Origin of the sequence: uncultured Algibacter sp. (genome assembly GCF_947490405.1) — a bacterium.
In the GTDB taxonomy this organism is placed as follows: Bacteria; Bacteroidota; Bacteroidia; order Flavobacteriales; family Flavobacteriaceae; genus Algibacter_B.
In genome coordinates, this window is record NZ_CANLGU010000001.1 from 865,072 (window position 1) to 922,742 (window position 57,671).

The window sequence follows — 57,671 nt, forward strand, 5'->3', positions numbered from 1 at the left end:
TTGTTGCTCGCTTACACAAGCGATGTAATTGGTATAGCCTTTGTCTTGGTTAGCGTTTAAATCTTCGATTAAAAGATTAAATTGCTTGTTAAAAGCAGGTTGTGGGGTGGTGTTAAAAACGATTTCGTTATTACGAGGAGCTTGCGACGTTTCACTCACAATGACGTTCGTATTAAAAATAGAAGTACTCCCAAATTCAATAATTGAAAAATCGAGCAATTGTTTTTTCAATAATGCTGAATTACAAAATAATTCGTGTGGTTTAGCATGTTTTATATCTTCTGAAAGTGCCTTAAAAGCGTCTTCTGCTTTGGTATAAAAATCGTCTATTCTAGAGAATAATATATCTGCATTTTTTATACCAATTACCGTTTTTTGAGCGATATATTTTAGGAAACTTTGTCGTTTTTCTTCCGTCAACTTATTCGCTACATTGGGAATAATATTGATTTTTTTGATTTGCTCAACAGACAATTGTGTTTCTACATCAAAGGTTCTAATAGAATCTACCTCATCACCAAAAAATTCAATACGATAGGGTTCATCGTGCGAAAACGAAAACACGTCTACAATACCACCACGTACTGAAAACTCTCCAGGCTCTGTAACAAAATCTACGCGTTTAAACTTGTATTCAAACAATACTTCGTTTACAAAATCTATAGATATTTTATCGTTAACACCTATTTTAAGTGTATTGCGTTCTAGCTCTTTACGGGTTACTACCTGTTCAAAAAGGGCATCAGGATACGTAACAATTATTGCTGGTTTTTTTTGAGAATTAATGCGGTTTAGCACTTCTGCCCTAAGCAATACATTGGCATTATCGGTTTCCTCGATATCGTAAGGCCTTCGGTAACTGCCTGGATAGAACAACACATCTTTTTCAGATAAGAGCTGTTCTAAATCGTTAAGGTAGTGTGCCGCTTCTTCCTTATCGTTAAAAATTAAAAGAAATGGTTTTTCTGCCGTTTTAAAAGTGCTCACCACTACAAAAGATAATGCTGACCCTATAAGTCCTTTTACGTGTGTTTTACTTTGAGTTTGGGCAATAGCATTTTGCAGATTTTGCATTTGCAAAGTCTGTAAATAGGTTTGAGAGATTGTAGATTTACTCACCTAATTTTTGTTTGAAGTGCAAATATAAGGGTTAGATACATTTTATTAAGTACCTATTTGGCAAATATTTTCTGAGTTTATTAGAAGTTTTACATTGCGTTAGGGATTGTAATGGAAATCCTTTTTGTGAGGCACGAGCAAAAAGATTGTAATGGAAAGCCCGACCCTTGCGGTAACGCCCAAAAAATTAAAATTTCAATTTAAAATCTTAAAAAAAATATGTAGGTTTGCAGCACTAAAAAAAGATGTATATATGTCGTTTTCAAATTTATTTGACGGAGGTTTTAAAAAGCGTAATAAAAGCCATTTTGCTGCAATTGTGCGTGTAGCTATGGCTGATGGTGTAATCACTGATGATGAAAAGGCTTTTTTGGATCGATTAGCACAGCGTTTAGAGATTGGTGAAAACGACTACAAAGCTATTTTAAAAGATTACAATTCACATCCAATTAATCCACCTGTATCATATGATTTACGTTTAGAGCGTTTATACGATTTAGTTCGAATGATACATGTAGATACCATTACTGGTGATGATGAAATGTCGCTTTTGAAAAAGATTGCAGTGGGACTTGGGTTTCATGCAGTGAACGTAAAATACATTATCGATAAAGCATTAACGCTAGTAAGTAACGGTGCTGATTTGGATGATTTTGTGGACCAAATAAAGAATATGAATAGATAAGTAATTATAAATTCTATACTATTTAAAAGCGTCCAATATGTTGGGCGCTTTTTTTTGGATACGATTTATTTTGGATTGAAAAGCACTTCCTTTTCTTTGTATTCTAGCCTATTTGGTAATGCAATAGATGAAAATTCTAAATGTAATACACGACGCCTTTTTTGAACTTTCGATGCTGATGACGCATGCAACAACAAAGGCTTTATAAGCTGTACACCTCCTGAAGCTACTTCGCTTGCAAAAGGTATAGAATTGGTAGTTATTAATTTAATTTCATCATCATTTAAACGTTTGTTGTGCGATCCTGGAATAACTTTTAGCGCTCCATTTTTTTCGGTGGTATCATCTAAATGAATACGCATGGAAAATGTATTTTTTGAAATTTCTTCTGGCGGACAAACACTTATCACACCTTTTTTGTTAGTCCATGAACTAAAACCTACAGTTTCTATTTTTTCTAAAACATTTATTGGCACATCTTGATGCCATGTTACGTACCAATTATCTTGCGGGGACTTATCAAAATAAATAGCCTTGGTTAAAAAAGCGTTTTTATCTATTGATTTTACGAGTTTTTTGAAGTTTTTGTTGAATAGAATATCTTTTATTTCAGGTAATTTCTGGAGGACTTCCCGCATGCCGAATGCTTGCTCATTATTTTGTTTGATATAAGTATCAAATTTGGCTTTAAGTTTTCTGATGTCGCGTTTGGTATAGACATGGTTTAGAATTCCGAACCCTTTATACTCAAGTCTTTTTGCAATGGTACGGAGGTTTTTATCATTAATTTCGGTTTCATAAACATCTACAGCATCATACAAACGTTCTTTTATGTTGCGTTTTAAACGTTCTGGAGCAATAACTTTTATACCTTCACCCAAACTCAGTATTTCTTTTTCTAATTCGAAATTATGCTGAACTTCTAAAGAAATGGTTACGCCATAATGGTCTCTACTCACTTCTTTTTGCGTGTGATGAAAAGGCTTAGTTAATACATAAGGTGCTTGTTTATGGTTGATGTACAGCAACATATTTTCGGGTTTTAAATTTGGACTAACAGAGACACCAATGGCATTTTTATAAAAGTTTTCAGAATTAAAATTTGAATCTAACAGAAATGATTTTAAACTTTTTTCAATTGAAATCATTCTATCTAAAGCCAAATTCATAATACCTTCATGTTTTTGTCGCTTACCAATAACAAACCATCTATTTCTAAATTCTTTTAATAAATAAGGATGAAACGTAAATGTGCTTTCTTGTCGGGCTTTAAACGATTGATACGTAATTTCAATAGCTTGCTTTTTTAAAATGAACTGGTAAAGTGGATCTAGAAATTTTAGTCCTTTTAAGTTTTCATTTTTTTCAAAATCAATTAATGATTTTTCTTGTGTTTTTTGGGTGTACACATGGTCTTCTAATTTCTGCACCATACTGCCTAGTTCCTCAAAATGAGAAAATCCTTGAAATTGTTTTAAAAATGAAACCGCCTCCGATAATTTTGTTAAATCTTGGTTGGAAATTGGGCTATTTGTAATGCTATAACTAGCGTCTTCATATTTATAAAATTTTCGCTCATAAACCACTATTGGTGCGTTATACCCTAACTTATCGCTTCGCATCATTTGAATGTCTAGTTGCACCGTTCTTTTACTAACATCTATAGCTTTTCCTTCGTATTCGTAAAGTGCATCCGAAACTGCTTCAATTAAATCATTAAGCGTCCATTGTCTGAAATTATTTTGCAAACATTTATCAATGGTTTTATACCGGATTAATGCGTTTTTGTTTACTGCCATTTTCTGAAATATTTCTTCTAAATTAGAAGAAAATATTTATTACGCAAAAAGGTTGCGTAACTTCATATGACTTTTGAAAAATATAATAAAAAGTAAAATAATAATAATTAGAAAATGCTTTTGTAATAACTTTATGTCATGGCAAACAAAGAAGATAAAGAATATCAAAAAATTAATACTGAAGCATGGGGGTTTTATGATAAAGATAATCTTGATAAGGCTTTTGACACAAGCAAGAAGATAATTGAATTATATCCAAAAAAAATTGGAGGTTATTATCTTTCAGGAATCATAGAATATGACAAAAGAAATTTTGTAAAGTCAGTTGAGTATTTCAAAAATGCCTTAGAAGTTGATTCTGAGAATAAAGCAGGTGGTTTTATTCATTATTGGTTAGGAAAAAATTACAATGAAAAAAGTAAAGAGTGGTTTAATGATTTTGTAGATAACCCTGTTTACAGTTTTGATATGGCTAGATTTTCATTTGAAAAATCAACTGAATATGAAGAATATCCTAGAGGCACAGTCGTTGAGTTAATTCGAATATTTAGAAAAGACAACTACAAGTTAATCACAGTTTTAAAAAATGCTTTAAAAAACTTCTCTAGTGATATTGATTTTTTAATAAGGTATTCTCGTGCTTTAACACAAATTAATAAAAATGAAGATGCTTATAATATTGTTTCTACTAAAGCAAATGAATTAAACTCTCCTAGCCTTTATTATGAGGGAGGTATGATACTTTATAAAAGTAAGGATTACAAGTCGGCAATATTAAATTTTGAAAAAGCTGTAACAGTTTCTAGTGGAAAACCTGAAAATGTTGCAGGTATATATTGTCAAATTGCAGATGCATATTATAAAGAAAAGAATTTTGAAAATGCATCTAAAAACTTTAATTATGCTTTTGAATTAATTATAAGCTATAACTTAAAAAATACAGATTATCCTAATAATGCGTTTTGGCTTGCATTATTTGGAATAATAATTACCGTGGTAGAAGTAAAACAAATTGATGAACTTAATAGTTCTATTTTAAAAATTCCATTTACAGAAGAAACTATAGACTATATTGAATCATTTCATGAATTTACCATTGAAACTGGTTCAGGAGTAGTATTTAGTTATGAAAATGATTTTAGCATCAGAAAGTGTATTACAGAATTAAATAAATTTAAAAAAAAGTCAAATGATCCAATCACATTAAGTAAATTAAATTGGCTAAAAGCTATTCTATACTATCAAGACAATAAACATGAATATAGTCTCAACGCCTTAAGAGAAGTTTTAAAAAATGATAATAATAGTGACAGTTATATATACAAAAGAATATCAAGAGCTTATTACTATTGTTTGAATGATAGAATCAGTAGCAAAAAAAGTTATGATGACTTAATGACAAAACTCGGTTTAGACTTAAATAAATACAGACCATTAAGAAATAACTTTGATGAATATTACATTGAACAAGTTATTGATTGGCTGTTTTCTGATGAAAATTATCAAGCAATTATTGAGTTGAAAAAACATTTCACTTCAATACAGTTAGATAAATCTAAATCATGGTTTGAAATAGCTTATTCATATCATTCAATAGAAGATGAAAAAAATGCTCAAAAAGCCTACGAATATTACCTTTCTAAAAATAAAGATTCTTCTGCAGCACTAAACAACTTAGCTAATATCTATCATAAGAAGGGAGATATAAAATATGTTGAAAAAGCAATCAAGTTATACGAAAAAGCTATAAAAATAGATGGAGGAGATGAGAAGTTATATGCAAGGAATTTAAAAAACACTAAAGAAACTAGAGAATTTATTCTAAAAGAAAAAAGCAAAAACGATTTTTTAGAAAAAACTTTTAAAAGAGCTATTAAATTATTAAATAAAGAAGATTATTTCTCACTAGAATCGCTTCACAATTTCTTATTGAATATAAGAAAAGATGATGATTATAATAATGGAGAAATTCCAATTCAAGACGATTATTTTCCATCATTAATGAACACCAATATATCTAAAGCAGAAAAGCTAAAAGATATATGGCTATCCAAAAACTATGTCTATCTCACAGATGATTTTGATGATTATGATGTCCCTATTTACAAAGTGAATCCTTACATTGAAGATGCTGTAAATAAGCAAAGAAAAGTTATCGCAGAAAATGATTTACCCATAAAATGGCTAGAAGGAATCGAAGGTCTCAATGTCTCCAAATTAGAAGAAATACAATATTTTAATATAATTGAGAAAATAGGCAAAATCAATAAAAAATATAAACCTCTAGTAAAGAGAGATTTTAACGAATTAGTGTTTAATTACCTCGTTGGAAATATTAAAGCAACAATAGTTCTATCTGGTTCATTTGTTGAATTAGTCCTTACATATTTTCTCGAACGAAAAAAACACACTCAAATTCAATATTCAAATACAAGACCTAAGAACTTATATGATTGTAATCTTTTCGATTTAATATCTTTTTCAGAAGAAAAAGGTTTTTTTGGAAAAGATTTTTTTCACTTAACTAATCTATCAAGAGTATATAGAAATTTTATACATCCAGGCCTAGAATTAAAAAATGAATTAAATAAAGGTAAATCAGATTTATGCTTCATTAGTACATTAGAAATATTTAAGCTTATTTAGAAAAAAAGAACCCTGAAACAAAAATTATTTGCTTTTTTCAAAAAAATATAATACTTCGTATTATGAGGGCATTTTTCATGCATTTGAAAAAATAAATTTTGAAAATTGAAATATTTATTCAAATCTTTGCAACGCATTTCAACCAAAACTAAGTTGAATTAAAAATTAGAAACTATGAGTTTATTTATAACATATCAAAATTTCCCGAAAGGCATATCGCCTTTTGTGATGCTTCGTGATTATCGTTAGATAAACTTTTCAAAATTTATAAATGAGAAATCCGAAGCCGTTAAACAAACTGTTTCGGATTTTTTGTTTTCAGTCGTTAGCGTTCTGCTAAACCATTTCCAAAAACAGTTTAGAAAAAATAAACAAATTGTATTGTTATTCTGAGCACAGTTGAAGCATTTCATATCAATTTACAAACATCAAATTATTAATTAAAAAAGATCCTGAAACAATCCCGAAAGCTTTCGGGGCAAGAGGAGGAAACAATGGACACAAATTTGTTAAACAATTATGTGCTTAAAGCTATAGATGCTTATCCATACGATTTAGAAGAAACTGTAGAAAATTTAAACTACGCCTTGTCTTACGAAGCCAATAATGCTTACGCTTTGTATTTAATAGGACGTTTACAAGCCGAACAATTTGGCGATTACGAAAAAGCAAAACAGTATTACGCTGAGGCTTTGGCTAATAAAATGGATTTTCAAAAAGTATATCCAAAATATATTTTGGTATTGATATGGAATGAAGATTACGAGGAAGCTCAAAAATTAATAGACTTTGCCTTTACCATAAAAGGATTAAATAAGGCTGAAGTTTGGTTAAGACAAGGACAATTACTTGAGAATCTTCAAGCGTACAAAAAAGCGATTAAAGCACTAAAAAAAGCTACATTATTTAGCTGTAATGATGAGTTTACAGGTTTTATTAATTCTGAAATATCAAGAATTAAAGACAAAATAAAACCTAAAAAGCAGAAATCATCCAAAAATAAAAAAGCTAAAAGAAAGAAAAACAAATAAATTATTTACTACGCAAAAACATTGCGCAATATCATGGAATATTTGCAGAGTAATTAATTAAAAGCCTTTTGGAATCAGGCTTTAAAAGTAGTGCTCCACCAGACGAGGAAGCTGGTGGGGCTTAATGAAACTGGGAAGATAACGATTGGTTGTTTACTCGCTTTGGATGCGAGAGGTTGCAGGTTCGAGTCCTGCTTCTCAGACAAATAGGAAGCATTGAGCAATTGGTTGGCTCGCGAGACTGTAAATCTCGTTTCATTATGAACGTGTAGGTTCGAGTCCTACTGCTTCCACAAAATTAGAAATCATGAAAACAAAAATCACAGGAAAAGACTTAATCGCATTAGGTTACAGACAAGGAAAATGGATGAAAGAGGCCATCACACAAATCAATGAAAACAATTTAGAAGGCGATGATTTAACGGCTTATTTACAGCAGTTTAAATCTCCAGACCCGATAGCATTACATGCAAATCCAGTTGATTTTTCAATTAATATTAAAGCTGAAAATGAGTTAGAAAAAGATAATGTTGCTAAAGTGATCAATTCCATGCAAACTTTAATGAAAACACCAACTTTAGTTGCTGCCGCTATTATGCCAGATGCATGTCCTGCGGGTCCAGATGGCAACATTCCAGTTGGCGGTGTGGCAGTTGCAAAAAATGCTATTCATCCAGGCATGCATAGTGCAGATATTTGTTGTTCAGTTATGTTAACTGATTTTGGTAAAGCAAATCCAAAAGACATTTTAGATGCTGCACATGCCAATACGCATTTTGGCCCTGGTGGACGTGATAGAAATACACAATTTCGCTTTCCAAAAGAATTATTAGACGCTTTTGAAGCCAACTATTTCTTAGGCGATAAAGACATGATTAAAATGGCAAGAGCACATTTAGGTACGCAAGGCGATGGCAATCATTTCTTGTTCGTTGGTACTTCCAAAAAAACAGGAAATACCATGTTAGTTACCCATCACGGGTCTAGAGGTCCTGGGGCAAGATTGTACACAAGAGGCATGAAAATAGCCGAACGTTACAGAAAAGAATTGTCTCCAGACACTAAAAAAGAAAATGCATGGATTCCTTTTGAAACTGAGGAAGGTCAAGCCTATTGGGATGCATTGCAAACCATAAGAAGCTGGACAAAAACTAATCATGAAGTGATTCACAATTCGGTTGCCGAAACTTTAGAGATTGGTATTGAAAACAGATACTGGAACGAGCATAACTTTGTATTTAAAGATGGCGATTTGTTTTACCATGCTAAAGGCGCAACACCTTTAGATGCGAAGTTTATGCCCGATATTACAGGGCCTCGTTTAATTCCTTTAAACATGGCGGAACCCGTGTTGATTGTAGAAGGTAAAACCACCAAAACCAATTTAGGTTTTGCGCCTCACGGTGCTGGTAGAAATGTAAGCCGTACGCAACACAGAAAAAGCAAAACGGGAACTATCATGCAAATTTTCAAGGAAGAAACACAAGGTTTAGATGTTCGCTTTTTCTCTAAGGAAATTGATATTACCGAGTTACCAAGTGCATACAAAGATGCTAAAACCGTAAGAGCCCAAATGGAGGAATACGGCTTAGGAAAAGTCATTGACAAAGTGATGCCTTATGGTTGTATTATGGCTGGCGATTGGCAGAAAAATGCGCCTTGGAGGGTTAGACGGGAGAAACGTAATAAAAACAGAAAATGAAAAATCAAGAATTAAATAGTCTTATTAAAAAAATAGAAAATCAAAATTCTTTTGATAAGGCTTATATCGGGTTCTTTTATGATGACAACGAATACTTAAGCTATATTAAAGCTAATAAAGAAGGGCTTATGCTTCATGTAAATCAATTTCTTAAAGCATGTTTAGAGTTTGAAGAAAATAAAATGAACACCAATATTGTTTATGAGATCTCTCATGATATTGATTTGAAATATTCTGATTTTAAGTTCTCTCGTATTGAGTATGTGAAAAAATCTGAGATAAATCTTGAAAAAACAGAAGAGCATAAACAAACATTCAAAAATCAAGTGGGATGTTTCATTGCAATTGCAATAGGTTTATTTGCCCTAGTCTCACTATTGGTTGGTTTTTACACTATATTATCAAGTTTCTTCTAAGTTCAATAAGTATTTCAAAAAGGATAAAGCGGCAAATCAAGTTTGTCGCTTTTTTCATAATTCTTCAAACATAAAATCCTTATTTCCCTACCTTTACCTCCCTATGAACACCCATTTTAAATCCATCATTCTACAAAAAACAGGAGCCACCTCTTTAGTTGAAAAAGAAACCATCCAAGAATTATGGAGTGGTTATGGTAAAATTATCCGTATTGCTTTAGAAAACGCTCCTGTAGAAAGCATTGTGATAAAGCACGTGCAATTACCAAATAGCCAAAATCACCCAAGAGGCTGGCATACCGATATTGGGCACCAACGAAAATTAAAATCTTACAAAGTAGAAACCACCTGGTATAAAACCTACAGTAAACATTGTAAGGCGCGTTTGCCAAAATGTTTTGGTATTGAAAACTACCAAGACGAAACCCTTATTATTCTCGAGGATTTAGACGCCGCAGGTTTTCCTTTACGCAAACATAGTGTAGAATGGCACACTATTGAAAAGTGTTTAGAATGGTTGGCGCAATTTCATGCGAGTTATTTAGGCAAAACACCAAACGAACTTTGGGATGTTGGCACCTATTGGCATTTAGAAACCAGACCTCAAGAACTTGAGGTTTTAGATGATACAGCTCTAAAGAACGCAGCTAATGCTATTGACAAAAAATTGAACAACTGTAACTTTAAAACCTTTGTACATGGCGATGCTAAATTGGCAAACTTTTGTTTTTCTAAAAACGGTGCCGTTGCTGGTGTAGATTTTCAATATATTGGTGGTGGATGCGGTATGAAAGATGTTGCTTATTTTATAGGCAGTTGCCTTAATGAAAGCGAATGCGAACGTTTAGAATCAAAAGTGTTAGACACTTATTTTACGCATTTACACAATGCACTTGGTAAACCAAATAAACCGCTTGAGAACGAATGGCGACCTTTATATCATGTAGCTTGGGCAGATTTTCATCGGTTTTTAAAAGGTTGGAGTCCTGGACATTGGAAAATTAATAGTTATAGCGAACGTATTACTGCCAAAGTTATCAAAAACCTATAGCAATGGATTTTCAACATTTAACAACTCTAGCTATTGAAGCAGCACTTTCAGCTGGAAAAATCATCAACAAATATATAAATAATGCTATTGTTGTGGAGCAAAAAGAAGGCGGTTCTACCTACGCCTCTCAAGTCGTCACAAAAGTAGACCGTGAATGTGAACGTATTATTTTGTCGTATTTGCAACCCACTTGTGAAGCGTTTGATATTGGTTTACTATCTGAAGAAACCAAAGATGATGGTAGTAGATTTGAAAAAGATTTCTTTTGGTGTATAGACCCTTTAGATGGAACACTAGCATTTATTAATAAACAACCTGGGTTTTCGGTTTCTATTGCTTTAATTAGAAAAGATGGCATACCTGTAATAGGCGTTGTTTTTAATCCTAGTACCGAAACGTTATACCACGCCATAAAAGGACACGGCGCTTATAAAAACAAAAAGCCTTGGCATATTAAAAACACTAACGATTATTTAACTTACGTCACCGATAAAAAGTTGAGTGACACACCTAAGCAGGAAAAAATCCAAAATATTCTTAATAAACACAAAATAAGTTTGGGATTAAAAAACATTAAAGAGATATCGGGTGCGGGCGCAGTAATGTGTGCCATTGTAGTATTAGAAAACGGACCCGCTTGTTTTTTAAAACTGCCTAAAACAGCAACTGGTGGCGGTAGCATTTGGGATTATGCGGCAACTGCTTGCATATATCAGGAACTAGACTTACCTGCGAAAAGTTTTAATGGTTCACCATTAAATTTGAATAAAAAGGGGAACACATTTATGAATAAAACAGGCGTTTATTACTCCAATTTTAAAAATTGCAGTTGACTATCAGCATTAAACAACACCAAATGTAATTTGTCATTTATCCGAATCTGCTCTATAGCCTTAGTTTCGGTATTAGAAATAGTTTGATTTAAAGTAGTAAATTTTGAGTTGCCGCTAGCTTTCAACATATAACCTTGTGATGCATCATAACGCACCGTTTCCACCTCAGCGTCATACATGGTTCCTACACCTATTACTTCTGGTGTTTCATCTTTATCACAATCCAAAAATTCGAAATCTAAGGTTGGTCCAAATTGCGCTTTATTGGGCAATCTGCGAAATTCAAAATTAGAGTTCCCTTTGTTTTCAATATAATAAGAACTAAAGGTTGTTGCACTTAAATGCAATGCATTCTCAATAGTTTCTTTACCGTAAACATCAAAAATAGTAGCATTTGCAAATGCTTTATAAGATGCAATTTTATCCTTTAAAAAAGGCGTTTGTTGGGTAGAACATTCTTTCCCACGAAGCGGAAATACATCACCATTATACGTTTTACTTAATGCAAAATCGTAGCTGTCATTATTATCAAAATAATTGGCATAAATATGCAGTGGTTTTGTCTCTGTAGGATGAAATTTATTGTTTTCTCCAAAATTCCCAACAAAGTAATCTTCGTCGCCATCGTTATCAAAATCAATCGCTTTAATTGTTTGAAACCAGCCAGTTTTAGAATCGCTAGGTAATTCTACTTTTTTAAAAATACCTTTATGGTTATTTAAAAACGTTACTGGCATCCATTCGCCCACCACAATTAAATCAGAATCGCCATCACCGTCATAATCTGAAAACACCGCATTATTTACCAAACCTATGTGCTGTAATGCTTTTGCTCGTTTGTTTGTGGCGTTTATAAACGTACCGTTTCTATTTTCAAGCAAGTATGATTCTGGTGCTTTAGGGTATTTTCCAGGAACCACACGTCCGCCAACAAACAAATCTATATCGCCATCGCCATCAAAATCATCTGCGGTAATCGCTTTAGTAACGTTTAATATGTTTGGCAATCTTCCTTTAGAAAATTCACCCTTTCCATTATTTATGTATAAGCGGTCTTGTTGCAGCTTGTCGTTTTTGGGCAAACTATAATTTCCAGAGGCCACATAGAGGTCTTCATCACCATCATTATCCGCATCAAAAAACAAAGCATTATTAGCATTGTATGCTTTATCTTTTTCGAAAATTGGTTGGTTAGATAATGTGAATTCTCCTCTTGTATTTTGAAAATATACTTCAGAAGAAAAACCTGCTGTATTGCCTAGAAACAAATCCTCTAAACCATCATTATTTACATCAGCAACTGTTAAAGCTGCATCAATTGTAGATTGTTTTTGTGGTAATAAGACTTGAAGATTGTAATCGTTAAATTTTACCGATTGGTGTTTGTAATTGATGCCTAATGCTGAAGCCGAAATACTTTTAAAACGTAAATCTGTAGTTTCAATAATGGTATCGTTTTCTTTTGCATTTTTATGCGCTAAGGTTATATGTTGGTTGGTTTTAATCTGGGTTAGCGTTTCTTGTTTGCCATCATTCCAAATTACTTTTAAACTGTCAATACGTTTTAATTTATCCAAGCCAAAAATTAAATTATTAGTTACCGTAGATTGATAACCTCTAGATGTATAAACCGGTTTTACTTGCTGTAAATTACCAGCATAAACCAAAACTTTAGCGCCAATACCGTTTTTGTTTGTATTTGAACCTTCTAAGTTTATTTTAATATAATTAGCAATACTATTATTTCTATAAATAGACGCTTTATCAGATTGGTTGTTAAGTACCAAATCTAAATCGCCATCGTTATCAAAATCTGCATAAGCGGCACCATTTGAATTAATTTTTGTATCAAATCCAAAGGCAAGAGACATATTTTTAAAAGTAAGATCTTTATTATTTAGAAACATGTAGTTTTCTAATTTTGCCGAAGGTATCAGTTGTAGTGCCGTTTCTAAGTTTTGCCTTTCGTCAAATTTTGACAATTTTTTCCCCATCTCTTTCCTAAAATCCTGATTGGCAATATCCTTATCAATACCATTAGTTACAAACACATCGTTGTAGCCATCATTATTAAAATCGGCTACCAAAGGTGCCCAACTCCAGTCGGTATTGGCAATGCCCGAAAACTGCCCAATTTCACTATACGTGCCATTGCCCATATTTAACTGTAACATGTTGGACATGTATTGATGATGCCAACCTCTATATACCATGCGGTTAAATTTGGCAATATCCATAGAGGCCATGTTTTCTTTTCCGCGTTTTCTATCGGCAGCAGACATATCTAAAACTACCAAATCGGGTTTTAAATCATTGTTAATATCGGCAAAATCAGAACCCATACTGTTGTTAGAAATGTGTTTAAATCTGGTTAACACCTCATCTGTAAATGTGCCATCTTTATTGTTTATCCATAGAAAATCGGGTTCTAAAAAATCGTTGGCTACGTAAATATCTGGCCAATTATCATTATTAAAGTCACCAATAGATGCACTTAAGCCCCAAGCTTTCTTTTGTATGCCAGCTGCTTTAGATACATCAACGAATTTTCCATTATCATTTCTAAATAATTTATCTAAATCATCTTTAGTAATTCGGGTTTGTAAACTTGGGTTTAGTAATGTTTGCAATTTGGCTTCTAAACTATGATTTACCAAATACATATCTAGATCGCCATCTTTATCGTAGTCAAAAAAATAGGCTTGCGTAGAAAACCCATATTCTTTTAAACCATACTCTAGAGCTTGCTCTTTAAATTTGTTGTTTTTTTGATTGATATAAAGCTTGTTTTGTCTTAAACTTCTACTTTTTACAGAAGCCGATTTACATACGTAAATATCTAACCAACCATCGTTATTTATATCTATCATGCTAACTCCTGTAGACCATCCTTTAGCATCTGCAACACCTGCCGATTTTGTAATGTCTTCAAAAACAAAATTACCTTTATTGAGGTATAACGTGTTTGAATTTTGATTTGATGTAAAGTAAATATCCTCTAACCCATCATTATTAATATCACCAACTGCAACACCGCCACCATTATAAATATAGGAGTAATTTAAAAAGTTGAAATCGGGTGTTTCTTTAATAGAATTTTGAAAATTGATGTTAGAATGGCTCGAAGGAATATTGGTAAACATGATGTTTTTGCCATCATTATAAGGTGGTGGTAAATCATCCTTACAGGATAAGCATGCAATAGCAATTATAAGATAGAAATGTTTTTTTAAAATCATCAATTTTCTACTTTTAACCCAAGATAATAAATTATGTTACCTGTCAAAAGTTTTTAATAAGGCTGGTAAGTAAAAAATATCAGTGATTAAAGCAATAGATACCGTTACTGCACAAAGTAACCCAAAATGACTCACTGAAGGCACCGCACTAGAACTGATAATTAAAAATCCGCCAACTAATGCAATTGTAGTAGAAAAAAGTGCTGTACCAGTATACATCATAGCACTATTCATTCGTGCTTCAGGAGAATCTTTTACTTGTTTAGTTCTCTTGTATTTATAAACCAAATGAATAGTATCGTCCATGGCTATACCCAGCATTATTGGCGTAATCATAGCTGTTGTGACATCCAAAGTAATATCAAACCAACTCATTATAATAGCGAGTACTACAAGTGGCAAAACATTTGGAATTAGTACTAAAAGAGTCGTTCTTATGTTTCGAATAAATACCCATAAACATAAAAACCCAACGATAAATGCCACAAAAAATGATTTGAATTGCGTTTCCAATATAAAATTATTTAGCTGCGCAAAAACCACTGCAAAACCATTAATTTTTAGTTTGTATTTTTCTATAGGAAAGGTGTTTTTAAAATCATGTTCTATTTCAAACAACAGCTGCTCTAGTTGAGACGTATTCATTTCCTTGAAGCTAATAGTAATACCTGCTGAAGTAAAATCATTTGAAAATAATTTAAAAAAACTGTTTTCTTTAGCATCTATGGAAGCTAACGTATTTTCAATTTTTTCTTTTGAAATATTTGTTTGAAACAACACGGGTGTACGACTCTCCAAAAAAGACTTAACATCTACTACAGATACAGGAGCTGCAATCAGTGAATTTTGTTCTAATTTAACTTGAAATTCTTCCAAATAACCTATCGCTTCTTTGTGTAATATTTTATTGCCATTTAACATTGAAATATCAAGTTGGATTCTAGAGCTTCCATTTAACTTACTTTCAACTATTCTTAAATCTTGTTTTGCTTGCCCTTCTGCTAAAAGATCTAAAGAATTGGTATCAATCTTCACTTGAAAAATAGAGTAAATACCATATATCAAAATAATAGAAAACCCTAATATAATTCTAGTTTTATATCGTGTTGTGAATCTGTTTAACCAATGGATTACTTTGGTTTGACTTATAAAACTTAGTCTTAAAACAGGTTTTGTTTCTTTAAAATTAAGCGTCATAAAACTAAACCCGATAATAGTAATTATGTATACTAATAAAAAAGTTAAAACAAGACCAATACACGTAAATATTCCCATGTTTTTAAATGCTGGTAATGGTGATAAGTATAATGCAAAATACCCAACAAAGGTTGTAAGGGTGGTATAAAAACAAGGGGTAAAGCTTTTTCTAATCGCTAGTGTAATTAGCTCAATTTTATCAAAATTTTTGTTTTTAAGTCCTTCTTTGTGATAAATATTAATAATATGAACTGCATCACTTACACTGTAAACCATTAGAATGGTAGGAATAAGCATTGATATCATATTTAAAGCAAAACCAAATGATGTGATAATCCCAAACAGTAATGTTAATGGAATGGCAACAGATAATAACGAGACTAATAAATACCTTTTACTTGGTAATAAAAACATTAATAAAAGTGTAATTACCAAAACGGTTAAAACCCCAAATAACATGCTCTCTTTATATATACCTAAGCTATATGCTTCATTTAATACTGGCGGCCCCGTTAGGTAGTAGTTAGGATATTTTTCGGCTATAATTTGCCTGATTTCTCCAGCTATAATTTTACGTTGGGCTTCAATGGTTGGCGTTGGATTTAGTTGAATGTAAAAAAATTGATTTTTAAAATCTTTAGTAACCAACTGCGATGCTATGTTAGGTAGTTTAGATAATACATTTTTTAAGCCTTTTTCGCTTCGTTTTGTATTATATAAATCGTCAAAATTTATTTTGTTATTGGCATAAATAGGGTATTGTGCTTTTGCTAAACTGAATGTAGTTTTTACAAAGGGAAGTGTCTCAATAGATTGATGCAATTCTAGTAAATGTTCCTTTTCTTTTAAGCCAATAGCGTTTTCAACAGGAAACATGGCAACAAAGATTTCATCAGAACCTATTTCTTCTTGAAAATCTATATATGCTTTGTAACTGGGGTCATCTTCTAAAAACCAAATAGATAAAGAGTTGTCAACTGTTAAGTTTTTAATCGTTTGTTGTGCCGAAAAACACATTAAAACAAAAAGTAAGATAATAATTGGTAAACGATATACTATGATACCGTTTATAAGTTGCTTTAGCTTTTTCATTTAGGGAATGTGCAAACTATATTTTCTGCAAAGATACTTCTTAGTTAATTAATAGATATGCTAAAAGAAAATCTCCTGTGCCAGCCTAAACGTATTGGCATGCGCTTCAATAATAATTTTAATATCTGGAGAATAACCTCCACCCATGGAGCACATTACTGGTGTTTTATTGTTTTTACAAGTTTGTAAAACAAATCGATCACGCTCCTTGCACCCCTCCAAAGTCAACCCTAATTTCCCTAATTTATCTGAAGCCACAACATCTACACCAGATAAATAATAGATGAAATCTGGTTTTTCATCATTTATTAATTTTGGTAAAATGTCCTTTAAAATAGATAAATAGGTTTCATCATCTGTGTCATTTTCTAAAGCAATATCTAAATCACTTTGCTCCTTTTTAAAAGGGTAGTTCCCTTTTCCATGCATCGAAAAAGTAAATACCGATGTATCATTTTGAAATATTTCGGCAGTTCCGTTACCTTGATGGACATCTAAATCTACAATTAATACTTTTTTTACTAAACCCTTGTCTAGTAAATAACGTGCGCCAATGGCTTGGTCGTTAAGTAAACAAAAAGCTTCTCCTCTATTAGAATATGCATGGTGTGTGCCTCCAGCAATATTCATTGCAATACCATATTTCAAAGCAAATTCTGTTGCTTTAATTGTACCATCTGCGATTATTACTTCGCGCTTTACTAATACTTCACTTAACGGAAACCCAATCTTTCTAGCCGCTCTTGCATTTAAAGTTAAGTTTTGTAAATCTTTATAATACGCCTCTGTATGAACTCTTAAAATATGGGTATCCTCAGGAATAGTTGGCTCAAAAAAGTTGTTTGAAGTGCAAGTGCCTTCATAAATTAATTGTTGAGGCAACAATTCATATTTAATCATCGGGAACCGATGGCCTTCTGGCAGCGGGTGTTTATATATTTCGTGGTAGGCTATTTTTAGCATTATTTTTCCTGAGAAATTAGGAACCTTTCTTATAAAAATTATTAATTTATAATGGATTCCTGCCTTCGCAGGAATGACAAAATCACTTTATTTATGCAATTTTAACTGAATACGCTTTCGCGGAATATCAACCTCCAACACTTTTACTATAATTTGCTGATGTAAATGCACATGTTCATTCACATCTTTTACAAAACTGTCTGATAGGTTAGAGACATGAATTAGTCCGCTTTCTTTAATACCTACATCTACAAAGCAGCCAAAATTGGTAATATTATTTACAATTCCTGGAAGTAATTGTCCTTCTCGCAAATCATTAATCGTTTTTATGTTTTGATTGAATGTAAAGACTTTCGCTTGCTCTCGAATATCTAAACCTGGTTTTTCTAATTCTTTAATGATGTCTTCTAGGGTTAATAAACCAACCGAATCCGTACAATACGTTTTCAAGTTTAATTTTTGAAGTAGGTCTTTATTTCCAATTAAATCTTCAACAGATTTCCCTAAGTCTTTAGCCATTTTAGTTACAATCGAGTAACTTTCTGGGTGAACCGCAGAATCATCCAACGGGTTTTTAGCATCTTTAATTCTTAAAAAAGCAGCTCCTTGTTCAAAAGCTTTTCCGCCTAAACGGGGTACTTTTTTTATGTCGCTTCTAGATTTAAATACGCCATTTTCTTTTCTATAACTAAAGATGTTTTCAGCTAGTTTAGGACCAATTCCAGACACGTAACTTAGCAACGATTTACTGGCCGTATTAATATTTACTCCAACGGCATTTACGCAATTTTCAACCACAACATCCAATTGTTTTTGAAGTTTAGTTTGGTCGACATCATGCTGATATTGTCCAACACCTATAGACTTAGCATCAATTTTTACGAGTTCAGCCAACGGGTCTTGTAATCGGCGACCAATAGATACCGAGCCACGAACTGTAACATCATAATCTGGAAATTCTTCTCTAGCTATTTTTGACGCTGAATAGATACTAGCGCCAGCCTCACTTACTACAAAAATCTGCACATCATTTTTAAAATGTACTTTTCTAATTAAAGCTTCGGTTTCTCTGGATGCTGTGCCGTTTCCAATAGCGATAGCTTCAATTTTATAGGCCTCACAAAGCGAACTTATCTTTTTCATGGCACCAACACTATCGCTTTTTGGCGGATGCGGATATATGGTTTCATTATATTTTAATTGCCCTTGTGCATCAAGGCACACCACTTTACAACCTGTTCTAAATCCGGGGTCTATGGCTAAAACGCGTTTTTCACCCAAAGGCGAACCCAATAATAATTGTTTTAGATTTTTTGCAAAAACATTAATAGCAGATTCATCAGCTTTATCTTTTGCTAGTTGCAATGCTTCATTGCTTAATGATGGCAGTAATAAGCGTTTGTAAGCATCTTTAATCGCAATTTCAATTTGTTCCGCGCAAGCGTTATTACTTTTTATGATGCGTCTTTCAATATTATCTAGCGCTCTATCGTTATCAATTTCAATTTTTAAACGAATAAATCCTTCTTTTTCCGCTCTTAAAATAGCTAGCAAACGGTGTGATGGAATTCTACTTAAAGATTCTTCCCAATCAAAATAATCTCTAAATTTTTGTGCGTTCTCCTCTTTACCTTTTGTTTTTATCACTTTTGTAGAAATCATTGCAAAACGTTCCAACTGCCTTCGGATATTATTCCGAATATCTGTTCGTTCATTTATCCATTCTGCAATAATATGCCTTGCGCCTTCTAAAGCATCTTCAACTGATTTTACATCGCCTTTTACATATTTATAAGCAATCGACTCCACATCATTTGCATTCTGGCTCATAATTATTTTTGCCAGAGGTTCTAAACCATTTTGTCTTGCTTTTTCAGCTTTTGTTTTTCGGCTTTTTTTATAGGGTAAGTAAATATCTTCAAGGGTTGTTACATCTTGAGTCGACTCAATTTTTTGTTTTAATTCTGAAGTTAAAACATCCTGTTCTTCTAAAGCTTTTAAAATGGCTTTTTTACGCTTTTCTAAAGCTTCAAACTGATCTTTAAACTTTACAATGTCACCTATTTGAACCTCATCTAAATTTCCTGTACGCTCTTTTCTATACCGCGAAATAAAAGGAATGGTACAATCTTCATTAAGTAATGCTATGGTATTTTTTACAGATTGCTCTGGAAGTTGCGTTTGGGAGGTAATAAATTTTATCATCTAATTTAAAAAACCTTGTTTTATTAATCTTCTAAAATTTCAATTTGTTTAACAACCTGTGCTTCAGTTACAGGATAAGGCACATTATTCCGAATGGTTTGATAAACGGCTTCAAAAACATTTAAATACGATGCCTTGATAAGTCCTATTTTCTCCTGAGTTTTAACATCATCTTTAACAATAGTTAAAACCCCTTCTTTACCGGGCGGTTCAACACCAAATAATGGATTATTAGGTTTTATCCCTGCATTTAATTGCGTTTCCTGAACATCGGTGCGTTCCTTCATGTACGATCCTTTTGCACCATGTAAAACAAAGGCAGGAAGCGCATTGGCAACTAATAGATTTGCTGTAAGAAACACTTGTAAACCGTTTGGATATTTTAGATGTATATGTGCATAATCATCAATTTGTGTTTCGGCACGATTTCCATGAAGTGTCTTGTTCCACGATTCTGGAATTCCAAATAAAGCTATCGCTGCATCTAAGGTATGTGGTATTAAATTATATAAAACGCCATTGCCAGGAATAGGCAATTCTTTACTTGCGGTTTGGTTCATGGCAGGCTTATATCTGTCGTAGCGAAAATGAACTTCTACTAAATCGCCTAACTTACCAGATTCTACAACACTTTTAACGGATAGAAAATCACTATCATAACGTCTATTTTGAAAAGGCATTATGAAACAATTGTTTTTTTTAGCTTCTTGATAAAGTATTTTGGCTTCTGCTGATGTAATAGTAAATGGCTTTTCTACAAGGATGTGTTTATTTAATTGGATTGCTTTGAAAGCAAAATCGAAATGTGTTGCACTTGGTGTATTTATAATCACTAATTCAATAGTTGAATCGTTAAGCAGCTCATCAACGCTATCATAACTCGTAATGTTTGCATATTCCTGCTGCGCTTTCTTTTTACTCCTTTCAACAATAGCGGTTAATTCAAAACCCTTATGTAATTCTAAAAAAGGACAGTGAAACAAACTTCCAGACATTCCGAAGGATAACACTCCTGTTTTTATTGTATTATTCATTTTAAAAGTCAATTAAGTAAAATAATCTGTAGTTGTACAAATTTAAAGCTATTTACCAAAAAACGCGCAATACTAAAATGGTATTACGCGTTATATATAAACACTCTTTTAAATATTGTTTTTAGGCCACCTTCTTAATCAAATCGAAGCATGGGCATTTTTTACAGCGTTTGTTTTCGCCCTTTTTAAACTTTTTACAGCAACTACTTTTTACTTTTTCAGGAAAGTCTAGACCCAACTTTCGTAATTTCTTAATTGCCTTTTTTTGTTTCTTTTTTTTGCCCACAGAAAATGAGAATTTCAATCTTCAGGCAAAAATAAGTTATTTTTATTAAATCTAAATAAGCTTAATTGTTAAAATTATTCTGGAGTATTAATTGCTGCCGTAGTTACTGTTAAATTTTCAATATCTCTATCGAATAAGTACAAGCCACCTTTGTCATCACCTATCATATTTATTTTATCTAAAATGGTACGTGCTACAGCCTCTTCTTCTATTTGTTCAGCAACATACCATTGTAAAAAATTGTGTGTTGCATAATCTTTTTCCTGAAGAGATATATGAACTAACTCATTAATACTCTGAGATACAAATACCTCATGATCAAAAAGCTTTTCAAACATTTCTTTAAAAGAGTTAAATGTTACATTTGGTGCTTTCAATTGCGAGATTTTTGCATGTCCACCTCGCTCGTTAACAAACTTTACAAGTTTGAGCATGTGCTCGCGCTCTTCATCGCTTTGTGCGTACATAAAGTTTGAAACCCCTTCTAAACCTTTAACCTCTGCCCAACATGCCATGGCTAAATATATTTGAGAAGATTCTGCCTCTACTCGTATTTGATTATTTAATGCGTCTTCTATAGATTTTGATAACATAATATTGGTTTTTTGTAAAGTTAAAGATTTAGTTGATTCTTTTAAATTCAAACCATAAAAAAAGGTTATTCGTTTATAGAATAACCTTTTTCTACTATTAATCAATTTTGAAACTACTGAACTGTCAACGTATATTGTGGTGTTGGGTTCAATGGACAGAAATATACATATTCTCCTTTTGCTAAAGTTGTTGCATTTGTTTTTTGTGTTTCTCCATCTTTAACAACTTGCGTTACGTAAGCTGTTTTAATATGATTTTCTGGATTGCTAGCATCAGCTCCTTTTTTTACTAAAACTAAACCAACTTTTTCTGCTGCATGGTTATTTGCTACTTCAAATACATAAGTACCTTCACTAACAGTTAATGCTTTTTGAACAAATTCTCCTTTAGTTTGCTCTAAAGAAATTGTTTTTACTGATGCCATGGCATCTTGTGCATTTGAGTTGAATGCAAATGCTAATACTACTACTAAAATTACTATTACTTTTTTCATTGTTTTAAATTATTTTGAGCTTTTGCTCTGATTATTGATTATTTATTTGTGTTTATTAATATTATACTGCAACTTCAGCTAATGGCTGTGCTACTGGAAAATCTACTGGGACTTGTGTTGTACTGTGTACGTAATTTGAAATTGTTTTATCACCTACTAAAGAAATGGTATCTATTAAATTTCCTTTTGAATAGCCTGCATTAAAGAAATTTTCTAATACAGCTTCGTCTGTTCTTCCTCTGTTCTCTGTAATGTTTCTAGCTAACCTTGCTAAAGCATCTAATTTATTATCAAAAGAAGCTTCTCCTGCTCTTAATTCTAAAATTTGTTCATCTGAAAAACCATTCATTTTTCCAATTACTGTATGCGCAGACAAACAATAAATACAATTGTTTACTTCACTTACTGCTAAATTTACAACCTCTTTTTCTTTAGCTGATAAAGATGTTTTTGCATTAGCAAAATTTAAATAGTTTTCTAAAGCTGTATTACTATGCGCATAAGTTGCATATAAGTTAGGTACAAAACCTAAAGCTTTATTTAAATTATCGAAAATAGCTTGGTTATTTTCGCTTACTTGATCTTTTGTTGGTACATTGAATGTGCTCATTATTTTTGTTTTTAAATTTTTAATTATTGTTTACTTTATTTTGATAGTACAAAGGTGCAACCGTTTTAAAGGTTATACCATGTTTGTATTTCCCTTATAATTGTCAATTTTTCCTTTATATATTTGAAGAGATATTATTCTTCTGAACATAAGGCATTTCTGCATCACAATAATAATCGTGAATATGTTTTTGCTCACAATGTGTTTTAGGTGAAATTGTGTTTAACACTTTTCTTCCTTTTCCTCTGAATATTTCAATTAGATTGAAAACTGATATATGTTTTAAATTCATAATATTGTTGTTTTAATTATACACTACAAAGGTGCGGAGAAAGAAGACTTGATAAAATGATAAGATTGCCCTAGTTATTGTCGATTTTTCCCTAAGATATCTTTTTAAGTTGTTTTTTGAAGTCTGAAGGTGATAAAGCAGTATGTTTTTTGAATAATCGACTTAAATGCGACGCATCTTCAAACCCAACCTCATAGGCAATTTCCTTTGCTGTTTTATCTGTGTAGATTAATAAACGTTTTGCCTCGAGTACAATGCGTTCGTGAATAATTTGCAACGGACTTGTATTTAATTTGGCAAACGTATTGGATAGTGTTTTAGGAGACTTAAAGAGTTTATCGGCGTAAAAAGTCACGCTATGTTCTGTTTTAAAATGAGATTCAACCAGCATATTGAAATCGCGCAACAAATCTATTTTGGTGTTTTTTATAGTTTCCACAAATCCTTCTTTGGATTTTAATAAACGTGTACTAATAATGATGAATCGTGCCATAAGCATACGCAGCATTTCGGCTTGAATGGTATCTTCAGTTTCTAATTCGTCTAAAAACACTTCGTGCAAAACATTCAGTTTTCTCTTTTCTTTATCATCTAACTCTATAATAGGAATATGCACATTTCCAAAAAATAGCAACCCTGCACAACTTACTTCTTGATCGTGATCTTTAATACAATAGAACTCTCTGTTAAATTGATATACCACCAAATCTTTACCCGAAATAAATTGAAAATATTGAACAACCGTTAACGCTAAAATACTGTTAGGAGCAATAGTATATGGCATACTATCTACAACTATTTTTGCTTCAGAATTAGTCGTTCTTATAAACGTATATAGTTCTGGTTGTTTAGAGTTTTTATATGATTCTAGAAGGTCTTCATTTCCTAATTTTAAAATGGCATTGGTTGAAAACTCTGTGAATGTTTTTTGCATATCGTGTTAGTCTATAACTTTCAAAAATCATTACATGATATAATTATCTTTTAGACTACAAATACCCCAAAGTAAATAAGACATAAAAAAACTCACTTCCTTCTAGAAGTGAGTTTTTTTATGTTGTTAAACATCTTGAATTTTACTCTCCTGCTTGTTTCTTAGCATCTTCAATCATTTTTTCATTGGGCAGAATAACAACGTTTACACGCCTATTATGTGCTCTACCTTCAGTAGTGCTATTATCATGCATTGGTTGTGTTTCTCCAAACCAATTTGTAGTTAATCTACTGCCGCTAATACCGCTACTTTTTAAATAATTAGTTACTGAATAAGCTCTATCTTTAGATAAAGACATATTATAATCAGCATCTCCAGTACTATCTGTATGTCCAACTACTAAAATATTGGTATCTGAGTACTCTTTAAATACATCAATAAGTTTATTTAAGGATTCTTGAGATTTTACATTGATATTTGATTTATTAGTTGCAAAATATACACCACTGCCCTCATCGAATGTTACTACTATACCATCATCAACACGTTCAACCTGAGCACCTGGTATTTCTTCTTCAATCTCTTGAGCTTGTTTGTCCATTTTGTTTCCAATAAGAACACCTGCAGTTCCTCCGATAACACCTCCAATAACAGCCCCTAGTTCACCGTTGCCACCTTTACCAACATTGTTTCCTATAATAGCACCTAAAATAGCTCCTCCTGTTGTACCAATTACTACTCCTTTTTGTTTGTTATTTGCGTTTTGTATTGCTTTACAGTTAAAAAGGCTAACTATCAGTAATAAGCTCAAAAAAAATGTTGATGTTTTTTTTATATATGTTTTCATGTTTTGTCTTTTAAATTAATTGATTATTAAGTCTTAAATAAAGAGTTATTGCTCTTTATTGAAATTCATACTTATAGCAAATGGTGCTCCATCAACAGAAACTGTTTGTTGCCATTGCATTGTGGTATCTGACAAAGATGTAAGCTTTAATCTAAAGCCTTGATTTGTTTCTGATTTTCCTTTAGCATCAGTTGGCTTCAATAGAAAATCATAAAGTCCTGTTGCTTCATCTATTTCCTGAATAGTAAAAATAAAATTACGCACCCCTGATTCACAAGCAGAACCATCAATAGTATACGTCCCAGAGTTGTTATTAGGAATAAACTTCCATGAGCTATTTTCAAAACATGCTTTAGATGCGTCGTTTAACAACTTTACATTGTACGTCCCTGATTTATCATAAGTAATACTGTTAAGCAGCCAATCTCCCTTTATAACTTTTTTTGATGTTCTGACTGTTTTCGAACTTCCGCAAGCTACTAGACTTAGCGTAAGCATTATTAAAAGAATTTTTTTCATAGATAGAAATTTTTGTTGGTTTGAAAATTAGACACATGTATTAAAAAATGTCACTTATTCATAATTACGAGACTTTACAACTGTTTGGATTGAATTAACAGAAATTAATAATTATACTTTTTTAAAGCTGTAATTATTAAAAACCTCTCATAAGAACAAAAAAAACACTTTTAAGATGAAAAATTTGCCGTATTATATTCATCTGCACTTTAGCTTATCTGTAATCCATTCCCAACCTCAGCATCGTCAGGATTTACAAATACCAACTTACCCTCAGGAGTTTCCGTCATCAAAATCATACCCTGGCTTTCAACACCTCTTAGTGCTCTTGGAGCTAGGTTTACTAAAACGGTTACACGTTTACCAACAACTTCTTCTGCAGAAAAACTTTCAGCAATACCAGATACAATGGTTCTTGTGTCAATTCCTGTATCTACTTTTAGTTTCAACAACTTTTTAGTTTTTGGCATTTTTTCAGCTTCCAAAATAGTCCCTACTCGGATATCTAATTTGGTAAAATCTTCAAAAGTAATCGTGTCTTTTTGGGGCTCTACAGTTGCATTGGCTATTTCGTTGGCTTTTTTGCTGGCTTCTAATTTGTCGAGTTGTTTTTGAATGGTTTCGTCTTCAATTTTCGAGAATAATAATTCTGCTTTTCCTATTTGGTGTCCAGCTGGCAATAAGGTTTGTTTTGTGCTTACTTCATTCCAAGACGTTTCGACTGCGCTCAACGTGACATTAAGGATGCCTTTTAATTTATTTGATGTAAATGGTAAAAACGGCTCGCTTAAAGTTGCTAAAGCTGAAGCTATTTGAAGCGCTACATACATGATTGTTTTTGTACGATCTGCATCTACTTTAATCACTTTCCAAGGTTCTGCATCAGCTAGATACTTATTCCCTAAACGTGCTAAATTCATAAGTTCTTGACCCGCTTCTCTAAAACGGTAACGCTCAATAGAACTTGCAATAACATCTGGATAAGCTTTGATTGCGGCTAAAGTTTCTTCATCAACATCATTAAAATCAGAAGGTTCTGGAACAATACCTTCATAATATTTGTTTGTTAAAACTACTACACGGTTTATAAAGTTTCCGAAAATAGCAACTAACTCATTATTATTTCTTGCTTGAAAATCTTTCCAAGTAAAATCGTTATCCTTAGTTTCTGGTGCATTGGCATTTAGTGCGTAACGCAATACATCTTGTTGCCCAGGGAATTCTTCTAAATATTCTGGCAGCCATACTGCCCAATTTTTAGAGGTTGATAGCTTATTGCCTTCTAAATTTAAAAACTCATTTGCTGGAACGTTTTCAGGAAGAATGTAACTCCCTTCAGCCTTTAACATGGCTGGAAAAATAATACAGTGAAACACAATATTATCTTTTCCTATAAAGTGTACTAGCTTGGTATCTTTATCTTTCCAATATGGCTCCCAATCTTTTCCTTCTCGTGCTGCCCATTCTTTGGTAGATGAGATATAACCAATTGGCGCATCAAACCAAACATAAAGTACTTTACCTTCTCCACCTTCTGCTGGCACAGGGATTCCCCAATCTAAATCTCTGGTAACCGCTCTTGGTCGTAACCCATCGTCAATCCAAGATTTACATTGCCCATAAACATTTGGTTTCCAATCTTTTTTATGACTCTCTAAAATCCATTCTTTTAAAAAAGCCTCGTGTTTATCTAACGGTAAAAACCAGTGTTTTGTTTCTTTTAAGGTAGGCACATTACCTGTAATAGCTGATTTCGGATTTATTAAATCAGTTGCATTATGGCTTGTTCCGCAGTTTTCACATTGGTCTCCATAACTTTCTTCATTTCCACATTTTGGACAAGTTCCTATTACAAAACGGTCTGCTAAAAACTGATTAGCTTCAGCATCATACAACTGTTCTGAAGTTTCTTCAATAAATTCACCTTTTTCATTTAAGGTTTTAAAAAACTCCGAAGCAGTTTCATGATGAATTGGTGCCGACGTTCTCGAATAATTATCATAAGTAATTCCAAAATCTTCAAACGATTTTTTAATAATTGCATGATATTTATCTACAATATCTTGAGGAGAAACCCCTTCGTTTTTCGCTTTTATGGTAATTGGTACACCATGCTCATCACTTCCTCCAATAAATGCCACATCGTTTCCTGTTAAACGTAAATAGCGCGCATAAATATCTGCAGGTACATAAACACCTGCTAAGTGACCTATATGTATAGGTCCGTTTGTATAAGGAAGCGCTGTTGTAATGGTATATCTTTTCGGCATTGTAATATCTTTTGAAGCCGTAAAAGTACACATTTAAAGCCCTTTTTGAAAAAAAAATGTACATTTACATTATGCAGAGAAGCCTACTCATTTTAAGCCTGTTTTGTGTTACTTTTTTATTAGAAACAAAAAGTACATCAGCACAAAGTACGGGCCTTGAAAAACAAAACAACACTTTGAAACAACCGCCATACTTAAAAGCAGGAGATACCGTTGCCATTGTTGCGCCATCTGGTATTTTAAAAAATAGAAATGATGAAGTTAAACAAGCTCAAGCACTTTTAAAACGTTGGGGATTGTTTTCAGTTGTAGGAAAACATGTTTTTAGTAATGCAAATCATTTTGCTGGAACAGACGATGAGCGTTGTGAAGATTTTCAAAACGCTCTTGACGACCCAAAAATTAGTGCTATTTGGTGTGCTCGTGGTGGCTATGGCACAGTTAGAATTTTAGATAAGTTAGATTACTCAAAATTTAAAGAAAACCCCAAATGGGTTATTGGATATTCTGATATTACGGCACTTCATAATCAAATACATAACCAAGGTGTTGAAAGTTTACATGCTATGATGTGTGTTAGTCTAACTAAGGATGAATCTGAAATTGAAGCTAGTATTTCTACATTTAAAAACACCATTTTCGGAAAACCTTTAAGTTACACATTAGAAAGTTCAAACTATAATAAAACAGGAGCTACTTCTGGGCAATTAGTAGGTGGTAATTTAACCATGCTTCACACCATGCTAGGTTCTGAAACGAGTATTGATACTTCTGGGAAAATATTATTTATTGAAGAAATTGGCGAATACAAGTATCATATTGATCGTATGTTGCAGAGCCTAAAACGCGCTGGCTATTTTGATAAATGTAAAGGCGTTATTGTAGGCGACATGACAAAACTTAGAAAAAACACTACCCTCTGGGGGACATCTATCGAACAACTTATTTTGGATGCTTTGGAGGATTACGATTTTCCTATTGCTTTTAATATGCCTGCGGGTCATGAAAAAGACAATAGAGCTTTAATTTTAGGAAGAAGTATCGAGTTACGTGTTAACAAAAACCAATCGACAATCAATTTTAGTGAATAAATCTTAATAAAAACCTCACCATAAGAATCTGATTAATCCTTTATATAACTGAGTTTTTACCGAATATACAACTCATTTCGCAGAACATTTTGTTTGTTAAACGGTCATAAGGTTACAATCAACTAATATTTTCAAGATTTATTAGAATAAGTAATAACCTTGTACTACTTATAACAAATTTAAACCCAAATATTATGATTAAAAAATTACAATCCCTAATGGCTGCTGCTGTTATTTTATTTTCTATTAGCATGAGTGCTGATACAATAAAAAACTCAAACTTAAATTTGAACAATCCTGATATCCGTAAATGTTTATTAGATGCTACAAAAACGGAAGGTTGGAAATTATCATCTGTGTATCTTGATGCTAACAATAAGTTAGTTATGATTTTTGATAAAGGTGAAGACACAAAAATTTACACGAGTAAAGAAGTCTTTTCTAACTAAATAAATACGTTCTTTAAATAAAAAAGCCAACTAAACTTTGTTTAGTTGGCTTTTTTATACCCTTTTCTGTTAATCGGTTAAACTCCAAATTGCATTAAATGATGATCTAAATGTTTATAGAACATGTTGTTCCATTCATGTTTTGATAACTTACCAAAAGAATGGGATTCTTTTCCATCAAAATAATCTTCGCCTAAATCTTGAGCCTTTTTTAAATAATCTGTTAACCTCGCTTTTTCTTCTACAAAATTTCTCGCGTTACTAATTAAAAACTGAGGAGCCGTTTTGCTATTTTTCTTATAAGGCTTATCTCCAACAACTGTGTTTTTAACAAATAGTTTTAAAATAAATTTTGTGAACCCATTTGGTTTTGCGTGTTTATCTTCAAAAGCCATTTCGTAAGTTACATTGCAATGGGCCAACATTTGGTCAGAACTCATTTTTCCCCAAAGCGGTCTTGTTGTTGGCGAAAGCTTATTAATTCTATCTATTACTGCTTCAGTTTCTTTTGAGTCGAAGATGTTTTTCATGATTTTAGATTGATGAATTTTACTTCTCGCAATTTATTTATTTTATTTTTACTTTGAAAATTTAAAACCCTCGCTCCTTTTGCAACTGCTCATAAGCCGCCTGCACTTGCCTAAATTTTTCTTCAGCCCCTTTTTGGTGTTCTTTACCTAAATGAATCACTTTATCTGGATGATATTTTTTAGCCATTTTTCGGTAGGCTTTTTTAACTTCATCATCTGTAGCAGATTTATCAATCTCTAAAACTTTATAAGCATTATCGCTACTATTATAAAACATGGCTTTAATACTCTCATAATCTCTAGAGCTAATACCCAAATAGCCTGCAATGGTGTAAATCTGTTTTTCTTCATCACTCGTTACAGTACCATCAGCTTTGGCTATTCCAAACAGAAAGTGCATAAGTTGTAACCGTGATGGATGATCCATCATCTGTCGAATTTGCAAACACACTGGACGTACCGATACATTTTGTTTACTTATATTTTTAAATAATTTAAAAGCATGATTTGCGCGCTCTTTACCATACATATTTAAAAACTGCTGACGCACAAAGTCTAACTCGCGCTGATCTTGCACACCATCTGCTTTTATAACTACTGAGGCTAATATGAGTAAACTCACTTCAAAATCACCAGACTGTGTTTGTGGTCGCTGCCTGGGTTGGGTTCTATATGTCGTTCTTCGCCCTCTAGTTGTTTGTCTTTCTCCTAATAATGGTCCTCCATTACCATCTGCCATAGTATCTACAACACTTCCTATTGCTAAGCCAATTATGGCTCCTATTGGTCCTCCGAACGACCAGCCTATTGAGGCTCCTATCCATTTTGCAAAACTCATTTAATTCTTTTGTTTTTTACAGGTGTTAAATATAACATTGTTAGTTGAATTTTTAACTCTTTTGTTACAATTGTACTGTGTTAAGGATAGAAACGACATCCTTTGTGCGACGTTTTAATACTATAATCTCACTCTAAAATAGTGTTTAAGAAAAGTAGCATCTTTAAACAAATAAATAACTGCTTCGCAGAAAGATATAGTGAATAGCCTGACCTTATAACGCCATAAGCGTTTTAAGGGAACACCCAAAGCATAAATACAATCCTTTTATTTAACTTTGTAAAAAATTTACAATTAATAAAATATAAAATATGTATCCAGCAGAATTAGTAAAACCAATGCGTGAGGATTTAACCAAAGTTGGTTTTGAAGAATTACATACTGCCGCGGCTGTTGACGCTGCTATAGCAAAAGAAGGAACAACTTTAGTAGTTGTTAATTCGGTTTGCGGTTGTGCAGCAGCAAATGCGCGCCCAGGGGCTAGAATGAGTTTAGATAATGTTAAAAAACCTGACCATATTGTTACGGTTTTTGCAGGAGTTGATAGAGAAGCTGTTGATGCTGCTCGTGGTTATATGGTACCTTTTCCTCCAAGTTCACCAAGTATGGCTTTATTTAAAGATGGTGAATTGGTACACATGTTAGAGCGCCATCATATTGAAGGGCGTCCTGCAGAGTTAATTGCAGAAAACCTTATTGATGCCTATAATGACCATTGTTAATCTTTTAATTGAAACTAAAAATTAAAAAGATTTTTACGATTTACTCAGAATAACAAAAAATTAAGCCACAAGAGATTGTGGTTTTTTTTATTTGTCTACGCAACCTTTCTTTAACTATCGCATCTTAATAACAAATTATAAAAATGAAAAAGCTATTATCTAAAGTTGTTTTATTACCCTTATGTTTATTTTTATTTTCTACGCAATGTGAGGATGATATTCCTCCTGTTACGCAAGAAACTGAAGAGCAGGAATTAGCCCTTTTAAAAAACGAAATTGAAGATTTAGCTAACGCATCTGTTTGTGATGATGCTTTTGAATGTAAATTTATTGCTTTTGGAAGTAAACCTTGTGGTGGCCCTTGGAGTCATTTAGTATATTCTACATCTATTGATACTGAGGAACTTGAAAGCATGGTTGAGGGTTATAACCGAAAAGAAGCCCTTTATAATTCTGAATGGGACATCCCTTCTGATTGTGCCATAACCAATCCGCCAACTAGTATAACCTGCGAAAACAATTCTTGTATTGCAGTGTTTTAAAATGGTTTTAAATTAGTTTCAAAATTTAACACATTTAACATTAGTTTATTATTTTTGGACATGCTTAAACTATTGTCCTACCCAATTTCAGTTATTTATTTTATATGTTTTGGATTAACATTGCTTGTGTTTCATCCTATACAATGGTTTTGCTATAATGTTTTTGGACCTAAAACTCATGAAAAAAGCGTTTATGCCTTGCAATTTTTCTTGATGCGTTGTGCTAACATTTTGGGCACGCGTTTTTCTTTTATTAGTCCCTATAAAATAGAGAAAAATAGACCTCTTATCGTTGTTACTAACCACCAAAGTTTACACGATATATATCCGCTTACTTGGTATATGCGTAAGCATCACCCTAAATTTATTAGTAAAATAGAATTAGGAAAAGGCATCCCCAGTGTATCTTATAATTTGCGTCATGGCGGTGCAGCGTTAATTGATAGAAAAAATCCAAGACAATCCTTACCAGCTTTAATGAAATTTGGAGAATATATTGAAAAAAACAATTATGCTGCTGTTATTTTTCCAGAAGGCACACGTAGTAAGGATGGCAACCCAAAACCTTTTCAAACAAAAGGCTTAGAGATTTTATTTAAAAAAACACCTTCTGCGTTGATTGTACCAGTTACAATAAATAATTCTTGGAAAATGTTGCGTTATGGAAAATTTCCTGCTGGCTTAGGAAATCATATTAAATTTACCGTACATAAACCCTTGGAATTGGGTACCTTTGCTGACAAGAAAGAACTTATCGAAACAGTCGAAATGACTATCAAAAATCATATTAAACATTAAAAAAGAGATTAGATGTCTTTAAAGAATAAGAGATTAGAGGTGATGCGGTTTTTAGAAAAAGACGTTGATGCATTGATGGAAAAATACTTGATTCCTATTGATAGCATTTGGCAACCCACAGATTTTTTACCAAACTCTGAAACTACGGATGCTGCTTTTTTTGAAGAAGTAAAAGAAATAAGAGAACTAGCAAAAGATTTACCTTATGATTTTTGGGTGGTTTTAGTTGGTGATATGATTACAGAAGAAGCCTTACCAACTTACGAATCGTGGTTAATGGATGTTGAAGGTGTTGATCAAGTTGAAGGCGGTGGAAATGGATGGGGCAAATGGGTACGCCAATGGACTTCAGAAGAGAACAGACACGGTGATGTACTAAATAAATACCTTTACCTTTCGGGTAGAGTAAATATGAAAGAAATTGAAAAAACCACACAACATCTTATTGCTGATGGTTTTGATATTGGTACGGACAGAGATCCATATAAAAACTTTGTATACACTAGTTTTCAAGAGTTGGCTACCTACATTTCTCATAATCGTGTTGCAAAACTTGCAAAAGATAAAGGAAATAAGCGATTATCAAAAATGTGTAAAATCATTTCAGGAGACGAAATGCGTCACCACCATGCCTATTCCGAGTTTGTAGAACGTATTTTTACAGTAGACCCTAGCCAAATGATGATGGCTTTTCATTATATGATGAAACAAAAAATAACTATGCCTGCGCATTTTTTAAGAGAATCTGGAAAAAGTATTGGTACCGCTTTTGAAGAGTTTTCTAATACGGCACAACGTATAGGTGTTTATACAGCCACGGATTATGTAGATATTTTACAAAAATTGATTGAACGTTGGGATATTGGAAGCATTACAGGATTAAACGATGAAGCAGAAAAAGCTAGAGACTATCTTATGAAACTACCTGCAAGAATGTATCGCTTATCTGAACGTATGAAAATTCCAGAAAACTCATTTCAATTTAAATGGGTTGAGCCAGCAGTTATTAAATAAAACATACTTTTTTTATAGTTGATTAATTATAACAATAAGAAATTCAAACCTGTTTCTAGTTCAGAAAATAGCGAAACTACTTCTGAAACTATATTTCTATACAAACAAAACCAAAATATTATAACCTCAACTTATAAGGGTGGTAATATCATTAAAGGTCACTTAATTGGACTTGTTGACACATATGGCAATATCAATATAAGATACCACCAAATAAACAAAAACGGTGAATTAACAACCGGTATTTGTGTTTCAAAACCTGAGATAAGTTCGGATGGAAAAATTACACTTTATGAAAATTGGCAATGGACTTCTGGTGATAAATCTAAGGGTACGTCAATCTTAAAAGAACTTTAGTTATTATCTGTTATGAATCAGGATATTATTGATAAAACTATAGTATTTGTAAAAGATACTCTAGCTCATGCTGAAGGCGGACATGATTGGTTTCATATTGAACGTGTATATAAAAACAGTCTTTTAATTGCTAAACAAGAAACTGTTGATGCGTTTGTAGTCTCTTTAGGCGCTTTACTTCATGATATTGCTGATAGCAAGTTTCATAACGGAGATGATACTATTGGTCCTAAAATAGCGCGTGAATTTCTTTTTGACCTTAATGTAGATTCAACCATTATTGAACATGTTGTAAACATTATTGAAAATATTTCTTTCAATAAATCTTTAGAGGGCAATTTAGTTTTTAGCTCTAATGAATTAAAGGTGATTCAAGATGCTGATAGACTTGATGCTATTGGTGCTATTGGTATCGCTAGATGCTTTAATTATGGAGGTTTTAAGAATCGAACACTTTATAATCCTGATATTAAACCTAACCTTGATATGACAAAAACTGAGTACAAAAACTCTACTGCCCCAACAATAAATCATTTTTATGAAAAACTCCTACTTTTAAAAGACAAAATGAATACTAAAACAGGAAAAAAAATTGCTGAGAAACGCCATGAATTCATGAAACTCTACTTAGATCAGTTTTATAATGAATGGAATGGCAATATATAATATATTAAATTTCAATTAATCACGATTTTTTAGCTCGTATCAAATAATATTATACACTATTTTAACCCACTTCTATGTTAAATTAGTGCTTAGGGTAAATTAGCATAGAAATCAATTAAAATGATTGTTTTTTTCATAAAACATCTGACATAATTTTGGATTGTTGAACATTTAAATCCTTAATTATGAAAAAGTTAAAAGAAGAATTAGTTCAAAAGGAAGAAGAGATAACTAACTTTAATTATATACTATTTAGTGCTGGTCTTTTACTGGCCTTACCAGTAATAACATTTGTTTTATTATTTTGCCTTAAATTAATTTAACCAAAATTCAAACCAATCAAAAAAAGCCTCCTTTTACTAGGAGGCTTTTTTTGATTGTAAAGGGTTTTAAGGCAACTAATTCTCTAATGCTACTTGTAACGCCGTAATCTTATATTCTAAAATTGAAAGTTCTTCAGCATTTTCAATAATTTCTTCAACGGTTAAATCATTCTTACTATTTATAAAATTTAAGAGCCCCTCTCTTTTGTATGTGTAATACTTTATGGCTTCATTTATTTTTTCCATAGTTAAAATTTTATTGAATAATTAACTTAATTTCTTTTCTATAGTTTGAAGCACTTTTTCCCGTGATATCATTAAACACCTTATTAAAGTGCGAGAAATTATTAAAACCACATTCATAACAAACATCAGCTATACTCATATCACTTTCTTCTGAGAGTAACTTGGTGGCATGTACAATACGGTATTCATTTACAATTTGCGTAAAAGTTTTACCTGTAGCCTTTTTAAAATATCTACAAAAAGCTGGAACCGTCATACTTACCTCATTTGCAATTTCATCAAGTGTTATATGATTTTGAAAGTTATTATTTACATATTTAAATATAGCACCAATCTTAGAGCTATCTTGTGCCTCAGCTTCAAAAGCATAACCATCTGCATTCAAAAGTGCATAATCTTCGGTCTTTGCTAAATAGCCAAGTATCTCTAAAAACTGTAAAATCCGGTCTAAACCAGAGCTCTTTAATAAACTGTCAATTTTAGGACCAATATGAGCTTTCGTTTCTACTTGAAAACGAATGCCTTTTTTAGCACGTTCAAATAAGGCAGCAATACTAGACAACTCAGGAACCTTAATAAAGTCATTACCTAAAAAATCAGCTTTAAACTGTACAGTAGTTTCAGAACCATTAGCTGTTAATCGGTCAGCAAAACCATTGTGAGGTAAATTAGCACCTATTAATATAAGCTGACTGTTGTTAAAATAAGATAAATGATTACCAATATGTGTTTTCCCTTGCCCCTTATTTACATAAACTAATTCAAGCTCAGGATGAAAGTGCCAGTAGGCATTGAGTCTATCTGCCTTTTCCAAATGTTGCTTAACGAGTATAGAACTTCCAAAACTTGGGGTAAGCTTCTCTAAAGTAGGTTTCTTATTAACCATGAAAGACTAATTTTACAACAAATTTACCACTTATTATGCATACATTATATATACAATTACCCAAAATGTATGTTATATTAACTTAACATACAGTTAACATTCAATTAACAGATAATTTAGCACATAAAGTGGTCAAAATTCATGTTTTTGGAGAGATTCGTCCAATATATCTTTGTACCGTTGAACGTTATAAAACCCAAATTATGAAAAACGTAATCAAAAACACAAAAAAAGGATTCTTAATGGTAGCGCTTCTATATACGTTTACCGGATTCGCTAACAACTCTAATAGCCTAATTAAAAGAGATGCTAGAAAAACATCTTTAGTATTAGAAAATGTAAAAGAAGGTAATTTGCTAAGTATTAAAGATAGCCACGGCATTACACTATATAAGGAATCTATTGAATCAAATGGCATTTACAAAAAAGGATTTGATTTAACTGCTTTACCAAATGGAGAGTATGTTTTTGAACTTGAAAAGGAGTTAGAGATTAAAACAATTCCTTTTACTGTGGATTCGAACATAGTTAATTTCAATAAAAAAGATGAGGCTACATATTTTAAGCCTTTTGTAAAACAAGAAAAAGATTTAGTTTTCCTTACAAAACTTAATTTGAATGAAGAATTAACTACAATTAATGTTTATGCTATTTATGAAGGAGGCTCAGAACTTCGTCACACAGAAACTATAAATAATGTAAAGGTTATTGAAAAAGCATTTAGATTAGAAAAAGGAAATTACAAAATTGAAATAAACTCCAATAACAAAGAGTATACAGCATTCATTAATAATTAGTTTAATGTCTTATTTAGTTTAGTTTAGTTGGTAAAAGTGGGCTGTGGTGGCCCACTTTTTATTTTTTAAAACTTTAAAAACATATAATTATACTATAGCAATGCTAAGGTATTTATCTGTTTATACTTGGCTGCTCTTTTATTAACTAAAGTATTTATATTCAATAGAATTTCATGATATTAATTTTACCTAAAAATGATGCAAAATTAACAGATAATTTAGCACATAAATTGGTCAAAATCAATGTTTTACAAAATTAATTTACTGTATAAATTTGTAGTGTTGAACGTTATAAAAAACCTAAATCATGAAAAACGTAATTAAACACTCCAAAAAAGGAATCTTAATGGTAACAATGTTTGCTACCTTGTTAAGTTTCGCTAATGAAGTTTCATTTTTCAATATTGAAAATGATGCAAGAAGAACCGCTCTTACTTTATATAATGTAAAGCAAGGAAACCTATTATCTATTAAAGATATTAATGGCATAATACTTTTTAAAGAGGTAATTGAACAATCTGGAACTTATTCGAAAGGGTTTGATTTAACAACTTTACCTAACGGTAACTACCTTTTTGAACTTGATAAAGATGTGGAAATAAATATTATTCCCTTTTCGGTAACGTCTAGTATTGTAACTTTTGAAAAAGATAAGGAGAAAATTATCTTTAAGCCCACTATAAAAGTTGACGGGAATTTAGTTTATGTATCAAAACTGGCTTTAAATGGAGAGCCGCTGAAAGTGGATATCTATTTCTCAGGATTTAATTCAATTGATAACGAAAAAATACTTACGGAAACAATTGAAGGTAAAAAGACTATTAGAAGAATATATAAACTTCAAGGTTTAGATTCTGGTTCATATAAAATGATATTCTCTACTGAGGGTAGAAAATTTATTAAAACAATACGATAAAGATTAACAGAATAAATACCTTATTAGTTTAGTTGATTAAAGTGGGCTGTAATGGCCCACTTTTTTTATTAAAATAATTTTAGTTGCCCCTGTTTATAAGGCTCATGTAAATCACAATTTAGTTTTGACATAACTTTGTTTTTAAAATACTGCAGTTTTGCCAATTTAACAAGGTTATTTATTTGTTCTGCAATTTTACCTTCACCACGCATTCTTGCTCCATATCTTGAATCGTTTAAAGTACCGCCATGGCAACTTTCTATTTGATGTAATACTTTTTCAGATCGATCTGGCATTGTTTTTTTTATCCAATCGGTGAAAATTTCACCTATGGCGCCATTAAGCCTTACAATAGTATGACCTATTGAAAGCGCTCCATTATTAGAAGCAGCTTTAGCCAACGGCAATATTTCATGACTATTAATTGATGGAATTATAGGTGCAATCATAACATTTACAGGGATTCCATTTTCACTCAATATTTTTACAGTTTCTAACCGCTTTTTTATAGTTGCTGTTCTAGGCTCTAAAACACGTCTTGTATCTTCTGATAATGAAGTAATAGAAATATTTACACCAATTAAATTGTGTTTTGCCAAACCCTTAAGGATATCTAAATCATCTAAAATTCTTGAATTTTTAGTGATTATACCCACTGGATGCTTGTATTTTAAAAACACCTCTAAACATTGTCTTGTAATTCTGTATTTCTGTTCCGCTGGCTGATAACAATCTGTATTCCCAGACATTACAATTGGGTGTGCTTTCCAGCTTTTCTTTTTTAAATGAGCTTCTAATAAGTTTGGCGCATCTTTTTTTACTAAAATACGTCGCTCAAAGTCTAAACCTGCACTATAACCCCAAAACTCATGTGTATTTCTTGCATAGCAATAAATACAACCATGCTCACAACCTTGGTATGCATTCATTGAATATGCCATGCCTACATCTGGACTTTTTACCTTATTAACTATAGTTTTAGGAAATACCTCTATATAACGTGTTTTATTTTTATCAGCTTGCTCACCTTCTTTTTGGCAATATTCAAGAAAATCATCACGCATTTCATGACTTAATTCGAAGAAACGATTAGGGACGTTGAGTTGCGCACCACGTCCTTTTATGGCATTTTTTGGGGACATACTAGTAAAATTAAAGGTTGAATGCTATTATTGATAGCTCTTTAAAATTACTTATTATTTTTATTGAAAAATGTTAAAGTGAAAGTGGGTTATTAACAACTTTACTTTATCATAAAAAAATGATAATTTCGTTTAACACTAAATGTAAAACATTAAAAAGTTTTCATATCCGCTAATTGGCAACAATTAAAATGAAACATCCTCTAAAACAACATATAGAAGAAATAATTAAATTAACAGACGAGGAGTTTGAATTTATTTTAAGCCATTTTGAAACGATATATAAGCGCAAGCATCAATATTTATTACAGAAAGGGGAAATTGCTGATAAAGAATATTGGATAGTAAAAGGTTGTTTGAAAAGCTATTTTTTTGAAGAAAGTGGAAAAGAACATATTTTACAGTTCGGAATGGAAAATTGGTGGATTACCGATTATGAATCATTCGTAAAACAATCAAAATCTAAAATCAATATTGATTGTATTGAAGATTGCGAACTTCTTTACATAACATTTGAAAATAGAGAAAAACTTACTAAGGAAATGCACAAAATGGAACGCTTTTGGGCAAAGAAAAGTAAGTTTGGCAGAATAGCACTTCAAAATAGAATCTTATCTTTATTAAAAAACTCTTCAAAAGAGCGGTATGACTTGCTTCTCGAACAATATCCAAAACTTTTTCAAAGAGTACCCAAAAAATTAATAGCTTCATATTTAGGTGTCAGTAGAGAAACCTTAAGCCGATTAAATTCGTAAAAATTAATGACTTCAGAGTGTGATATTTAGCACAAATTTTTAGTGACAATTGTCCTGTGGTCTGTCTTGTTAGTTTTTGACTTTTGTATCATATAAATTTTAAAAAATTAAATGATATGAATAACTTTAAAAACATTAAAAACAAAGACACTGGGTTACTAATACAAAGAATTAGTATTGGAACACTTATTCTATTACACGGTATTGCAAACTTAACTTCTGATTATTTATTTATCAAAAATTTACTCAATAGTATAGAAATTCCAGAATTTGTTGCATACTTGGTTTTTATAGGTGAAATAATTGCACCAATACTAATAATTATTGGTTTGAGAGCAAGAGTAGCAAGTTTAGTTTTAGCCTTTAATATACTAATAGCTATTTTAATGGCACATTCAGCCGAAATTTTTACTTTGAATCCATTTGGTGGTTGGGGAATTGAATTACAAGGCTTATATCTATTTGGAGCGATAGTAATATTTTTAATTGGAGCTGGAAAGTATGCCGTATCGACAACTTCAAGATGGGATTAATCTTCAAAAAATCAACTATTTAAAAATTAAAACAAATAAAAATTATGCCTTACATTAACATAAAAGTTACTGACACAAATGTAACAAACGAACAAAAAAAACTATTAATTGAAGGTGCTACAGAATTGTTAATGAACATTTTAAATAAAAAACCTGAAACAACTCACGTAATAATAGATGAAATCCCAATTGAAAATTGGGGATTTAATAGAAAACAATCTTTAGGAAATAAAAAATAATCAAATGTACCTAGACGACATAAAAGAAATCGAAAATTTGATAAATAATTACTTTGAAGGAATTTTTTATGGAGACACATCAAAACTTGAAACTTGTTTTAACGAAAATGCGTTTGTTTATGGGGATATAAATACAAGTGAATATTCCAAAACTGTCAACGAATATATAGAGATCGTTAAAGTTAGAAAAAGCCCAAATGATTTAGGAGAAGCTCTAAAAATGTCAATCATTGGAATAGATATACTTGGTAAAATTGCTATGGCAAAGTTGCATGTTCCAATGTTAGGTTATAACTATTATGATTATTTGTCGCTTTTTAAAATAAATGACGAATGGAAAATTGTTAATAAAATATTTACTCATATAGATAATGACTAATAGAGTAAATAACAGTTGCCAAAACGTGCATAATTAATGGCTTGTTCTCACCTATTGTTAAACAAACCTATAATTTACCTCCCAGGAAAATCAGCCTTTCGCTTTTCCAAAAAAGCAGTGGTGCCTTCTTCAAAATCTTCAGTTCCAAAACAATTTCCAAACTCCTTTATTTCTGTTTGAAAACCATTAACGCCATCTTTAAAATTGGCATTTATAGCTCTAATAGCAGCACTAATGGCTACTGATGAGTTTCTTGAAATTTTAAAAGCTATTTTTTTGCAAAGTGGTATTAATTCTTCTTGAGTAGTTACATGATTTACTAAACCATAATTTAAAGCTTGGTTAGCATCAATCATACCTGCTGTCATAATTAGTTCCATAGCGCGTCCTTTACCAACTAATTGGGGTAATCGTTGTGTACCTCCATATCCTGGAATAACACCTAAAGACACTTCAGGCAACCCAAGTTTTGCATTATCGCTGGCAACTCTAAAATGGCAAGACATAGCTAATTCTAAACCTCCGCCCAAAGCAAAACCATTTACTGCTGCTATTACTGGTTTAGATAGATTTTCAATAAAATTGAATAATAGTTCTTGTCCTTTTGCTGCCAATTGTTTTCCCTCATTTACATCAAAATTGGCAAATTCGCTTATATCTGCTCCAGCTACAAATGCTTTTTCTCCGCTACCTGTTACAATGATAACTTTAGTATTTCTATCTTGATTAGCATAATCAAAGGCATCATGCAACTCTTTAATAGTTTCTAAATTTAATGCATTTAACTTTTTTGGACGATTAATAGTTATGGTTGTGATACCATTATGTTCTTCTGAAATGATATTGTTGTATGACATTTTTATACTTTATTATAAAACCTTTCAACTTGGCTCAAGGTGATATTAATTTATGGTTTATTCTTTGGGAAAAGCAACTTTAAACGTTGTGCCTTTATCTTTTTCTGAAACAAAGGATATATTCCCTTTATAGGTTTCTACAATGTTTTTTACCATAGCTAAACCAAGACCCATACCACTTGTTTTGGTAGTGAATTTAGGCTCGAAAACCTTGTCTTTATTTTCTTCCGAAACACCAGATCCATTATCTGCAACGGTAATAACAATATTGCCATTATCTTCGCTAACATTAATAACAACTTTTGGTGTTTGATTATCTGGTATAGCTTGAATAGCGTTTTTTACCAAGTTAGTTACTACACGAATAAGTTGTGTTCTATCAAATTTAGCTATTATTTCTTCTGAATCTGAAGTAAAAACAATGTAATCTTCATTAAAGATATCTAAAGCTAGTTTTACAATTTTTACAACATTAAGGGTTTCATTTTGTTGCGCTGGCATTTTTGCAAAGTTTGAAAACGCAGAGGCTATAGAACTCATGGTGTCTATTTGCTGAATTAAAGTTTTACTGTATTCATCAACCTTAGAATGGATGTTTTCGTCTTCTGGATTAAACTTACGCTGGAAATTTTGAACCGTTAAACGCATTGGTGTAAGTGGGTTTTTAATCTCATGTGCCACTTGTTTTGCCATTTCTCTCCATGCTTGTTCGCGCTCGCTTCTTGCTAATTGTACAGCGCTTTCTTCAAGCTCATCAATCATGCTATTATATGAATTTACTAGGGCTGAAATTTCTTCGCTAGTATCATCAACATTGATTTTTTCGTTACGCCTTTCTAGTCTGGTAGTATTTATTTTATCACTAATAGTTTTTAATGATTTGGTGATGTATTTAGAAAGCAAAAAGGCTATTACTATTGCGGTTAACAATACCAACATAAATGCAAAACCTATACGTTTTAAAAACTCTTGAAGCTCTTTAGTTAAAAAATCATCTTTTTCAAGATATGGTATATTTAATATAGCCAAAGGTTTGGATTTATTATCTGTAATATAAGTGTACGAAGACTGAAAGGTTTCTCCGTTTTCTTTATGAATATGCACATGTCTATGTTGTGCTATTTCTGATGATTTATCAAACTCTACGTTTTGGGTTAATGCATTCATAATTTCTGCATCAATACATTTATCTGCATTTTCGTTTTGCAATCCGGCTTTTGATGATATTAGTAGTCCGCCATCTAAATCGTATAAATTAATTTGAAGTTTATGAATATCGGCAACGTTATAAATTTCTTCTTTATAAATTAAGGGGATATTTTCTGTTTTAATTTCCCAAGTGTTTTGTCTACCATTTAAGTACCGTTTTAATTGGGTTTGTATACTACCTTCTTTACGTACTAAACGCCCTTTGTGGTAATCTTGACTTTGTTCTTTGTATTGATAAATGGCAACTGCCGAAATAAGTACAGATGCTAGTAGCACCAACAATATCATGGCTAAAAATATACGGGTACGTAAAGCTAGTTTTTTTAGTTTCATTCAGAAATTATGATTCAATAAATATAGCAATAATCAAACCAAAGACACTACAAGGTGATTTAAAAAACTGCAGCTAGCGGATAGGTGCGTTAGGGATTGTAGTGGAAATCCTTTTTGTGAGGTACGAATAAAAAGATTGCAACGAAAAGCCCGACCCCTTGTGGGTAACGCCCAAAGTTTTAAGCGTCTGGATTTTTATCTCTAAAATTCTTATAGAGTTTGAACCCAAGCATGATTAGGATGCCTAAAACAAAAATACCTATAACGCCCCATATCCAGTTTATAGCACTTTTAAGGATAACCAAAAATATAACGGCGAAGAGTATGAATGTGGCGCCCTCGTTCCAGATACGCATGAAACTGGAGGTTTTTTTTACTACATCGTTTTGTAATTGTTTGTAGTACTGATGTGTTTTTAGGTGATAGATGAATAATAATATGATGAAGCCTAATTTTACTTGCATCCATGGCATATAAAATAGTGTAGGATTGATGTAAAATAAACTTAAGCCGAAAATTAATGCTAGTATTGCTGATGGCCATGTGATGATAAACCAGAGACGTTTTGCCATGAGTTTTAATTGTTTGCCTAAGATTTCTTTATCGGGTGAGGGTTTGTGAAAGGCTTCTATTTGATATACAAATAACCTGGGAATGTAAAATAAGCCTGCAAACCATGTGATAACAAAAATAAGATGAAATGCTTTTAGGTAAAAATATGTCATGGCCTTATTTTTATGCTGAATTTAAACGGTTAATGGTTTTTCTACGCTAGTCCATTCCTTTGCTATATTAGCAATAACTTGTGCGAAGTCTTCTCTGTCGTTTAGGCATGGAATCACCGTAAATTCTTTTCCGCCTACTTCGTGGAAAATCTCTTCGCCTTCCATAGCAATTTCTTCTAAGGTTTCTAAACAATCGCTAACAAAGGCTGGAGTAACAATAGCCATTTTTTTGATACCTTCTTTACCCATACGCTCTATGGTTCTATCTGTATACGGTTGTAACCATGGATCGAAACCTAGTCTTGATTGAAATGTGGTGGAGTAAGTACCGTTTTTTAAACCTAATGCCTTGGCTACGTTTACGGTAGTGATTTCGCATTGGTGGCGGTAACAAAACTCGTGTTGTTCACTTCCTTTTTTAAAGCAACATTTGCCGTCCATTTTACAGTTGCCGTTTGTAATATCGCTTTTGCGAATATGGCGTTCGGGCACACCGTGATAGCTGAACAAAATATGTTCGTAATCTAAACCTTCTAGTGTTTCTGCTATACTCTTTGAAAGGACGTTTATATAATCTTTACGCTCGTAAAATGCGGGCGTTCGAGTAATCTTTACTTGTGGAAAATACTGTGCAACTAGTTCGTCTACTTTTACATCAATAGTCTCAGTAGTAGCCATTGCAAATTGTGGATATAGCGGTATGGTTTTAATTTCCGTACAACCTTTATCAACAAGTTCTTGAAGCCCTTTTTTAAGCGTCATACTACCATATCGCATTGCAAGAGCCACGGGGAATTCTAGTTTTTCTTGTACTTTCTCTTGAAGCCTTTCTGAAAGCACTATTAATGGAGAGCCTTCATCCCACCAAATTTTTTGGTATGCTTTGGCAGATGCCTTTGGGCGTGTATTTAAAATGATACCTTTTACAAGCAATGTTCTTGCCCAAAGTGGAACGTCAATAACACGTTCATCCATTAAAAATTCGCCTAAATACTTTTTTACGTCTTTGGGATTTGGACTATCTGGTGAGCCAAGATTAACTAATAAGATTCCTTTTTTCATGTTGCAAAAATACAACAGAAATAATAAAAAATAGTTTTTAAAGAATCAGATATCGTTATTTTGCTATTGATTCTGATAATGTTATTGATCTTTCTTCGGAAGGATTACAATCTTGAAAAATGCCACAAGATATATTAGTTCTTGCTAACGATTTTCCTTCTACAAAATGTTTGGATAGTGCTTCTATTTCTGGGGTTAAGAATTTCATATTATTTGTTTTGGGGTTAGTCAAAAATAATAAAAAAAACTTACATGGCTTTAATTCAAGGACATGACGTACTTTTTGGGTGTTGTACCATACTTCTTTTTAAATGCTGCTATAAAATGACTTGATGTACTGTAGCCAACTTTAAATCCTACTTCATTCACATTATCATCTCCAGCTTCTAGTAATTTTCTAGCTACTTCCATCTTATAATCAAATAAAAAACTAAAAACTGAATCGCCGTAAATTTGTTTAAACCCTTCCTTAAGCTTTTTTAAGCTCAAGCCTATTTCGTCTGCTAATTCCTGCAAACTTGGTGGTTCTGCCATTCGAGATACTACAATATCTTTCGCTTTCCTAATTTTAATCACATTAGCCTCGTCTACTAAAAATGGACATTGCTCAACATCAGCATCTTCACTTCTATTAAAATATAAACTCAACAGCTCATAAGCTTTTCCTTTAAAATACAATGGCTTAATAGTTTGATTAAGATTGTAGTTTATCAGTTGATTCAATACAATTGCCATTGATGGTGAAATAATACCATCTTTGTAATATTTTTTATCCTTATTGTCTTCACTTAAAAACGTAATATAATCTGCTTCTAGAGAAAACAACCCATGAAATTTTTTAATTGATATTAAGATAGAAATAATCCAAGAATTAGGCTCTACTTGAAGATCTATAGGTAATTCTCGTTGAGGATTATATAACAATAACGAATTCTCTTCGTGTATATCTAAAGTATAGCGCCCTTGGTTAAAAACAAATTTTGTTGACCCTTTTACACAAAAATGAAACTGCAAGAATGTGCTATCTATTTCTTTTGCAACACTTTGCATAAAACTCTCATCATTCTTAAACAATAAGATTAAAAAACCATTTTCTATTAGCGTTTCCTCAAAAGAACTTTTAGCGATACTTTTTTTTGCATTTAAATCTTGATTCATATTTATTTTATTTAGATTGGTTCTAAATTAAAACAATAAAAACTGCCTAATTCATTGCTAAAATATGATATTTATCATGTTTTAAGAAAAAACAATGCTAAAAAACCACAAACGATATTAAAAGTTCTTTGAGCGTTATTTTTTAATCAACGTTACTTATATTTTTGTTTCGCAATTTCAGGTAGAGTAATGCAAAAATATAACATTAGTAAAAGTAGTTCTTTTTATGCTATTGGCTTAAGTTACAAAAAAGCCGATGCAGATACAAGAGGTCGTTTTAGCTTAGATAATGATGCGAAACAAGCATTGTTACAACAAGCTAAAGCTAATGGTATTGAGAGTTTAATTGTAACTTCAACATGTAATCGTACCGAAATTTATGGGTTTTCTCAGCACCCCTATCAACTTATAGCGTTGCTTTGTGATAATACAAATGGTACTGTTGAAGAGTTTAGAGAGGTAGCTTACATCTACAAAAATAAAGAAGCCATTGCGCACATGTTTCGCGTAGGTTCTGGATTGGATAGCCAAATTTTAGGAGATTTTGAGATTATAAGTCAGTTAAAAGCAAGCACAAAATTATCAAGAAAATACGGTTTACTAAATCATTTTTCTGAGCGATTGGTCAATGCTGTTATACAGGCTAGCAAGCGTATTAAAACTGAAACTAACATATCATCAGGCGCTACTTCGGTATCTTTTGCATCTGTACAATACATCTTTAAAAATGTACAGGATATTACTAATAAAAATATTTTACTCTTCGGCACAGGAAAAATAGGTAGAAATACTTGTGAAAACTTGGTAAAACACACCAAAAACGAACATATTACTTTAATTAATAGAACAAAAGATAAGGCTGAAAAAATTGCTGGAAAGTTTAATTTGTTGGTTAAAGATTATGCTAATTTGCAAGAAGAAGTAAGCGATTCTGATATTTTGATAGTGGCAACTGGAGCGCAACGCCCCACAATTGATAAACACATCATTCAAACTAAAAAGCCGCTTTTAATTTTAGATCTATCCATTCCTAAGAATGTTGACGAAAATGTGCAGGAATTAGATAATGTAGCCCTAGTGCATTTAGACGATTTATCTAAAATAACAGATGAGACTTTAGAGTCTCGTAAGGCTCATATTCCGTCAGCAGAGGCTATTATTGATGAGGTAAAAGCTGAATTTAACAGTTGGTTAGAAACTAGAAAATTTGCGCCAACCATTAAAGCCCTAAAACATAAACTTACAGGTTTTGCTAGTGCCGAATTAGAAACGCAACGTAAAAAGTTGAACGATTTTAACGAGGAACAAGCCGCATTAATAAGCAATAAAATTATTCAAAAAATCACCAATCATTTTGCACATCATTTAAAAGATGATGCTATTTCTACAGATGATAGTCTGGAGCTTATCAAAAAAGTTTTCCAATTAGAAGAACCACAAAAATCCAATGTCTAAAACCATTAGAATTGGCACGCGCGATAGTGAATTAGCACTATGGCAAGCCAACATAGTAAAAAAATTACTCGAAGAAGCTGGCCATAAAACAGAACTTGTTCCTGTAAAATCTACAGGCGATTTGGTTTTAGATAAACCACTTTACAAGCTAGGAATTACAGGTATATTTACCCGTACTTTAGATATTGCGATGTTAAATCATGATATTGATATTGCGGTACATTCCCTTAAAGACGTGCCAACAGTTTTACCAAAAGGTATTGTGCAGGCCGCTGTTTTAAAACGTGGTAACGTAAATGATACACTTGTTTTTAAGGATAATGAAGAGTTTTTAGGTGCTAAAGATGCTGTGATTGCTACAGGTAGTTTACGCCGACGTGCACAATGGCTTAACCGTTTCCCAACACACACTATAACAGATTTAAGAGGCAACGTCAACTCGCGTTTACAAAAACTCAAAGATAACGATTGGAACGGTGCTATTTTTGCAGCAGCAGGTATTGGTAGAATTGGTATTAGGCCAGAAGAGGCCGTTAATCTCGACTGGATGATTCCTGCACCAGCACAAGGCGCTATTATGATTACTGCTCTTGATGAAGATGAATTTGTAAAAGAAGCATGCGCAGCACTTAATCATGAAGAAACCGAAATTTGCACAACCATAGAACGTGAGTTTCTTAATAAATTAGAAGGCGGTTGTACGGCACCAATAGGCGCTTTAGCTTACATTAAAGACGAAGAAATTAATTTTAAAGGCGTGTTGTTAAGTCCCGATGGTACCAAGCGTATCGATGTAACTCGCGTTAAAAAATTAGGCGAACATAGCGATATGGCGCAATTTTGTGCCGATTTTATAATAGAACGCGGCGGTAAACGCCTAATGGATAACATTAAAAACGCCAATAAAACAATAAACGTGTTTTCTACAAAGCGTTTTACGGAAGACCAACGCTTACTATTTCACGAAAAAGTAGTGGCTGAAAGTTCAGATTTTATCAAAATAAGTTTGAATAGAATACATCCACGTTTCTTAAAAAACGAGATTCAAAACGTTATAATTACCAGTAAAAATGCTGTAGAATCGTTAAGCACCAATTATTCGGCTATAGAGCTTCAGTTTAAAAACATATACTGTGTTGGCAGAAGAACAAAACGTTTAGTAGAACAAAAAATAGGGAAAGTAAAGCACACTGAAAAAAATGCAAAAAAGCTCGCAGAATATTTAGTAGCGCATATTGAAGGTACAGAAGTTACGTATTTTTGTAGCGACATTAGGCTAGATGCTTTACCAACTATTTTAAGCGATAACCACATTACAGTTAATGAAGTAGAAGCTTACCAAACCAAATATGATGGTGTTAAAGTAGATGACTCTGTAGAAAGTGTGATGTTTTACAGCCCATCAACCGTGGAAAGTTATGTGCGCAGTAATAAAGGGCAAGTTATTGCTTTTTGTATTGGCGAAACTACGGCAAAGGCTGCCAGTAAACACTTTAAAGATGTACGCGTTGCAAAAGTACCAACGGTAGAGAGTGTTATTGAGTTGGTGAACGAACATTATGTATAATATGTTAATCCTACAAAGGCAGGAATTCATTTTATGATAATTTAAGTTACAATTAAAAAGAGTTCCGCTTTCGCGGGAATGATAAAAAAGATGATAAAGAACGATTTATTTTTAAGAGCATTAAAAGGAGAAACGGTTGAACGTCCACCGGTTTGGATGATGCGTCAAGCAGGGCGTTACTTGCCAGAATTCATGGAAATTAAAGCAAAGTACGATTTCTTTACCCGTTGCCAAACGCCAGAATTGGCCAGTGAAATTACCGTACAACCCATTCGCAGATACGGTATGGATGCCGCTATTTTGTTTAGTGATATTCTAGTGATTCCGCAGGCTATGAATATTGAGGTACAAATGAAACCTAATTTTGGGCCCTATTTACCAAATCCAGTTCGCTCTCAAAAAGATGTAGATAACGTTATTGTTCCAGATGTAAAAGATGCTTTAAATTACGTGTATCAAGCCATAAAAGCCACTAAAGAAAAGCTAAACGATGAAATTCCGCTTATAGGTTTTGCAGGATCACCGTGGACTATTTTATGCTATTGCGTGCAAGGACAAGGCAGTAAAAACTTCGATAAAGCCAAAGAATTTTGCTTTACAAATCCTGTAGCTGCACACCAATTATTACAGAAAATTACAGATACAACAATTGCCTATTTAAAAGAAAAAGTAAAAGCGGGTTGTAACGCTGTTCAAGTATTCGATTCTTGGGGAGGCATGCTCTCGCCAGTTGATTACCAAGAATTTTCGTGGCAATATATCCAGCAAATTATAGATGCGTTAAAAGACGATGCACCCGTTATTGCTTTTGGTAAAGGCTGCTGGTTTGCTCTTGGCGAAATGGCAAAATCTGGCGCTTCTGCTTTGGGTGTAGATTGGACCTGTTCTGCTCGAAACGCCCGTTATTTAACAGGTGGCAACATCACGCTTCAAGGTAATTTTGATCCTACACGTTTGTTCTCGCCTCCTGCAGAAATTAAAAAAATGGTGCACCAAATGATTAATGAGTTTGGTAAAGACAAATACATTGTAAACCTTGGTCACGGCATTTTGCCCAACATTGGTTTAGATAATGCAAAAGCATTTATTGATGCCGTAAAAGAGTATAAGCCTTCTTAAATTCATGTATGAGGAAATAAATTGACGATAGTCATTAAAAAGAATTATTTTTAATGAGATCGAAAAAGCATTAAATTATGCCTAATAAATTTCAAGAGTTAGCTAAAAAATACGCCTTATTAAAAAAAGGTTGGACGCCTCAACAAAATTTATTCTACGGATTTTTTACATATATAATTCTAGGCTTCTTATTACTGTGCTTACCTATTTTTCAAAAAGGGAGTGCTACTATTTTAGATCATTTGTTCATTTCCACCTCAGCTGTATCAACAACGGGTTTAGTTACAGTTTCCATTTTCGATACCTATAATATCTTTGGTCAGTTTATCATCATGGTATTAATTCAGCTTGGTGGTATTGGTTACTTAACCTTTACAACATTTATGCTGTTATCTACCACCAGAAAAATGACGCTTTGGCACAAAAAAATATTATCTACAGAATTTACACTACCAAAAACTATAAAAATTAAAGACTTTTTAAAGTCTGTAATTCTGTTTACATTAATTATGGAATTAATTGGGGCAGTATTATTCTTCATTGCTTTTACAGGTGATGGTATGGCAATTGGCGAAGCCATTTGGTCATCGGTTTTCCATAGTGTAAGTACATTTTGTACAGCTGGCTTTAGTCTATTCAACAACGGTTTTACAGATTATATTGATGACAATTTTATTAACTTCATCATATCCATGCTTGCCATCTGCGGTTCTTTAGGGTTTATAGTTATTACAGATTTTGGTTTGTGGATAAAACATAAAACACACAAATTAAGTTTTACTACAAAAATCATTTTTTACGGGTTTTTAATTTTACTAACCTTTGGCACTGTATTCTTTTACTTCTTCGAACCATCAATAGCAATATTACCAAGTAATTCTCGTTTTTTAGCGTCATTTTTTCAAACCATGACAGCCATGACAACCGTTGGGTTTAATACTGTAGATTTTGGAGCGTTTTCTCAAGCTATGATGCTAATATGTATCTTTTTAATGTACATTGGTGCGTCTCCGTCGGGTACCGCCGGTGGTATAAAAATAACCACCTTAACAGCAGTGTTTGCTATCATGAAAAGCCAGCTAACAGGAAGTAAACACATTACTTTTTTAGGACGTATTATTCCTTTTGAAAGGTTATATACAGCCATGTCTGCATTTATTTTTTATACCATTATTATTTTGATAGCCACATTTTTAATTACCATTACTAACAATCTTAAATTTGAAAATATCCTTTTTGAGGTGGCTTCTGCATTAGGAACCGTAGGGATTAGTACAGGTATAACGGCAGACATTAATACATTTGGTAAAATTGTAATAATTGCTACCATGTTTATAGGGCGTTTAGGCGTTTTAACTTTTGGATTAGCCCTTTGGTCTAGAAATATTAACGATGATAATGAATCTTTTCTAACAGAAGATATAGCAGTTTAGTTATGATTAAAAACATCATTTCGGGTATTAAAGCATACTTTGGAGCTTTCGCTTTAATTTCAAAACTAAAACTTTGGAAATATTTTGCGATTCCCATGCTTATCAGTTTTATCACCGCAATTATCATTTTTGGGTCTGCATACGGACTGTCAGATAACATCGGTGGTTTTATTACTAAAATTTGGATTTGGGATTGGGGAAAAGATACCTTCTCTACCATCAGTAATTTTATTGGTGGTTTAATTATTATAGTTATAGGGCTCATTTTGTTTAAGCATATCATAATGGCGTTATCAGCACCATTTATGAGTCCCGTTTCAGAAAAGATAGAAGCACATTTTACAGGCAATCCACCACATTCTCATAGAGATACTACATTTATGCAACAATTACTGCGAGGTATAAAAATAAATGGTAGAAACTTAGTTATGGAGTTGTTGCTTACCATTCCTATTCTGCTTTTAAAATTCATTCCTGTAGTCAATATATTTTCCACCATATTGCTATTTGCGGTTCAGGCCTATTATGCGGGTTTTGGTAATATGGATTATACTTTAGAGCGTCATTATCAATATAAAAAAAGCTTGCAATTTGTGCGTAAACATCGCGGGTTAGCTATAGGCAATGGTATTGTATTTATACTTTTTTTATTAATTCCAGTAATTGGTGTCATTTTAGTATTGCCATTATCGGTAACAGCAGCAAGTACACTAACGGTTAAAAAATTAAACGTATCGAAAGCGTAGATAATGACTAACATTATTGAAAAATACAATAAACCTTTTGAGTATACAGGTATAATAATGCATCTTATTATGGCATGTCAATTTTTAAAACTATGGTATATGCCCAGTTTTGAAGATGCCGAAAAAATATATGCACTCGCTGTACTCATGGCTTTTGAATTTGTTTTAATGCACTCAGGCGTTTTTATGGCTGTAACACCTAAAAAGATATCGCTCTTTATATTAGCACCTATTTACGGTATTTTTGCTTGGGCGTTCTCCCAAAGCATGCCAGATAATTCGATATTAGTTATCTACGGATTAATTATTTTAAATAGAATGCGTTTTGCGTTTTCTGATGTTAGTAAAGCTATAAAAAACAAGGCTATTTTAACCTCAGTATTGGGTGCAGTTGCTTACTTCATCTTAATTTTTGTATGCTTATTTACAAATAGTATTTTTGGTGAAATGGGGGTTACACCAGCATTCTTAGAGAAGTCAGACTATTTTAACCATGTTAAATCTGGTGGTGCATTTATCGATACACCTCACATTGCTTTGGGTTTTGGTTTCTTTTATTATAGCACTTTGGCAATTGTACAAGCGTTATTACTTCAGCCCAAACGCTCAGTAAATTTTAATAAAATACCACATGCTTAATTTAGATAACTACATTATAAGCCCTATAACGGTAAGAGATGGATGGCGCGTGTGCAATTTTGTTGTTGCTAATGAAGATCGACTGAAACGCTACTTTCCAAAAACATTAGAGCAAAATTTAACGCCCGATTTATCTAATATCTTTGTAGAAAAAAAGGAAAAACAATTTCAAGCAAAAGAAGAATTTCTATTCACTATTAAAACAAAAGAATCTCATAAATTAATGGGTTTAGTATACATTAAAGCGATAGATTGGACTAAAAAACAAGGTGAATTTGCGTATGCTATAGACTATAATATTGAAAGTAAAGGGGTAATGACAGAAGCTGTAAAACATTTATCAGATTATACCTTTGATCATTTGAATTTAGAAACACTACAAATTATTGTACATAAAAGTAATATTGGCAGTATAAAAGTTGCGGAAAATTGTAATTTCACTCACATTAAAACATTAAAAAACGAGCATACACCTCCTGGAGAAAACCCTTTAGATATGGAACTGTATGAACTTTATAAAGCAATTGAATAGATGAAAGATAAATTTTACCAATATATACAAAACCTTCAGGACCGTATTACTTCTAAACTTGAAGATATAGACGGCAACGCTAAATTTCAAGAAGATATTTGGAAACGACCTGAAGGCGGCGGTGGGCGAACTCGAGTTATTGAAAACGGTAATGTTTTTGAAAAAGGCGGCGTTAATATTTCTGGTGTTCATGGTAAATTACCAAAATCTATGCAAGCGTATTTTAAAGTGGGTGATGTAGATTTTTTTGCCTGTGGATTAAGTTTGGTATTACATCCAAAGAATCCAATGGTGCCAACAGTACATGCCAATTGGCGCTATTTTGAAATGTATGACGAAAACGGTGATATTATAGATAGTTGGTTTGGTGGTGGGCAAGATTTAACACCTTATTATCTGTTTGAAGACGATGCAAAACATTTTCATCAAACCTGTAAAACAGCTTGCGACCGTCATAATGATGATTTTTATAAAACTTATAAAAAACGCTGTGACGAATACTTTTACAACGCTCATAGAAACGAAGGTAGAGGTTTAGGCGGCTTGTTTTTCGATTATTGTAAAGCAACCGATGATATGACTATGGAACATTGGTATAATTTTGTAACCGAAGTAGGCGATAGTTTTTTAGAAGCTTATATTCCTATAGTTGAAAAACGGAAAAACCTACCTTACACAGAAGCACAACGCAATTGGCAAGAAATACGTCGTGGGCGTTATGTAGAATTTAATTTAGTGCATGATAAAGGCACGCTGTTTGGATTAAAAACCAACGGCCGTATTGAAAGTATTTTAATGAGTTTACCACCGCATGTGCAATGGGTGTACGACCATCATCCAGAAGTTGGAAGCGATGAAGAAAAATTAATCGAAGTATTGAAAAACCCAATTGATTGGATAAACAAATAAACGCATCAACAAATAAACATTTTACTATGTTCCCATTAAGAAGAAATAGAAGATTAAGAACTAACGAAGCCATTCGTTCTCTAGTTCGTGAAACCATAATTACACCAAACGATTTTTTAGTACCGCTTTTTGTAGTAGAAGGCAAAGGCATAAAAGATGAAATCCCATCAATGCCAAACTACTTTCGTTATAGTTTAGATTTATTAGAAAGCGAAGTGAAAGCATTGTGGAACTTAGGTTTAAAATCGGTACTACTCTTTGTAAAAGTGCCAGACAATTTAAAAGATAATAAAGGTGCCGAAGCTTTAAACCCAAACGGCTTAATGCAACGTGCAATTAAAACTGTAAAAAATACGTGTCCGGATATGTTGGTGATGACTGATGTTGCTCTAGATCCATATTCTATTTACGGACATGATGGTATTATTGAAAACGGACAAATAATTAACGATAAAACCGCTGAATTTTTAGCAGATATGAGTATTTCTCATGCCCAAGCTGGTGCTGATTTTGTAGCACCCAGCGATATGATGGACGGACGCGTTTTAACCATCCGTGAGGCTTTAGAAGATGAAGGGTATATCAATACAGGTATTATGAGTTATTCAGCTAAATATGCCTCGGCATTTTATGGGCCTTTCCGTGACGCTTTAGATTCTGCACCCGTAGATTTAGTTGATATTCCTAAGGATAAAAAAACCTATCAAATGGATTATGGGAATCGTTTTGAAGCCATTAGGGAAACCGAAATGGATATAGACGAAGGTGCTGATATTGTGATGGTAAAACCAGGAATTTCGTATTTAGATATTTTACGCGAGATTAAAAATGAAGTTGATGTGCCTGTAGCTGTATATCAAGTGTCGGGAGAATACGCCATGATAAAAGCCGCTGCAGAAAAAGGCTGGCTAGATCACAATCAAATTATGATGGAAACTACCACAGCTTTTAAACGTGCAGGAGCAGATATAATAGCAAGTTACTTTGCAAAGGATGTTGTGAAATTGATTTCGTAAATTAGCCATAAATTAAAACCTATTCAATGAGTGCACTAATTTTTTGGGCCACCATCTCTATTTTCTTTTCGTTTTTATGTTCTATCCTTGAAGCTGTTTTACTCAGCGTCACGCCAACCTTTATAAATGTTAAAAAACAAGAGGGAAAAGACTATGCTTTAACTTTAGAAAAATTAAAAAAAGATGTAGATAAACCCCTAATTGCTATACTTACACTTAATACTATAGCACATACTCTAGGTGCAATGATGGTAGGTATTGAAGCGGAGAATTTGGGATATGATTGGAATGTTTTAGGTATCAATACCGTAGGGATTATTTCAGCAATTATGACGTTTTTAATTCTTGTAGCTTCAGAAATTATTCCAAAAACTATTGGAGCTACTTACTGGAAAGGATTGGCAAATTTTGCATCTAAAACATTACTAATTTTAATTTTCCCTTTAAAATGGACAGGAATTTTGTGGTTGCTACAACTTACAACTAAATTGATTGGAGGTAAAGGGCACGGTAGTGTACTAAGTCGCGAAGGTTTTATGGCAATGACTGATATAGCCCACGAAGAAGGGGTTTTTCAAGAAAACGAAAGTAAGATTATTAAAAACCTACTAACTTTTAAAGAGATATTTGCTAAAGATGTAATGACCCCAAGAACTGTGATGAAAACCGAAGATGAAAAAACTACGGTTGAAGACTTTTTTAAACGGAATTTAAACCTACGCTTTTCTAGAATCCCTGTGTATTCTAACGATGCAGATAATATTATTGGGCTAGTACTTAAAGATGAGATTTTTAAAGAAATGGCGCTAGATAATAACTCTAAAAAATTATCTGAATTAAAGCGCGATATTATTGTTGTTGATAGAAATTTACCTATCCCTACATTATTTGAAAAACTTGTTGAATCAAGAAACCACATGGCTTTAGTAGTTGATGAATATGGCTCAGTAAGTGGTTTAGTAACTATGGAAGATGTTATTGAAACCTTGCTTGGTTTAGAAATAATGGATGAGAGTGATAATGTTTCAGATTTACAACACTTAGCAAGAAAAAGCTGGGAAACTCGTGCTAAAAAACTAGGCCTTCTAGAAGACGAGAAACCTACTGAATAATGGAAGAATGCATCATCAAATCACCTTTAGGGTTTACCAAAATTATTGGTGATGTAGATGGTATTGCTTCAGTTACAGTTCTTAATTCAGAGGAGAAAATCACTGATATTATTCCAATTGAATTAGAAGATTGTGTTATTCAACTCCATGAATATTTTGAAGGTTCCCGCAAACAATTCGACTTAAAACTCAACCCCTCTGGAACTGATTTTCAAAAGAAAATATGGAAACTTCTTGAGGTTATTCCTTATGGAAAAACAACTTCGTACTTAGATCTTTCAAAACAACATGGCGATGTAAAAGCTATTCGTGCTGTAGCCAATGCTAATGGTAAAAATCCGCTTTGGATTATCGTGCCGTGTCATCGTGTTATAGGAAGCGATGGTTCACTTACTGGTTACGCAGGCGGTTTACATCGAAAAAAATGGTTGCTAGAACATGAAAGCCCATATAAACAGCAGTCACTTTTTTAAATGTACAGAACACTTTCAAAAATAGCAGAACGATTTTTTACTAAAGCTCAAATTTATAAATATGGGTTCAATTGGTCGCCAATGTACAGGCGCTCTACAGGAAAAGTAATGAAAGTGTCTAAAGATTTGCATATTGTTAAAATAAAAATTCCTTTAAATTGGAAAAATAAAAACTATGTGGGCTCAATCTTTGGTGGTAGTATGCTTTCTGCTACTGATCCTATTTACATGATTCAACTCATGAAT

60 protein-coding genes and 2 tRNA genes (2 of these 62 only partly in view) are annotated in these 57,671 nt (G+C 32.6%); 36 read left to right on the forward strand and 26 right to left on the reverse strand.

The window, feature by feature from the left end; genetic code table 11:
- On the reverse strand, nt 1–1,119 hold the 5' portion of the coding sequence (gene mfd, locus Q0772_RS03640; protein WP_298340463.1) for a transcription-repair coupling factor. 2,259 nt of this gene lie to the left of the window's left edge; 1,119 of the gene's 3,378 nt are visible here — the first part of the coding sequence; the start codon lies at nt 1,117–1,119; the stop codon falls past the left edge of the window.
- 253 nt (nt 1,120–1,372) lie between these two features.
- On the opposite strand from mfd, the gene Q0772_RS03645 reads away from it, so the two are divergent.
- Nucleotides 1,373–1,804: a TerB family tellurite resistance protein gene (locus Q0772_RS03645; protein WP_298340465.1), complete on the forward strand. Its 432-nt coding sequence runs from the start codon at nt 1,373–1,375 to the stop codon at nt 1,802–1,804.
- A gap of 65 nt (nt 1,805–1,869) precedes the next feature.
- Here the strand turns inward: Q0772_RS03645 and Q0772_RS16265 are convergent, their stop codons facing one another.
- Nucleotides 1,870–3,603 (reverse strand): WYL domain-containing protein, encoded by a 1,734-nt coding sequence (locus Q0772_RS16265; protein WP_366105104.1) that lies wholly within the window; start codon nt 3,601–3,603, stop codon nt 1,870–1,872.
- Nucleotides 3,604–3,741: 138 nt separating this feature from the next.
- On the opposite strand from Q0772_RS16265, the gene Q0772_RS03660 reads away from it, so the two are divergent.
- The 8 genes from Q0772_RS03660 (at nt 3,742) to Q0772_RS03695 (ending at nt 11,282) form a co-directional block, all read left to right on the forward strand.
- Nucleotides 3,742–6,249, forward strand: a complete 2,508-nt coding sequence (locus tag Q0772_RS03660) for a hypothetical protein (RefSeq protein ID WP_298340467.1) — start codon at nt 3,742–3,744, stop codon at nt 6,247–6,249.
- Between the two features lie 494 nt (nt 6,250–6,743).
- The gene (locus Q0772_RS03665; RefSeq protein WP_298340469.1) at nt 6,744–7,280 is read left to right on the forward strand and encodes a hypothetical protein; all 537 of its coding nucleotides are present in this window, start codon (nt 6,744–6,746) and stop codon (nt 7,278–7,280) included.
- 130 nt (nt 7,281–7,410) lie between these two features.
- Nucleotides 7,411–7,483, forward strand: a tRNA-Pro gene (locus tag Q0772_RS03670).
- A gap of 6 nt (nt 7,484–7,489) precedes the next feature.
- A tRNA-Tyr gene (locus Q0772_RS03675) sits at nt 7,490–7,573 on the forward strand.
- A 14-nt stretch (nt 7,574–7,587) separates the two neighbouring features.
- Nucleotides 7,588–8,982: an RtcB family protein gene (locus Q0772_RS03680; protein WP_298340471.1), complete on the forward strand. Its 1,395-nt coding sequence runs from the start codon at nt 7,588–7,590 to the stop codon at nt 8,980–8,982.
- Entirely contained in the window at nt 8,979–9,398 is a 420-nt protein-coding gene (locus tag Q0772_RS03685) for a hypothetical protein (RefSeq protein ID WP_298340473.1), read from the forward strand. The genes Q0772_RS03680 and Q0772_RS03685 overlap by 4 nt, the downstream gene beginning before the upstream one ends.
- 103 nt (nt 9,399–9,501) lie before the next feature.
- Nucleotides 9,502–10,449, forward strand: coding sequence for an oxidoreductase family protein (locus Q0772_RS03690; protein WP_298340475.1), 948 nt, complete (start codon nt 9,502–9,504; stop codon nt 10,447–10,449).
- Between the two features lie 2 nt (nt 10,450–10,451).
- Nucleotides 10,452–11,282: an inositol monophosphatase family protein gene (locus Q0772_RS03695; protein WP_298340477.1), complete on the forward strand. Its 831-nt coding sequence runs from the start codon at nt 10,452–10,454 to the stop codon at nt 11,280–11,282.
- On the opposite strand, the gene Q0772_RS03700 is transcribed toward Q0772_RS03695, so the two are convergent.
- The 13 genes from Q0772_RS03700 to metG form a co-directional block, all read right to left on the reverse strand.
- Nucleotides 11,255–14,521 (reverse strand): VCBS repeat-containing protein, encoded by a 3,267-nt coding sequence (locus Q0772_RS03700; protein ID WP_298340478.1) that lies wholly within the window; start codon nt 14,519–14,521, stop codon nt 11,255–11,257. The genes Q0772_RS03695 and Q0772_RS03700 overlap by 28 nt on opposite strands.
- A gap of 36 nt (nt 14,522–14,557) precedes the next feature.
- The gene (locus Q0772_RS03705; RefSeq protein WP_298340480.1) at nt 14,558–16,810 is read right to left on the reverse strand and encodes an MMPL family transporter; all 2,253 of its coding nucleotides are present in this window, start codon (nt 16,808–16,810) and stop codon (nt 14,558–14,560) included.
- A gap of 60 nt (nt 16,811–16,870) precedes the next feature.
- Nucleotides 16,871–17,773, reverse strand: coding sequence for a histone deacetylase (locus Q0772_RS03710; protein WP_298340483.1), 903 nt, complete (start codon nt 17,771–17,773; stop codon nt 16,871–16,873).
- Between the two features lie 87 nt (nt 17,774–17,860).
- Entirely contained in the window at nt 17,861–19,978 is a 2,118-nt protein-coding gene (locus tag Q0772_RS03715) for a Tex family protein (protein WP_298340485.1), read from the reverse strand.
- A gap of 23 nt (nt 19,979–20,001) precedes the next feature.
- Entirely contained in the window at nt 20,002–21,012 is a 1,011-nt protein-coding gene (locus Q0772_RS03720; protein ID WP_298340486.1) for a Gfo/Idh/MocA family oxidoreductase, read from the reverse strand.
- A 360-nt stretch (nt 21,013–21,372) separates the two neighbouring features.
- Nucleotides 21,373–21,891 carry a ferritin gene (locus tag Q0772_RS03725; RefSeq protein ID WP_298340488.1) on the reverse strand — a complete coding sequence of 173 codons (519 nt, stop codon included), beginning with the start codon at nt 21,889–21,891 and terminating at the stop codon, nt 21,373–21,375.
- Nucleotides 21,892–22,004: 113 nt separating this feature from the next.
- Nucleotides 22,005–22,385, reverse strand: coding sequence for a cupredoxin domain-containing protein (locus tag Q0772_RS03730; protein ID WP_298340490.1), 381 nt, complete (start codon nt 22,383–22,385; stop codon nt 22,005–22,007).
- A gap of 61 nt (nt 22,386–22,446) precedes the next feature.
- Nucleotides 22,447–22,995 carry a carboxymuconolactone decarboxylase family protein gene (locus Q0772_RS03735; protein ID WP_298340491.1) on the reverse strand — a complete coding sequence of 183 codons (549 nt, stop codon included), beginning with the start codon at nt 22,993–22,995 and terminating at the stop codon, nt 22,447–22,449.
- Nucleotides 22,996–23,110: 115 nt separating this feature from the next.
- Complete coding sequence (locus Q0772_RS03740) at nt 23,111–23,287, reverse strand: hypothetical protein (protein WP_298340494.1); 177 nt, start codon at nt 23,285–23,287, stop codon at nt 23,111–23,113.
- 91 nt (nt 23,288–23,378) lie between these two features.
- Nucleotides 23,379–24,221: a helix-turn-helix domain-containing protein gene (locus Q0772_RS03745; RefSeq protein WP_298340496.1), complete on the reverse strand. Its 843-nt coding sequence runs from the start codon at nt 24,219–24,221 to the stop codon at nt 23,379–23,381.
- A gap of 142 nt (nt 24,222–24,363) precedes the next feature.
- A complete protein-coding gene (locus Q0772_RS03750; RefSeq protein ID WP_298340498.1) occupies nt 24,364–25,068 on the reverse strand; it encodes an OmpA family protein in 705 nt (234 codons plus the stop codon).
- Between the two features lie 45 nt (nt 25,069–25,113).
- Nucleotides 25,114–25,587 carry a lipocalin family protein gene (locus Q0772_RS03755; RefSeq protein WP_298340500.1) on the reverse strand — a complete coding sequence of 158 codons (474 nt, stop codon included), beginning with the start codon at nt 25,585–25,587 and terminating at the stop codon, nt 25,114–25,116.
- Between the two features lie 209 nt (nt 25,588–25,796).
- A complete protein-coding gene (metG, locus tag Q0772_RS03760; RefSeq protein ID WP_298340502.1) occupies nt 25,797–27,890 on the reverse strand; it encodes a methionine--tRNA ligase in 2,094 nt (697 codons plus the stop codon).
- A gap of 23 nt (nt 27,891–27,913) precedes the next feature.
- Between metG and Q0772_RS03765 the strand changes: the two genes are divergently transcribed.
- Both Q0772_RS03765 and Q0772_RS03770 read left to right on the forward strand, forming a co-directional pair.
- Nucleotides 27,914–28,948, forward strand: a complete 1,035-nt coding sequence (locus Q0772_RS03765; protein WP_298340504.1) for an LD-carboxypeptidase — start codon at nt 27,914–27,916, stop codon at nt 28,946–28,948.
- 194 nt (nt 28,949–29,142) lie between these two features.
- Nucleotides 29,143–29,397 (forward strand): hypothetical protein, encoded by a 255-nt coding sequence (locus Q0772_RS03770; RefSeq protein WP_298340506.1) that lies wholly within the window; start codon nt 29,143–29,145, stop codon nt 29,395–29,397.
- Between the two features lie 77 nt (nt 29,398–29,474).
- Here Q0772_RS03770 and Q0772_RS03775 read toward each other — a convergent pair whose 3' ends face one another.
- Together Q0772_RS03775 and Q0772_RS03780 are read right to left on the reverse strand one after the other, a co-directional pair.
- Nucleotides 29,475–29,927 carry a DUF1569 domain-containing protein gene (locus Q0772_RS03775; protein ID WP_298340507.1) on the reverse strand — a complete coding sequence of 151 codons (453 nt, stop codon included), beginning with the start codon at nt 29,925–29,927 and terminating at the stop codon, nt 29,475–29,477.
- A gap of 61 nt (nt 29,928–29,988) precedes the next feature.
- Complete coding sequence (locus Q0772_RS03780; protein WP_298340509.1) at nt 29,989–30,765, reverse strand: TerB family tellurite resistance protein; 777 nt, start codon at nt 30,763–30,765, stop codon at nt 29,989–29,991.
- A gap of 311 nt (nt 30,766–31,076) precedes the next feature.
- Between Q0772_RS03780 and Q0772_RS03785 the strand changes: the two genes are divergently transcribed.
- The 7 genes from Q0772_RS03785 (at nt 31,077) to Q0772_RS03815 (ending at nt 35,187) form a co-directional block, all read left to right on the forward strand.
- A complete protein-coding gene (locus tag Q0772_RS03785) occupies nt 31,077–31,487 on the forward strand; it encodes a BrxA/BrxB family bacilliredoxin (RefSeq protein ID WP_298340510.1) in 411 nt (136 codons plus the stop codon).
- 143 nt (nt 31,488–31,630) lie between these two features.
- A complete protein-coding gene (locus Q0772_RS03790) occupies nt 31,631–32,029 on the forward strand; it encodes a hypothetical protein (protein ID WP_298340512.1) in 399 nt (132 codons plus the stop codon).
- 60 nt (nt 32,030–32,089) lie between these two features.
- Nucleotides 32,090–32,827: a lysophospholipid acyltransferase family protein gene (locus Q0772_RS03795; protein WP_298340514.1), complete on the forward strand. Its 738-nt coding sequence runs from the start codon at nt 32,090–32,092 to the stop codon at nt 32,825–32,827.
- Nucleotides 32,828–32,839: 12 nt separating this feature from the next.
- Nucleotides 32,840–33,841, forward strand: a complete 1,002-nt coding sequence (locus Q0772_RS03800; protein WP_298340516.1) for an acyl-ACP desaturase — start codon at nt 32,840–32,842, stop codon at nt 33,839–33,841.
- Between the two features lie 18 nt (nt 33,842–33,859).
- On the forward strand, nt 33,860–34,198 hold the full coding sequence (locus Q0772_RS03805; RefSeq protein WP_298340518.1) for a n-acetylglutamate synthase: 339 nt from the start codon (nt 33,860–33,862) through the stop codon (nt 34,196–34,198).
- A gap of 12 nt (nt 34,199–34,210) precedes the next feature.
- Nucleotides 34,211–34,864: an HD domain-containing protein gene (locus Q0772_RS03810; RefSeq protein ID WP_298340520.1), complete on the forward strand. Its 654-nt coding sequence runs from the start codon at nt 34,211–34,213 to the stop codon at nt 34,862–34,864.
- A gap of 185 nt (nt 34,865–35,049) precedes the next feature.
- The gene (locus tag Q0772_RS03815) at nt 35,050–35,187 is read left to right on the forward strand and encodes a hypothetical protein (protein WP_298340522.1); all 138 of its coding nucleotides are present in this window, start codon (nt 35,050–35,052) and stop codon (nt 35,185–35,187) included.
- A gap of 75 nt (nt 35,188–35,262) precedes the next feature.
- Here the strand turns inward: Q0772_RS03815 and Q0772_RS03820 are convergent, their stop codons facing one another.
- A complete protein-coding gene (locus Q0772_RS03820) occupies nt 35,263–35,433 on the reverse strand; it encodes a hypothetical protein (RefSeq protein ID WP_298340524.1) in 171 nt (56 codons plus the stop codon).
- A gap of 10 nt (nt 35,434–35,443) precedes the next feature.
- Complete coding sequence (locus tag Q0772_RS03825; RefSeq protein ID WP_298340526.1) at nt 35,444–36,319, reverse strand: AraC family transcriptional regulator; 876 nt, start codon at nt 36,317–36,319, stop codon at nt 35,444–35,446.
- A gap of 203 nt (nt 36,320–36,522) precedes the next feature.
- Between Q0772_RS03825 and Q0772_RS03830 the strand changes: the two genes are divergently transcribed.
- Nucleotides 36,523–37,116 carry a hypothetical protein gene (locus Q0772_RS03830; RefSeq protein ID WP_298340528.1) on the forward strand — a complete coding sequence of 198 codons (594 nt, stop codon included), beginning with the start codon at nt 36,523–36,525 and terminating at the stop codon, nt 37,114–37,116.
- A 307-nt stretch (nt 37,117–37,423) separates the two neighbouring features.
- Nucleotides 37,424–38,032, forward strand: a complete 609-nt coding sequence (locus tag Q0772_RS03835; protein WP_298340529.1) for a hypothetical protein — start codon at nt 37,424–37,426, stop codon at nt 38,030–38,032.
- A gap of 68 nt (nt 38,033–38,100) precedes the next feature.
- Here Q0772_RS03835 and Q0772_RS03840 read toward each other — a convergent pair whose 3' ends face one another.
- The gene (locus Q0772_RS03840; RefSeq protein WP_298340531.1) at nt 38,101–39,174 is read right to left on the reverse strand and encodes a PA0069 family radical SAM protein; all 1,074 of its coding nucleotides are present in this window, start codon (nt 39,172–39,174) and stop codon (nt 38,101–38,103) included.
- A gap of 191 nt (nt 39,175–39,365) precedes the next feature.
- Between Q0772_RS03840 and Q0772_RS03845 the strand changes: the two genes are divergently transcribed.
- From Q0772_RS03845 to Q0772_RS03860, 4 genes are all read left to right on the forward strand, one after another.
- Entirely contained in the window at nt 39,366–39,929 is a 564-nt protein-coding gene (locus Q0772_RS03845; protein WP_298340533.1) for a Crp/Fnr family transcriptional regulator, read from the forward strand.
- 116 nt (nt 39,930–40,045) lie between these two features.
- Complete coding sequence (locus tag Q0772_RS03850; RefSeq protein WP_298340535.1) at nt 40,046–40,462, forward strand: DoxX family protein; 417 nt, start codon at nt 40,046–40,048, stop codon at nt 40,460–40,462.
- A gap of 44 nt (nt 40,463–40,506) precedes the next feature.
- The gene (locus Q0772_RS03855) at nt 40,507–40,701 is read left to right on the forward strand and encodes a 4-oxalocrotonate tautomerase family protein (RefSeq protein WP_298340537.1); all 195 of its coding nucleotides are present in this window, start codon (nt 40,507–40,509) and stop codon (nt 40,699–40,701) included.
- 4 nt (nt 40,702–40,705) lie between these two features.
- Complete coding sequence (locus tag Q0772_RS03860; protein WP_298340538.1) at nt 40,706–41,080, forward strand: nuclear transport factor 2 family protein; 375 nt, start codon at nt 40,706–40,708, stop codon at nt 41,078–41,080.
- Nucleotides 41,081–41,154: 74 nt separating this feature from the next.
- Here Q0772_RS03860 and Q0772_RS03865 read toward each other — a convergent pair whose 3' ends face one another.
- From Q0772_RS03865 to Q0772_RS03890, 6 genes are all read right to left on the reverse strand, one after another.
- Nucleotides 41,155–41,937 carry an enoyl-CoA hydratase-related protein gene (locus Q0772_RS03865; RefSeq protein WP_298340540.1) on the reverse strand — a complete coding sequence of 261 codons (783 nt, stop codon included), beginning with the start codon at nt 41,935–41,937 and terminating at the stop codon, nt 41,155–41,157.
- A 57-nt stretch (nt 41,938–41,994) separates the two neighbouring features.
- Nucleotides 41,995–43,479, reverse strand: coding sequence for an ATP-binding protein (locus tag Q0772_RS03870; RefSeq protein ID WP_298340542.1), 1,485 nt, complete (start codon nt 43,477–43,479; stop codon nt 41,995–41,997).
- Between the two features lie 179 nt (nt 43,480–43,658).
- Complete coding sequence (locus Q0772_RS03875; RefSeq protein ID WP_298340544.1) at nt 43,659–44,204, reverse strand: CopD family protein; 546 nt, start codon at nt 44,202–44,204, stop codon at nt 43,659–43,661.
- 21 nt (nt 44,205–44,225) lie between these two features.
- Entirely contained in the window at nt 44,226–45,266 is a 1,041-nt protein-coding gene (gene hemH, locus Q0772_RS03880) for a ferrochelatase (RefSeq protein WP_298340546.1), read from the reverse strand.
- Between the two features lie 55 nt (nt 45,267–45,321).
- Nucleotides 45,322–45,474, reverse strand: coding sequence for a hypothetical protein (locus Q0772_RS03885; protein ID WP_298340548.1), 153 nt, complete (start codon nt 45,472–45,474; stop codon nt 45,322–45,324).
- Between the two features lie 50 nt (nt 45,475–45,524).
- The gene (locus tag Q0772_RS03890; RefSeq protein WP_298340550.1) at nt 45,525–46,424 is read right to left on the reverse strand and encodes an AraC family transcriptional regulator; all 900 of its coding nucleotides are present in this window, start codon (nt 46,422–46,424) and stop codon (nt 45,525–45,527) included.
- A 189-nt stretch (nt 46,425–46,613) separates the two neighbouring features.
- Between Q0772_RS03890 and hemA the strand changes: the two genes are divergently transcribed.
- From hemA to Q0772_RS03950, 12 genes are all read left to right on the forward strand, one after another.
- Entirely contained in the window at nt 46,614–47,879 is a 1,266-nt protein-coding gene (hemA, locus tag Q0772_RS03895; protein WP_298340552.1) for a glutamyl-tRNA reductase, read from the forward strand.
- Nucleotides 47,872–49,446: a hydroxymethylbilane synthase gene (hemC, locus tag Q0772_RS03900; protein ID WP_298340553.1), complete on the forward strand. Its 1,575-nt coding sequence runs from the start codon at nt 47,872–47,874 to the stop codon at nt 49,444–49,446. Before hemA ends, hemC begins: the two co-directional genes overlap by 8 nt.
- A gap of 90 nt (nt 49,447–49,536) precedes the next feature.
- On the forward strand, nt 49,537–50,565 hold the full coding sequence (hemE, locus tag Q0772_RS03905; RefSeq protein ID WP_298340555.1) for a uroporphyrinogen decarboxylase: 1,029 nt from the start codon (nt 49,537–49,539) through the stop codon (nt 50,563–50,565).
- 77 nt (nt 50,566–50,642) lie between these two features.
- The gene (locus tag Q0772_RS03910) at nt 50,643–51,998 is read left to right on the forward strand and encodes a potassium transporter TrkG (RefSeq protein ID WP_298340557.1); all 1,356 of its coding nucleotides are present in this window, start codon (nt 50,643–50,645) and stop codon (nt 51,996–51,998) included.
- 2 nt (nt 51,999–52,000) lie between these two features.
- The gene (locus Q0772_RS03915) at nt 52,001–52,744 is read left to right on the forward strand and encodes an EI24 domain-containing protein (protein WP_298340559.1); all 744 of its coding nucleotides are present in this window, start codon (nt 52,001–52,003) and stop codon (nt 52,742–52,744) included.
- Between the two features lie 3 nt (nt 52,745–52,747).
- A complete protein-coding gene (locus tag Q0772_RS03920) occupies nt 52,748–53,383 on the forward strand; it encodes a hypothetical protein (protein ID WP_298340560.1) in 636 nt (211 codons plus the stop codon).
- Nucleotides 53,376–53,915, forward strand: a complete 540-nt coding sequence (locus Q0772_RS03925) for a GNAT family protein (protein WP_298340562.1) — start codon at nt 53,376–53,378, stop codon at nt 53,913–53,915. The genes Q0772_RS03920 and Q0772_RS03925 overlap by 8 nt, the downstream gene beginning before the upstream one ends.
- Nucleotides 53,916–54,824, forward strand: a complete 909-nt coding sequence (hemF, locus tag Q0772_RS03930; protein ID WP_298340564.1) for an oxygen-dependent coproporphyrinogen oxidase — start codon at nt 53,916–53,918, stop codon at nt 54,822–54,824.
- A 26-nt stretch (nt 54,825–54,850) separates the two neighbouring features.
- The gene (hemB, locus tag Q0772_RS03935; protein ID WP_298340566.1) at nt 54,851–55,840 is read left to right on the forward strand and encodes a porphobilinogen synthase; all 990 of its coding nucleotides are present in this window, start codon (nt 54,851–54,853) and stop codon (nt 55,838–55,840) included.
- A 26-nt stretch (nt 55,841–55,866) separates the two neighbouring features.
- Nucleotides 55,867–56,952 (forward strand): hemolysin family protein, encoded by a 1,086-nt coding sequence (locus Q0772_RS03940; protein WP_298340568.1) that lies wholly within the window; start codon nt 55,867–55,869, stop codon nt 56,950–56,952.
- Entirely contained in the window at nt 56,952–57,425 is a 474-nt protein-coding gene (locus Q0772_RS03945) for a methylated-DNA--[protein]-cysteine S-methyltransferase (RefSeq protein ID WP_298340570.1), read from the forward strand. Before Q0772_RS03940 ends, Q0772_RS03945 begins: the two co-directional genes overlap by 1 nt.
- Nucleotides 57,426–57,671 carry the start of a DUF4442 domain-containing protein gene (locus tag Q0772_RS03950; protein ID WP_298340572.1) on the forward strand. 279 nt of this gene lie beyond the right edge of the window, so only the first 246 of its 525 coding nucleotides appear in the window; its start codon is at nt 57,426–57,428; its stop codon lies beyond the right edge, outside the window.

Coding starts and splice junctions, on each gene's coding strand:
- Q0772_RS03865 (WP_298340540.1), bottom strand. CDS start 41,937: ATGTCATACAACAATATCATTTCAGAAGAACATAATGGTATCACAACC.
- hemC (WP_298340553.1), top strand. CDS start 47,872: ATGTCTAAAACCATTAGAATTGGCACGCGCGATAGTGAATTAGCACTA.
- Q0772_RS03755 (WP_298340500.1), bottom strand. CDS start 25,587: ATGAAAAAAATTCTTTTAATAATGCTTACGCTAAGTCTAGTAGCTTGC.
- hemF (WP_298340564.1), top strand. CDS start 53,916: ATGAAAGATAAATTTTACCAATATATACAAAACCTTCAGGACCGTATT.
- Q0772_RS03665 (WP_298340469.1), top strand. CDS start 6,744: ATGGACACAAATTTGTTAAACAATTATGTGCTTAAAGCTATAGATGCT.
- Q0772_RS03890 (WP_298340550.1), bottom strand. CDS start 46,424: ATGAATCAAGATTTAAATGCAAAAAAAAGTATCGCTAAAAGTTCTTTT.
- Q0772_RS03790 (WP_298340512.1), top strand. CDS start 31,631: ATGAAAAAGCTATTATCTAAAGTTGTTTTATTACCCTTATGTTTATTT.
- Q0772_RS03825 (WP_298340526.1), bottom strand. CDS start 36,319: ATGGTTAATAAGAAACCTACTTTAGAGAAGCTTACCCCAAGTTTTGGA.
- Q0772_RS03685 (WP_298340473.1), top strand. CDS start 8,979: ATGAAAAATCAAGAATTAAATAGTCTTATTAAAAAAATAGAAAATCAA.
- Q0772_RS03725 (WP_298340488.1), bottom strand. CDS start 21,891: ATGTTATCAAAATCTATAGAAGACGCATTAAATAATCAAATACGAGTA.
- Q0772_RS03815 (WP_298340522.1), top strand. CDS start 35,050: ATGAAAAAGTTAAAAGAAGAATTAGTTCAAAAGGAAGAAGAGATAACT.
- Q0772_RS03720 (WP_298340486.1), bottom strand. CDS start 21,012: ATGAATAATACAATAAAAACAGGAGTGTTATCCTTCGGAATGTCTGGA.
- Q0772_RS03795 (WP_298340514.1), top strand. CDS start 32,090: ATGCTTAAACTATTGTCCTACCCAATTTCAGTTATTTATTTTATATGT.
- Q0772_RS03730 (WP_298340490.1), bottom strand. CDS start 22,385: ATGAAAAAAGTAATAGTAATTTTAGTAGTAGTATTAGCATTTGCATTC.
- Q0772_RS16265 (WP_366105104.1), bottom strand. CDS start 3,603: ATGGCAGTAAACAAAAACGCATTAATCCGGTATAAAACCATTGATAAA.
- Q0772_RS03710 (WP_298340483.1), bottom strand. CDS start 17,773: ATGCTAAAAATAGCCTACCACGAAATATATAAACACCCGCTGCCAGAA.
- Q0772_RS03800 (WP_298340516.1), top strand. CDS start 32,840: ATGTCTTTAAAGAATAAGAGATTAGAGGTGATGCGGTTTTTAGAAAAA.
- Q0772_RS03940 (WP_298340568.1), top strand. CDS start 55,867: ATGAGTGCACTAATTTTTTGGGCCACCATCTCTATTTTCTTTTCGTTT.
- Q0772_RS03745 (WP_298340496.1), bottom strand. CDS start 24,221: ATGCAAAAAACATTCACAGAGTTTTCAACCAATGCCATTTTAAAATTA.
- Q0772_RS03700 (WP_298340478.1), bottom strand. CDS start 14,521: ATGATTTTAAAAAAACATTTCTATCTTATAATTGCTATTGCATGCTTA.
- Q0772_RS03925 (WP_298340562.1), top strand. CDS start 53,376: ATGCTTAATTTAGATAACTACATTATAAGCCCTATAACGGTAAGAGAT.
- Q0772_RS03750 (WP_298340498.1), bottom strand. CDS start 25,068: ATGAAAACATATATAAAAAAAACATCAACATTTTTTTTGAGCTTATTA.
- Q0772_RS03785 (WP_298340510.1), top strand. CDS start 31,077: ATGTATCCAGCAGAATTAGTAAAACCAATGCGTGAGGATTTAACCAAA.
- Q0772_RS03845 (WP_298340533.1), top strand. CDS start 39,366: ATGAAACATCCTCTAAAACAACATATAGAAGAAATAATTAAATTAACA.
- Q0772_RS03780 (WP_298340509.1), bottom strand. CDS start 30,765: ATGAGTTTTGCAAAATGGATAGGAGCCTCAATAGGCTGGTCGTTCGGA.
- metG (WP_298340502.1), bottom strand. CDS start 27,890: ATGTGTACTTTTACGGCTTCAAAAGATATTACAATGCCGAAAAGATAT.
- Q0772_RS03855 (WP_298340537.1), top strand. CDS start 40,507: ATGCCTTACATTAACATAAAAGTTACTGACACAAATGTAACAAACGAA.
- Q0772_RS03850 (WP_298340535.1), top strand. CDS start 40,046: ATGAATAACTTTAAAAACATTAAAAACAAAGACACTGGGTTACTAATA.
- Q0772_RS03645 (WP_298340465.1), top strand. CDS start 1,373: ATGTCGTTTTCAAATTTATTTGACGGAGGTTTTAAAAAGCGTAATAAA.
- Q0772_RS03680 (WP_298340471.1), top strand. CDS start 7,588: ATGAAAACAAAAATCACAGGAAAAGACTTAATCGCATTAGGTTACAGA.
- Q0772_RS03835 (WP_298340529.1), top strand. CDS start 37,424: ATGAAAAACGTAATTAAACACTCCAAAAAAGGAATCTTAATGGTAACA.
- Q0772_RS03775 (WP_298340507.1), bottom strand. CDS start 29,927: ATGAAAAACATCTTCGACTCAAAAGAAACTGAAGCAGTAATAGATAGA.
- Q0772_RS03690 (WP_298340475.1), top strand. CDS start 9,502: ATGAACACCCATTTTAAATCCATCATTCTACAAAAAACAGGAGCCACC.
- hemA (WP_298340552.1), top strand. CDS start 46,614: ATGCAAAAATATAACATTAGTAAAAGTAGTTCTTTTTATGCTATTGGC.
- Q0772_RS03735 (WP_298340491.1), bottom strand. CDS start 22,995: ATGAGCACATTCAATGTACCAACAAAAGATCAAGTAAGCGAAAATAAC.
- Q0772_RS03810 (WP_298340520.1), top strand. CDS start 34,211: ATGAATCAGGATATTATTGATAAAACTATAGTATTTGTAAAAGATACT.
- hemH (WP_298340546.1), bottom strand. CDS start 45,266: ATGAAAAAAGGAATCTTATTAGTTAATCTTGGCTCACCAGATAGTCCA.
- hemE (WP_298340555.1), top strand. CDS start 49,537: ATGATAAAGAACGATTTATTTTTAAGAGCATTAAAAGGAGAAACGGTT.
- Q0772_RS03840 (WP_298340531.1), bottom strand. CDS start 39,174: ATGTCCCCAAAAAATGCCATAAAAGGACGTGGTGCGCAACTCAACGTC.
- Q0772_RS03920 (WP_298340560.1), top strand. CDS start 52,748: ATGACTAACATTATTGAAAAATACAATAAACCTTTTGAGTATACAGGT.
- Q0772_RS03945 (WP_298340570.1), top strand. CDS start 56,952: ATGGAAGAATGCATCATCAAATCACCTTTAGGGTTTACCAAAATTATT.
- hemB (WP_298340566.1), top strand. CDS start 54,851: ATGTTCCCATTAAGAAGAAATAGAAGATTAAGAACTAACGAAGCCATT.
- Q0772_RS03820 (WP_298340524.1), bottom strand. CDS start 35,433: ATGGAAAAAATAAATGAAGCCATAAAGTATTACACATACAAAAGAGAG.
- Q0772_RS03910 (WP_298340557.1), top strand. CDS start 50,643: ATGCCTAATAAATTTCAAGAGTTAGCTAAAAAATACGCCTTATTAAAA.
- Q0772_RS03870 (WP_298340542.1), bottom strand. CDS start 43,479: ATGAAACTAAAAAAACTAGCTTTACGTACCCGTATATTTTTAGCCATG.
- Q0772_RS03705 (WP_298340480.1), bottom strand. CDS start 16,810: ATGAAAAAGCTAAAGCAACTTATAAACGGTATCATAGTATATCGTTTA.
- Q0772_RS03695 (WP_298340477.1), top strand. CDS start 10,452: ATGGATTTTCAACATTTAACAACTCTAGCTATTGAAGCAGCACTTTCA.
- Q0772_RS03660 (WP_298340467.1), top strand. CDS start 3,742: ATGGCAAACAAAGAAGATAAAGAATATCAAAAAATTAATACTGAAGCA.
- Q0772_RS03765 (WP_298340504.1), top strand. CDS start 27,914: ATGTACATTTACATTATGCAGAGAAGCCTACTCATTTTAAGCCTGTTT.
- Q0772_RS03740 (WP_298340494.1), bottom strand. CDS start 23,287: ATGAATTTAAAACATATATCAGTTTTCAATCTAATTGAAATATTCAGA.
- Q0772_RS03830 (WP_298340528.1), top strand. CDS start 36,523: ATGAAAAACGTAATCAAAAACACAAAAAAAGGATTCTTAATGGTAGCG.
- Q0772_RS03875 (WP_298340544.1), bottom strand. CDS start 44,204: ATGACATATTTTTACCTAAAAGCATTTCATCTTATTTTTGTTATCACA.
- Q0772_RS03770 (WP_298340506.1), top strand. CDS start 29,143: ATGATTAAAAAATTACAATCCCTAATGGCTGCTGCTGTTATTTTATTT.
- Q0772_RS03885 (WP_298340548.1), bottom strand. CDS start 45,474: ATGAAATTCTTAACCCCAGAAATAGAAGCACTATCCAAACATTTTGTA.
- Q0772_RS03860 (WP_298340538.1), top strand. CDS start 40,706: ATGTACCTAGACGACATAAAAGAAATCGAAAATTTGATAAATAATTAC.
- Q0772_RS03715 (WP_298340485.1), bottom strand. CDS start 19,978: ATGATAAAATTTATTACCTCCCAAACGCAACTTCCAGAGCAATCTGTA.
- Q0772_RS03915 (WP_298340559.1), top strand. CDS start 52,001: ATGATTAAAAACATCATTTCGGGTATTAAAGCATACTTTGGAGCTTTC.